The sequence below is a fragment of the Pontibacter pamirensis genome, from assembly GCF_010015475.1.
In the GTDB taxonomy this organism is placed as follows: Bacteria; Bacteroidota; Bacteroidia; order Cytophagales; family Hymenobacteraceae; genus Pontibacter; species Pontibacter pamirensis.
Genome location: NZ_SSNI01000044.1, coordinates 1 through 47,324 on the forward strand (window position 1 = coordinate 1; position 47,324 = coordinate 47,324).

The following is a 47,324-nucleotide window of genomic DNA, read 5'->3' on the forward strand; positions in this document are numbered from 1 at the left end:
AGGCTCGACAAAGACCATGAAAAGACCACTAAAAGCGCAGAAGCATGGGTACTATGGCAGAATTGTCAGCTCATTCTTAACCGGATTGACTAAAAATCAGAACGTTACAAATTTAAACATGCTCTAACAACATGTTAGCAGCCGCTTCTGTTTTGTGCAATAATCTTGTATGCGAAGTGCTTTTCAGCAGTACCTACGATAGTTGCACTTTGCGCAAGCGGATGCGGGTAAGCACCTTCTTGGTCTGGAGTGGAAACTCGCTTTTCATCATCCAATCATAGTAGCCGGGCTCTTTCTGCAGGACTTCCTCTACCGGCACATTCTTATGCTTTCCGAAGTTAAACACCTCCTGTCCGGCGTTGTTATACACAATGCGGCCAGATAAGTCAGCGGTTTTCTGTACCGTGAATTTATGCAGCAGCTCCATGTCGTTCTGAATCGGGAATTCCTCCACACCTTCGGCCACCTCTACTGGTGTATGCTGGTAACGGTCCAGCTGTGCCATCAAAATATGGTATGTAGCCACTGTGTCTGCCTCGGCACTGTGGGCGTTCTCCAGCTTTTTATCGCAGTAGTACCTATAGGCGGCTGATAAAGTGCGCTGTTCCATTTGGTGGAAAATACGGCAGGCGTCGATGACGTTTCGGTTGTCAATGTCAAAGTCTATATCGCAGCGCAGGAACTCCTCTGCCAGCAAGGGTATGTCGAAACGCAGCAGGTTATAGCCTCCCAGGTCGCAGCCTTTCAGGAACAGCTCCATGTCCCTGGCAATCTGCTTGAATGTCTTGCAGTCCTGCACATCGGCATCGTAAATCTTATGGATCAGGCTCGACTCCAGTGGAATAGGAATAGTTGGGTTAACGCGGCGGGTTTTAAGAATTTCCTCGCCATCCGGCATTACCTTCAGTACACTTATCTCCACAATTCTGTCTTTGCAGATGTCGGTGCCGGTTGTTTCAAGGTCAAAGAAGACGATGGGGCGCTTTAAGTTTAACTTCATTTCAATGTTTTTATTTAAAGGACCGCCATTGTTAGCGCCTCCATGTTCATATTATTATAGTTTCCGGAGCTCATGAGCAGCAGGTTGGCATTTTGCCAGTTCCGGTTAATCAGGTGCTGTTGCAAAGCTTCTGCGTCGTTGAACACCTGCAGGTGCTCGTTATCGAAAGCTATTTTTAGTTCGTCTTCAGTGAGCATCTCCATCCGCTTGTGTTCTATTATTTTCGGGCTAAAATACACGATAGGTGCATCCGCTTTATTTAGCGCACCAGCATACTGCGGCAGGAAACTCTTGTTCAGGCTGCTGAAAGTGTGTAGTTCCAGCACAGCCACTAACTGCCGCTCAGGGAATTGCGCTTTCACAGCCTCGGTAGTTGCTTTTACTTTGGAGGGGGCATGGGCAAAATCCCGGAAAATAATGCTGTTGCCTTTCTCTCCGATTTTCTCCAGGCGCTTGGCGGCACCCTTAAAAGTTTTAAGTGCTTCGTAAAAATCATGTGCTTTCACACCTATTTTCTTACACACTTCTTTTGCCGCACTGATATTGCGCAGGTTATGCTCTCCGAACAGCGGTATTTCCACATCACCCTCTTTTTTGGTATGGAGAATAGTTTTTCCGTTCCTGATGCTATGTTCATGCACGCCGTAGCCGATGTACACGATATCGGCCGAGTTTCGGGGCACTGCCACTAACTGCACCTGCTCATCATCCTGGTTGTAGATGAGTGTTCCTGCTTTGGGCGTCATCTCAGCAAAAATGCGGAACTGGTCACGGTACATTTCCGGGTCCGGGAAAACATTGATGTGGTCCCAGCTGATGCCCGTGATAACCGCAATATGGTGGTAGTACAGGTGGAACTTTGGTACCCGCTTGACAGGGTCGGAAAGGTACTCATCGCCTTCTATGACAATGACAGGGGCATCTTCTGAGAGTTTTACCATGCGGTTGAATCCTTCTAGCTGCGCACCAACAGCATAATCGAACTTGCGGCCAAGGTGCTGCAGCACGTGCATGATAATGGAGGTGGTGGAGGTTTTGCCGTGGCTGCCGCCAATTACAATGCGCTGCTTGTCCCGGCTTTGCTCATAGATGAACTCGGGGAAAGAGTAAATAGGGATGCCCAGCTCCTGCGCGCGCTTCAGCTCCGGGTTATCGGGGCGGGCGTGCATGCCCAGTATCACCGCGTCTGGCCTGGCGTCAATCTTCTCTGTAAACCAACCTTCCTTTTCAGGTAATATGCCGGCCTCGGCCAATCTGCTTTTGGCGGGCTCATAAATTTCATCGTCAGATCCAGTGACTTTCAAACCTTTATCATATAGCGCGAGGGCAAGGTTGTGCATGATGCTCCCGCCCATTGCTATCAGGTGTATGTACTGTGGTTCCTTCTTCTCCATATCAAAGCAATATGTTTGCAAACAGACAAAGTTAGAAGTCCTTCCCTAAATTAAAATAGCAGCACCCTAATATGTTGATATCTTGTATATGATTGTGGATTACTCGAACGGGTATGTGGATTACTTGCATGCCATGTTTTTTAAATTTGTACCTATGGAGGAGATGAAAATGAATGTGCGGCAGGCGGGCAACCGTAACAGTTGGCAAAAGAAAGCGCCTGTTGTTTCGGAATTGGGCAAGAAGCCACCGCAGGCACTTGATCTGGAGGAGGCCGTGTTAGGCGCTCTGATGCTGGAAAAAGATGCCCTTACCTCAGTGATCGATATTTTACGGCCACAGAGTTTTTACAAAGAGGCACACCAGCGCATATTTAAGGCTATTATTGGTTTATTCGATAAGTCGGAGCCGATTGATATCCTGACGGTGACGCACGAACTGCGGGAGAACGGGGAGTTGGAGCTGGCAGGCGGTGCCTACTATGTCACGCAGCTGACAACACGCGTCAACTCGGCCGCGAACATCGAGTACCACGCCCGTATCATCACTGAGAACTCTATTAAGCGAGACCTCATCTCTATTTCCTCAGAGGTACTCTCCAGTGCTTTTGAGGATACCACCGACGTATTCGAACTGCTTGATAGAACAGAAGCCAGGCTTTACGAAGTATCAGAGTCTAACATCCGCAAGAACTTCGACGACATGCGCTCGCTCATGCATGCGGCTATCAAAGAATTGGAGGAGAAGCGTAAACAGGAGGATGGACTGACGGGAGTACCAAGTGGCCTTGCCGCCCTCGACCGTGTAACCTCCGGCTGGCAAAAGTCTGACCTTGTGATTCTGGCAGCCCGTCCCGCGATGGGTAAAACGGCCTTCGTACTTTCCTGTATGCGAAACGCCGCTGTTGATTTTAAGAAGGGAGTGGCTATTTTCTCGCTCGAGATGTCGTCGCTGCAGCTAGTGAATCGTCTCATATCATCCGAGGCAGAGCTGGATTCAGAGAAAATCAAAAAAGGTAACCTGGTAGATCATGAGTGGGCACAGCTTAATCATAAAATCTCCAGGTTAACAGAGGCACCCATTTTTATTGATGATACGCCTGGTCTTTCTATTCGCGAACTGCGTACCAAGTGCCGTCGTCTGAAAGCGCAGTTTGACATCCAGATGATTATTATTGACTACCTGCAACTGATGAGCGGTAACGCAGACGGCAAGGGTGGTGGGAACCGTGAACAGGAAATTGCGTCTATTTCACGGGCGCTGAAGATGCTGGCCAAAGAGCTAAGCGTGCCGGTGATTGCCTTATCGCAGCTGAGCCGTGCCGTGGAAACCCGTGGTGGGGACAAGCGTCCGCAGCTGTCTGACCTTCGTGAATCCGGTTCCATTGAGCAGGATGCCGATATGGTGCTCTTCCTATACCGGCCGGAGTACTACGGCATCACGGAAGACGAAATGGGTAACCCGACTGCCGGCGTAGGAGAAGTGATTATTGCCAAGCACCGTAACGGTTCGCTGGAAAACGTGCAGTTGAAATTTATCGGTAAGTATACTAAATTTACAAACCTGGACAATGATTTCGGGGGCGGGGATGCCATGGGAGGCTTCAATGCCTTGCCTAACTCAACCTTTGATACTGATACACCAGGTGCCATTCGTTTAGGTAGCCGCATGAACGACGGAGGCAGCAGCGGTGGTGGTTTCCCAACCTCTAAATTTGATGAGGAGCCGCCGTTTTAAGTAGCACACAAACAACCAAGATAAGCCGAAGGAGATTAGCCGCTGCGCATAAGCCAGTGGCTTTTCTTTTTTCTGTTAGTTTCATCGCAGCTAAATTGCAAACCTGAGTATCCGCCTTTCAGTTTCTTACCCTTACCACATCTTTAGCTCTAAAAATATCGTATTAGTATTCCACCCTTTTTCTCAACTTTTAGCCAAAAGACACCCGCAGTGCAGTAGGTAAAAAAAATAAACGAAAAATAATTTTTAAGTGGTTGCTAATCAATTATATACAATACATTATTTTTCTTATTTTTTGCACTATTTGTTTACCTGCTCTGTTTAATAAATGTACAAGATAAAAAGGCTAAATGAGTATGAATCAAGAGAATAAAGAGACAAAGGTGCAGAAAAAACCGAAGGTCGAAAGCTATGACATATCCAAGTCTGACGAGACGCTTCACCTGGCAATTGACCTGGCAAAGTTTATCAAAGAGAATCGTCTTTATCAGAATATACAAGGCAAAGAGTATGTGAACGTGGAAGGCTGGCAGTATGCCGGTTCGCGGCTTGGAATTCTGCCAGTGGTAGAGCACGTGGTGAATATCAGCACTGACGACGAGATAAAGTACCAGGCAAAGGTAAACCTGCTTGATCTGCGAAGCCAGCAGGTGGTGGGTGCCGGTTTTGCTATCTGTTCTAACCGTGAGCAGGGAAAAAAATATTACCAGGAGTTCGCGATTGCCTCTATGGCGCAGACGCGTGCCATCGGTAAGGCTTACCGTAACATTCTGGCCTGGATTATTCGGGCTGCCGGTTACGAGCCAACCCCTGCAGAGGAAATGGACTACAGCGGCAACGACCAGGCTGCCAAACCTGCTGTGCCTACTGAGAAAAAGGCAACCATGAAGTCTTCTTCTAATACACCGGTGGTGGCTGAAGAAGAGCAACAGAGTACCAGCGTGCGGTATGCGTCGGCAAAGCAGAAAGAGGAAATTATCAGCCTGCTGAATAACCCGACTATCACGCGCCAGGAGAAAACTAAAATGTTGCTCAACATCAACCGCTTTGATGAGGAACGCGCTGCACAAGCTATCGAGAAACTTAAAAAAGTAATCGAAGACCGCGAAGACGGTCAGTCTGCGGCGGCGTAAGTACAATTAATTTTACACTTCTGAGACCTGCTCCTGCAAAAGGGGCAGGTCTTTTCTTTTTTGTCTTTCGTAGAAGCAGTTAGCGGCGAGTACCGCACATTAGATTATACTCCTGTTTAGCCCGCTTTGTGCAGCAGGAGTTGTTTAGATTCATTTCAAAACAAGGGATTAATTATAATGAAACCCTTTACGAAACAGTCCATACGTTTGAAATGGCTGGTGACGCCGCTGCTTATTTTTATTTTAATACAACAGGGGTATTGCCAGGGTGAAGTGCCGGAGTTTGAAACAGACAGGCCTGACCAGGCAGAGGCAGCATCGCTGGTGCCCCGGAAAATGATACAACTGGAAACAGGACTATATTTCCAGAAAGATATACAGATGGGCGTGGAAAAGGAGTTAAAAGCCTACCCCTCCGCACTTACACGATATGGCGTAGTGGATTGGCTGGAACTTCGGGTACAGTCAGCTTTAAGAGACTCTGTAATTGAAAGCCCCCGCCGCTTCAGGACAAGCGGTTTTGCGCCTTTAACCGTAGGAGCCAAGGTAAAACTATGGGATGAACAAGGCCTGAGGCCACAGGCAGCATTCATGACCATGGTAACCTTGCCTGTAGGCAGCAGACACCTCAGGCCAGATAACCCGGACCCACTCTTCAGGCTATTGTTAAAAAATTCGCTGACAGAAAAGTTAAGCCTGAGTTATAACGTGGTGTACGGCTGGGTGGATGGAGATCTGCTTAAAGGGTATGCCGTAAGTTTGGGGTATGGTATAAGCGACAGGTTTACTGTATATGGGGAGGTATTCGGAGATAAGCAGCAAGGAGACAAGGCAAAACATTCTGTAGATGGAGGGCTCCTGTTTATGATTTTGCCTAACCTGCAGTTCGATGTAGCAGCAGGCAGAGCTCTAAACGAGGCAGCAACGGATTTCTTTATTACAACGGGTTTAAGTCTGCGACTGCCACGGTAACAGGCTTCTTGCCATTTCACCAGATAAAAAGCTTCTTTTCATCTTTATGAACACAAGCACAACAAGATGCAAAACTTTGCTCCTGCTAACAGTCTTTCTCTTTATTCTGGTAAAGGAGGGGTATGGTCAGGAGGAGGAAGAGTTAGGTCGTATAGACACTGGCAGGCCGGACCAAACACAGGGTACAACTGTAGTTCCAAAAAGCACATTACAGATAGAGACAGGCTTCCTTTACGAGAAAAACACCGCGCAGGACCAGGAGGTGAAAACACACGCTTACCCAACAGTATCGCTCCGCTACGGTCTGCTTGAAACGCTGGAACTGCGGGTGGGCGGTTCCTTTCAGGACTCTGTGATTCGGGAAAGGAACAGTTACCGCAAGATTAACGGATTTGGACCATTGGGAGTAGGTTTCAGGCTTTACCTGTGGGAGGGAGCCGGCGTATTGCCTCAAGCCGCTTTTACAGCCACTGTTGCGCTACCTGTCAGTAATAGCAGCATGGCATCAGATTATGCAGATACTGAACTCAGGCTAGGATTCACCAATAGAATAAATCCGAGGCTTGCGCTTACCTACACCTTGGGCTATGGATGGGTGCAGGAAGGTTACGAAACAAAATATGCCTTCAAGGCAAGTGGCGATGTAAGCTACAGGATTGCAGTATATGCTGAGGTTTTCGGAACCAAGGCAGAAGAATCCCGTGCAGTGCATCAGGCAGATGCAGGGGTGCTTTACATCTTTCGGCAGAATATGCAACTGGATGTTGCGGTAGGAGTTGCCCTGAGCCGCGCTGCCCCAGACCTGTTTATAACCACAGGCTTTTCTGTCAGGCTGCCCCGGTAAGCATAAAGCACAGTATAAGATAAATGAACATCTCCGCTTCAGAACCTTGAAAATTAATACGCTGCTGGTGTTTTATTCTGTCTAACCTGCCGCAGCAACAGCTTATCCAGCGGCATCACACCTACTGTTCCATAGCTATTGCTCTGTGCTCTCAAGGCCGAGAGGCATCATCTTCGGGCATCGCGCTGGGAGTTTTTTGCGCCAGGGCGCTGCCGCGTGAGCGGCACCAAAATCTCCAAAGGCGCTCAACCCAAAGACTGGAAGCTCATTCACTTCGTGCTGACGAATAGAAAATGCTTCAGTTCTTTGGAAGGAGCTTTACGTCATTTGATATAAGAAGCATTGTGCCTGCTCTTTTTATTCTTGTGTCTGATTTCTTATGTCCTATCTTCGCTTCTTAAATAGAACAGATTCTTGCAGGACATCCATCATATACTAAAAACCTACTGGGGCTATGCCCAATTCAGGCCACTTCAGGAGGATATCATCCGCTCGGTGCTGGCAGGGGAGGATACCCTGGCACTGCTCCCGACAGGTGGTGGTAAGTCTGTCTGCTTCCAGGTACCTGCTTTGGCGATGGAGGGGCTGTGCCTTGTTATCACGCCGTTAATAGCTTTGATGAAGGACCAGGTAGAGCAGCTGAATAAAAGAGGCATCAATGCCCTGGCTGTCTATTCCGGTATGAATCGCCGCGAAATTGATATTGCCTTGGATAACTGCGTGTACGGTGATGTGAAGTTTCTGTACCTCTCGCCGGAGCGCCTCCTCACCGAACTGTTTCAGGAACGGGTAAAGCGCATGAAGGTGAACCTGATTGCCGTGGATGAGGCGCACTGTATATCCCAGTGGGGCTACGATTTCCGGCCGCCGTATCTGCAACTGGCTGAGCTAAGGGAGGTGCTGCCTAAAGTCCCGGTTATCGCCTTAACAGCCACTGCCACCACCCAGGTAAAGCAGGACATACAGGAGAAACTCGCCTTCCCGAAGTTGAATGTTTTCCAGAAGAGCTTTGCCCGGGCCAACCTTTCTTACTCCTGCCTCGACACTGAGGATAAATTTAACCGACTGCTGGAGATATTGCAGCGCATGCCCGGCCAGAGCATTGTGTATGTGCGCAGCCGTCGCCAAACCGTGGAGATTGCCAAACTCCTGCAGAGCCGTCGTATTTCAGCCGCCGCCTACCATGCAGGCCTTAAGTTTGAGATGCGCAATGCAGCGCAGCAAAGCTGGATAGAAAACAAGGTGCGGGTGATGGTCGCCACCAATGCCTTTGGGATGGGCATTGATAAGCCGGATGTGCGGCTGGTGGTGCACCTCGATCTGCCGGAGAGCCTGGAGGCCTACTACCAGGAGGCGGGCCGTGCCGGTCGTGACGAGAAATATGCTTATGCCGTAATACTGAATGGCCCGAATGATGTAGCGGAACTGCAGCGGAAGGTGCAGGAGGCGCATCCGTCTATTGAATACATCCGGCGGGTATACCAGTGCCTGGCCAATTATTACCAGCTGGCGGTAGGCAGTGGCCTGATGAGTAGCTTCGACTTTGACCTGGCCGACTTCGCCCAAAACTACAAGCTGCAGCCACTGGAGGTGCATCATACCATCAAACGGCTGGAGACGGAAGGGTATCTGCAACTGAACGAGGGGTACTATATGCCGTCGCGGCTCATGCTGCTGCTCGACAACCTGGCGCTTTATGAGTTCCAGCTGGCCAACCCGGATCATGACCAGTTCATTCGGATAATCCTGCGCCTATATGGTGGAGAGGCGTTTACCAACTATGTCAAGCTGTCGGAGCGGAGGCTGGCGCAGCAACTGAACATGCCGGAGCAGGAGGTGCGGCGTAAGCTGGAGTACCTGCACAAGCTACAGGTCATCGCGTATGAGCCGCAGCACGATTCGCCCCAGCTTGTGTTCACAAAGCCACGCGAAGCTGCCAACGGCCTGCCCCTGGACACGAAGCGGCTGACTGCCTTGCGCGAGCGGGCACTGCTGCAAACCAAAGAAATGGGGCGCTACGTCAAAACAAGTAACCGCTGCCGTACGCAACTGCTACTGGAATATTTCGGGGAGATAACCGATATCCGCTGCCGCATCTGCGATTACTGCCTTGCTGAACGTAAAAAAGAGCGGGAGGAGCCGGAGCAGGAAGCGCTTCGGGCAAAGTTGCTCACGCTGGTGAAAGCGCAGGCCTGGCTGCCCAAAGAGTTAGTACAGCAGTTTGAGCCGAAACACGCTGAAACAGTGACTTCGCTTGTGCGGGAGTTGGTGGATGTAGGGCGTTTGAAATACAGGGAAAGTGGAAAGCTGGAGGCGGCGGAGTAAGAGAGACAGCAGACTGCCGTCATGATAAAAATCAGTTTCCAATCAGCTCCTTGCCTGCCTCTCGCAGTGTCGTCACGTTGTCTTTTATTTCAGGGTTAGGTGCCGTTAAATAAACAGCGGATTTGCCCCAATAGTCGGCATAGTCTATATTCACCCAGAAGTTGCTGTTTTCCTCTCCTTCCACTACATCCATAAAATAGAGTGTATGCGGTATGGCCGGAAGCGGGGCAAGGCTGCAGGTGTCACACTTAGATTCTTTCAGATAAGCATACCGCTGGTTTAGTGCGCTGTTATAGACAGCGGCTTTACCTGAAAGCAAATCAGTATATGCCGTTGCAATGTTGCCGTCTATAGCAAATACCTGCAGGATGAAGAGGAGCAGGAGGACAAGCGGTAAAACGGGGGATAGTCTGTGTTCGCCCTGCAGTAGGTGCGCGTACCTGGTAAGCGCTACCTGCACATTATAAAACCAGCCAAACACAAAGAAGAAGTAAATCACATTCTCCACCCTTGGCGTTGGCCGTTCCCCAACAGCCCAGGTAAAAGCAAACTGCATCAGAAAAAGCGTGGCGATGTAGTAGCACAACGAGAACCGGAGGTTTACTTTAAAGGCGCTGTGGGCTTTTGTTTTGTCTGCTAAAGGCAAGCCCCAGTAGATGACATAAAGTACTGAAGCGATAAGAATGGGAGTCAGCCACCTGTAAAAGCTTAAACCTGTCAGGAAGGCGGCATAACTGATTGCCCACAGCGGTTTCGATGCATTGGGGTGTTCTTCCATGCGGGCATAGTTGCCCGGGGCAAGCACTGCAGCTAAACTGGCGACTACACAAAGGATGAACAGGAAAAGCAGGTAAGGTCTGTTTTGCTCATCATCCCGGTTATTGTAAAGTATAAACAGGATAGAGGTAAAAGCCATTACGATGGACATTTCATTAGAACCCACTACAGCCACACAAAGCATAGCTGCTATCGCGATATAGAGTATCTTAAAGTTACCGTTGTCTGCCCTGAAGAAGTTGATGAGGAAGACCAGTAACAGCAGCATCATGATATTCGGTAACTGGTATGTCAGGTATCCCGGCAGCCAGAAAATACCTTCTGACACGCTTGGCAATTGTATCAGGTAAAGGCATAAGAGCAGCGCTGTTAATGCCGATGTCTTTAAAACATTAAAATGCTTTTGAAGCAGTTTGTGGAGAATAAGGCAGGTGGATGCGGCTAGCAGCAAAATGAGGAGAAGGGAGTATACCTTATACCTGTCAAAATCTCCATAGATGATAGGGTTTATTTGAAAGGCGGTTGTTGTGCTAAAGTACCTTCCCGTCCAGTTCATGTAATAATGTAACTGCGTTTCCCAAAAACCATAGGTCATGTCCCTGACAGCAAAGCCAAAGTCATCTGCCTGCGGGTGGTTGTATAGCGTTAATAACAGGAGGGGGAGCAGCACCAACAGCCCGATACCCAGGAAAATAATGTAGGGTATTTTATGTCTTTTTCCGGTAGAATGAGGCATATCAGGTCGTAAGGCATTGTAGCTTCAAATATAAGACAAATCTATTGTTTAAGTTGAAGAGGGATTTTGACTTTTGTAAGGTTGGCCTGATAGGAGCGGGGAAACTAATCAGGCGAAGTTGCTATCGATTAAATTTAATCAAAAGAGAGAGCTGGGCTACTCTTCGATTCCAAAATAATGGGCTCTCAAATCCTTCCCTATTCGTTTCAGTATTGATATGTTATCTGGTATAATGGGCGTAGGACCAGTCAGATAGGTATTGCTTTTGCCCCAATAAGCAGCAAATTCATTATTTATGCCTATCTCTTCTACCTCATCAGGTCTCAGATTGCTGAAAATATAGAGTGACTTAGGCAATGCTGTAACAGGGGTAATCGGGCAGGATGTGCACGAGGATGTCTTTAGGTACTCGTATCGAGTGCTAAGTTCTCTGTCAAACAATGCGGCTCTTCCAGAGAGCAAATCCAAGTAGGCTGTTGTTGCATTACTTTCCAGATTAAACACCAGCATAGCAAACATAGCTAACAATACCACAGGATAAGTAGCAAAGCCAATAGTGCTGCTCTCGGTTTGATTAGAAGCATACTTATTTAAAATGAGCTGCAAAACATAGAACCACCCAAACACAAAAAAGAAATGTATCACATTCTCTACCCGAGTACCTGCTCTGAAGCCAGTAGACCATAAAAAGATAAACTGCATAGTAAATAAGGTAGACAGGTACCACAGAAATGCAAGCGGTAAACTGCATTTAAAAATGGGGCTGTCTTTTGTCTTCTTTGCCAATTGAAGGCCCCACATATAAGTGTAGAGCAATGACGAGAGAAGCAGAAGTAACCCCCATTTGAGGAAACTCGATAATGTTAGTAAAATTGAGCCGGCTAAAGAGTACAGCAGGTGGGATGATTTTTCCTGCCCAGCCATCCGCACATAGTTTCCAGGTGCTAGTACTACGATCAAGCTAAGTGCAAAACCAAACAGGAAAAAAAAGAGAATGTAACGGGGAAGCTGCCTATTTTGATTTGACCAGGCAGTGAGCAGCATCAGTAGCAGCGAAGACATTAGGATAAGTAACGATAACTCATTCGAGCCAATAATAGCAACAATCAAGAATAGAGCTATGATCTTTAAAATTGTTCCTATAGTACTGCGGTTGAGTTTTTTTTCTTTAAGTAATATAGTAAAAAAAAAGAGTATAAAAATGTTAGGAAGGAAATAGGTCATGTAAGCGCTAAACCAATAAATACCCTGTGCTATATCAGGCATTTGAACCAGCAGGATAGCTATGAACAAAGCTGCCAGAGCCAATATAGTCCTTATAGGGAAGTATGCCTTCAGCAGGCCATGGAAGAATGAAGTAACAGCAACTATAAAAAGAATAAGGACCGCAAAAGAATATATCTTATAAGTCTCAAATTCATATTGAACCAAAGGGTTAAGGCGCACAATTGCGGTGCCAAAATACCGACCAGACCAGTTAAAGTAAAACTGCACCTGTGCCTCAATAAATCCAAGTTCACGGTCCCGAACAGCAAAAGTATAATCATCCATGGTAGGATTATTATACAGGTTGAGAAATAGGAAAGGAAGAATTGTAAGTGTGCCAATTATTAAAAATATATTATAAGAGGTCTTTGGGTTCGAAAAAATAGACATGATATATCAATGGAATCAGGTTAGGCAAAGATATAGTAATTAACGATTAATCACCATAGCAAAGCCGCTGTAACACTTCTCAACAATTTACCCCTATTCTAGCATTACTCACATTCCAAATTCTCGCCTTCCCAATATTGTACTGCTCTTGAAGACAATTTTGAGGTGCACTATGCAACGCATGCAGTATTTTCTGACTCTTCTCTTTAATCAACCATACAATCTAGATAAAACATGAAAAAGTATCTTTCTTTAAGTTTGGAAAAAGCAGTACAGTGGCCACTCGTATTGTGTGGCTTCCTGTTGCTAAGTGCCTGCGATGATGTGAATTGTATAAAAGGAAATGGAGATGTAAAACAACGCACCTTAACATTGCAGCCCTTTAGCGAAATAGAAGCCAATGGCGACTTTAAAGTGTACATTACTCAAGGCGAACCACAGCGGGTAGAGGTGAAAGGAGAGTCTAACATACTGAGTGATCTGAACACACAGGTGCGAAACGGGAAATGGGAAATCGAACATGAAAGCTGCGTGCGCAGGAGTGATCCGGTGGAGGTGTATATCATCTTGCCCGAGGTGGAAGCCCTGTACCTGAACGGCTCCGGCCGGATATACAGCGAAAATAAACTGGTAGTAGATGAGTTGCCCGTACAGGTGAATGGCTCTGGTGTAGTTGATCTGGAGGTAGACGCGTCTAAAGTAATCCTGCGGGTGACTGGCTCGGGAGAGGCATTGCTTAGCGGCACAACAGATATTCAAACCATTAACATGTCTGGTTCAGGAACCGCAGCAACATCTAACCTGGCAGCCGAAGATGTAACTGTAAACCTGTCCGGTTCTGGCGAAGCAGAGGTAAGGGCCAGCAAATCACTCACTGTTGATATTTCCGGAAGCGGAAAAGTATACTACTACGGCAATCCTACTGTAAACTCCAATATCAGTGGCTCCGGTAAACTGGTGAAGCGGTAAGTGGTAGACAATAGTAGCAGGATAAAGGAGAAAATACTATGAATATTGGGACTATCGGAAGCGGAAAATCGAGCTGCAGCATGCACTTTCCTTCTTTTGATACTACAAAGTAAAATGAAAAGCCCGGACTTTTATAGATTCACTGTCTGGGCTTTTCTGTTATAAGACGATTAACAGGAAGACCTGCCTATATAGCAGTTTTGCCTTTTGCCTGGGCGGCATCCACGTCCTTAATAAATTTAATCACGCCATCCATAAAGACCTGCTGGTCGTCCCACATGGCAAGGTGGCTGCCGTTTGGGCAGTAAAGATACTGGCCGTTCTGCACCAGTTGGCTCATTTCCTTCATTTCCTCCGGGTTCATGGTATCATACTTGGCGCCTACAGTAAGCGTAGGCACTGTCAGTTGTTTCAGGTCATCCCAACGGTCCCACTTTTGCAGGATGCCGCCCGGCACAAACTCACTTGGGCCCTGCATGTACTCATACAGGCATCGCATCGGCTTAGAGCATGTTTGTACATAGCTGCATACATTTAATTGGTTTGTTAGAAAATGCTAAAAGTCAATTTCTGACAAGGCATCTGTCATATACTTAAAAGCAGCTATCGCGTAACTTGTATTTTAGAAGTACAAAATATACTATTAGCTATAGCGCGGTTGTTCAACCTTTTAATCTGATCCCATGAAAGTAGTCTTTTTCAGCACCAGGAAATACGATAAGCAATTTTTTACTGATAGTAATGCAGAATACAACCATGCATTAAATTTTCTGGAGGTGCCGCTCAACAGGCATACGGCACCGCTGGCTAAGGGGCATGAGGCTGTCTGCATTTTTGTGAATGACCAGGCTGATAGAGAAGTGCTGGAAGAACTGGCGCAGCAGGGAGTGAAGCTTGTCGCGCTACGCTGTGCGGGCTTCAACAACGTAGACCTTAAAGCTGCCGCAGCCTTGGGAATAAAAGTGGTGCGGGTGCCGGCTTATTCTCCATACTCGGTGGCGGAGCATACCCTGGCACTTATACTTACCCTGAACCGGAAAACACACCGCGCCTATAACCGGGTGAAAGAAGGCAACTTTGCCTTGAACGGACTGATGGGCTTTGACCTCCATGGCAGAACCATCGGACTGATTGGTTTAGGTAAAATCGGGTTGGTAACAGCTGCTATTCTGAAAGGCTTTGACTGCAAAGTGCTAGGCTACGACATTGCCGAACCGGCAGAGGCTAAAGAAATTGGAGTAGAACTTGTTGACCTGGATACCCTCTATGCCCAGTCTGATATCATTTCGTTGCACTGCCCGCTCACACCTCAAACCCACCATATCATCAATGCGGAATCATTAGATAAGATGAAGAAAGGAGTGATGCTGATTAACACCAGCCGGGGCGCGCTGATAGACACAAAAGCAGTTATAAGGGCCTTGAAATCTGAGAAAATCAGCTACCTGGGGCTGGACGTGTATGAGGAGGAGGCAGACCTGTTCTTCGAAGACAAGTCAGAGTACGTGATTCAGGATGATGTATTTATGCGTTTGCTCTCGTTTAATAATGTGCTGATAACGGGGCACCAGGCATTTTTTACCAGCGATGCTATGCAAGGGATTGTCTCTGTTACATTGCAGAATATCTCAGATTTTGATGAAGGCAGCGCATTGAAAAACGAAGTGCTTCCATAGACTTTTGTCCTGAAAGCCGCTCTGGAAAATACTAAACCCTTCCTGATACTGATATAAAAGCATGACATACATTCTCTCCCTGTTGCCTATCCTGATTCTGGTGGTGCTCTCACTGGCGAGGGGCGTGAAAGTGGCGGTGATGGTGGGTTGGGCCGCTACTACGGTTTTGTTTTTTTACTGGGGAGCCGGAGGGAGTCAATACCTTGCCGCACTCGGTGTATCCTTGCTCACCACCCTCAACATACTCCTGATTGTGCTGGGGGCGGTTTTCCTCTACAACATCATGGAGCGTACCGAGATGATCACCCAGATCAGCCATTCTTTGGACAAGCTGCACCCCTCCAATGAGATCCGCTTTTTCCTGCTGGCGCTGGGCCTTTCTGCTTTCTTTGAGGGAGTGGCGGGTTTTGGTACACCGGGAGCTATTGTGCCGCTCATACTCATGGCTTTAGGTTTCAGCGCCGTGCTCTCGGTGTCGGTGGTCTTACTGTTTGATGGGATGGTGGCTCTTTTTGGCGCGGTGGGTACACCTATCCTGATCGGGATGCAGGTGCCCTTAGGGCTGTCTTCTGAAGAAGTAAACAGTATTGGTATTATAGCAGCCTTAATGATGGCACTGGCAGGAACACTGGTGCTGCTGCTCGTTTTCCGGTTGGTAGCCAAAGAACACGGACCGCTGGAGCATAAAAAGAAGGTGCTAGTGCTGTATGCTTTTTTTGCCATACCTTTTTGCGTATTAGCTTGGCTGGTGCCGGAATTGGCTACTATACTGGGGGCTTTAACCATGCTGGGGCTTTCGGTGCTCTACCTGGGGCGGGGCAAAAGCAGGATTGACCTGAAGCCATGGCTGCCCTATGGGGTGCTGGCGCTCTTGCTGTTGCTGCCGAAGCTGTGGGAGCCGCTGCGCATGTGGATTGGCTGGGAACTGGTTTTTCCGGAAATGTTCGGTACTTCTATTCGCGGAGCCATCAAACCGCTGGGCTCGCCTTTCCTTCCGTTTGTGGTAGTGGGGCTGGGGGTGGCTTACTTTAAGAAAAGCAAATCGCTGTACCTTAGTGAGCCACTAAAGAAAATGGGTGATGTGTTTGTGGTACTTTTCCCCTCCATTGCCATTGCCCAACTCATGATCTATTCCGGAGAAACACAACCCTCCATGGTGCGCTACATTGCGGAACTGATGAGTGCCATGGGGCAGGCGTATGTGGTGGTCGCTCCGTTTGTAGGGGTGATGGGCACCTTTATTACCGGCAGCACGACTATCTCCAATGTCGTATTCGGTGCCGCGCAGTCAGAGACAGCCGCTTCGCTTAATATTGCTCCGACTACCATTCTTGCCCTGCAGTTAACAGGTGCTTCTATCGGCAACGCTATCTGCCTGTTCAATATTATTGCTGCGGCTTCCGTCGCCAACATCAAAGATTACCGTACCATACTCTCCAACAATATGCTGCCAACCCTGCTGGCTGCTTTGCTGGTGGGGCTGTTGGGTATGGGGCTGGTTAGTGCAGGCTGACAGAAATCAAGGCTTGTGAAAGCACCATTTTCCAATTAATCATTCGCTTCAGGTGATGTAAAATAAGGAGATATGGAAGTTACTTTTAGTTTTTTAACTCGTCCAGCAGTTGCTGCAGCTTTTCTTTGGTATAAGTCTTCCCCCCGAAAATAACAGTATGTATGAGTTGGGTATGGCTTATGTCCTCCAGCGGGTTACTCTCCAGAAGAACAAGATCCGCTACTTTCCCTTTTTCTACAGTGCCATATTGCGCTGTTTTCCCCATAAACTGAGCGCCGTTGATGGTAGCGGTGCGGAGCGCTTGGGCAGGAGTGAGGCCTGCTTCTACCATTTGCTCCAGCTCCTTGTGCAACGAGATACCGGGATACACATAAGAGTTATAAGCGCCGGCATCGGAGCCAGCCAGTATAGTGACGCCTGCAGCCTGCATGGCGGGCACCAGGGTATGAAACCTGTTGTTCAGGTTGTTCATAAACTGTATCGATTCCGCTGAACGGCGCTTGGCGCTGTTAATCCGGCGGGCGTATGTTTGTTCAATGCCGTCTCCAATATAAGCCAGATACTTGTCTGTGCTGTGGTCGTCCTGGTGTAGATTATCCAGCACCTCACTGATGTGTAAGGTAGGCACCACGGCAGCATTAGCAGCAGCCATGCGTTGGAAAAAGCGTTGTGCAGTGGCTGTATCGTATGATTCATAAAGCCAGTCGAGGGCTGTGTAGAAGCCAACCGGTTTTTCTGTTTCGTAACTGGCCTGGATAACGTTGGTGATGCTGTCTTCCTTTGGAGAGCCTGACTTAAAAGAGTAATACAGGTGCTCTGTTATATCAAGGCCACTGTCGATGGCCTCACCAAGGGAAACGGTGAAAGGCATATGCCCTGCCGTCATCATGCCTCTTGCCTCGGCTTCTTTTACAATAGCCAGAAAAACATCCCCTGAAATAGTGCTGTCATAAATCTTAACGAAATCTACTCCCATTAGCTGAAGTGAGTCCAGGGCCGCGGGTACTTCCGCCACTGTGGCAACTTCAATAGAGCCTTCCCAGACAGGATTGGGCCCGTCCAGTTTAGGACCTGCTGTAATAATTCGGGGTCCTACCAGTTCGCCCGCTGCTATCTGGTCCCGCCATTGCCGGATAGCTGGGTACAGGTCACCGCCGGCATCACGCACAGTTGTTACGCCATTGGCAATAAAGAGCGGAAGCAGGTTCTTGTTTTCTTCCTTTAGAGCCTCACCGCCACGCAAATGAATGTGGTTGTCCCAAAGGCCCGGGATGATGTATTTTCCCTGTGCATCTATGGTAGTGGCTGCATTGTATTTGCTTGCTGCCCCCGTGTCTGAGATTTCCTGAATAACACCTTCATCTATTACCAGGGTTTTGCCAGTCAGCACTTCGCCTGCAGCTACATCCACTATGTTCGCGTTTGTGAGGATAAGGTCGTGGTTGTTTTGTTGGGTAGCGGCACATCCTGCCAGCAAAGAACTGCTGAGAAATAAGGCAAGAAAAGTATGAATTCTCATGTTGAGGAGGATAAGTAAAAAAGTATAGGTCTTCGAATTTAGCTTTTTTTAGCTGTAGAAGAAACATCCAGTATCATGTGCTGCGTGGAAGGGCTAAAGCCTTGTGATTCCCAGAAACGGATAGCGGCTTTATTTTTAACAGATACCTGCAGTTCAATGTGGTCAGCCCCATTATCTGTCAACCATTTTTTAGCTGCTTCTACCAATTCATTGCCAATACCTGTGCCCCTGTACTGTTCCTGCACAACGGTTTCTGCTATGTAGCCTTTTTTTGAAAATTTAAAGCCGGGTGCAGCCTGTTTCAGGGTCGCTATAATCATGCCTTGCCAGTTATCTTGCTGCACATATCCGAAAATGCGAGTGTCTTTGTCTTTCAGCCTTGTCAGCAGTTCTTTCTTCAGTACCTGTTCACTGTTGGGCTTGTACCTGAACACCGGGTGGTGGGGCTGGTGAAAATCCAGCAGCTCATGCCAGAGTTCATACACTTCATCAATATCTTCTGGTTCGGCTTCTATAATCACTGGGCAGGTTTTTGAATGATATACGCATCTGTTGTATGACGCTCAATTGAGAGGCTTGGTTGAGCGAATTTCAGTTACGCTATTACAATATCATGCTTGTCTAACAAGCCTGGCAGCCCTGTCAGGGAAAATTTCGCTTTCTTGATTTTGTTGATGTCAGGGTCGATGGAAAAATTGCTGGCCGACCGGAAGTCTACCTTTTCTAATATTGTCTGGTCAAAGACAGTTTGGCTCAAGTCACAATCGCTGAATGTGGAGCCGGTTAAATCAGATTGGGTAAAGTTGGCTTCTTTAATGCTGCAGCCATCGAAGGTGGTTTTCCTAATTTTCCTTCTGAAGAAAGAAACAAAGTCGAGGATGCAGTTGCTGAAGCTTACAGAGAAAAGAAACTCATTACAGGCGCTGAAGTCAACGCCCATTACTTTGCAGTTATGGAATGCAACGGTTTTTAATCCGGTATACTCCAGCCGCATCATACTCAGGTTGCAGTCCTTGAACCGGCAATCAATAAAGTCGTTGCCGGAAAAGTTGCTGCCTGAAAAGTCGCAGTTGGTAAAGGAACAGTCTTCAAACTCTCTCCCCGACACAACCTTATTCGCGTAATTGATTTTATCAAAAGTCTTGTCGCTGTGGTGTGTTTCCTTCATTTCGGGTTGCTATTGGGCTTTATCAGGAGAGATGAAGGTCACCTCTACAATTTCATTATTTTTTACTCTGTATACTGCAATGGCATCGAACCGGGGCTGATCTTTGCTGCGTCTCACCTTTTCGTGATCAATCACCACATTGCCTGCTATGATCCTGTTTACCACTTCACAATGTAAATCAGGCGTGTTCGCAAACATCTGGCCGTATCTTTTTCTCAGTTCCTCTCTGCCCTGGTAACTGAGCACCCCCGGCTGCCGGTATACCTTCACGGTATCGCTGAAAGCTTTTGCAAAGGTGTCGATGTCGCGGTTGTTATAGCCTTGCAGTTGCAGTTTAACAGGGGTTGTTACGGATGATGTATCGGGCGTGGTCTGCGCTTTTGCTGACAGGGCAGTTGCCGCCAGCAAGATGAAAATCAGGAAATGTTTCAGGTACATAGGCTTTATGGGTATAGTGTTAAGTGCTGCTGCAAATTTGAGGAAAACAGCAGAATTTTCGAAACCTGCTACAGTATAAGATGTGTCTATTCAGAATGGCCTGTAGGCAGGCAGCCTTGGGTTCTAATTTGAGAGATTCTCTAGCATGATTTCTTTGTACATTTCTATCGGCATCATACCTGCTTCCATTCTTCGCTTATCCAGGTTTTCCATGTCCTCTGTTGGCGCTAATTCAACTGTTTTGTTTGCCGGGTCAATATGCGAAAACTGTGTGCCATAGCGTTGTTTTTCTCCTGCATTGCTTTTTATGCGGTCATATAAGTAGGCATAACTCTGCCCGTCCATGTCACCGTTTTGAACTGCCTGCTCTATGTTGGGCAACTGCGATTTTTGCCATTCTTTGTCATAATCAGCATGCTGAATCATTATAAATATCCCGCTCATTGCATCTTTGCCAACCATTTCCTTTGTTGGAAAGCCATGCTCCCTGAATATTTCTTTTAACCTTTCCCTGTTTCGGTCGTCTACTCCTTCTCCTTCGTTTGCTATCTCAGCTTTAATTAGACTGTATTTTGTGATGATGTCTTCCTGTAAATTTCCTCTTACAGCCTGATCATCGACATACATTTTAACGAGCTCCATCTGTAGCTTTGGGTTACTGACCTTCTCTTTCTCAATTGATTTGCAAACGTCAACATCATTCAGGTTCTGGGTGAACAAATTTGTGTTACATAAAACCTGGAGCGTCTCCTGGTCCTGACCGTTTATAACCTGGACAAGCTTTTCTCTTTTACCAAGTTTGTCTAATATTTCTAATCCTGTTATTAAAAACTTAGGTTCAATTTCCGAGCTTTCCGACAAAAGTGAATCAAATTGCAATTCACCTAACTGATAATTTTCATCCGTGGATGAGACAATCATTCGCCAACCCAGTTTCCACTTCTCTATCTCAGAGAGCTTCTCTTCTTTTTCGGTGGCAGTACATGAAGAAATCAATAAGATGAGTATGAGTATGCTCAAGTTTTTTTTCATGGAATTTGTTTTCGTGATGCAAAAAAGTTTGATTATGCATTAGCAAAGCCACCGTTAAGGTTTTCTTTGATAGGAATGGGAGGTTAAAATGAGAGTTAAAGCTGCTTCAGGTTTCCATCCAGCACATAGCTTTTGCCCTTCTCCGTCTTCAGCGTAACTACCTGGTCTCCGTAACGAACCTGGCAGGGGTTGCCCAGTTTGGAGAGTATCTTAACCTGCTTCAGTTTTCCCGCTTCCCAATCTATGTCTACCTCAAAACCTCCGCGTGCTACGATACCTTGAATATATCCCTGCTGCCAGGCAGCAGGCAAAGCAGGTAACAGCTGTATTTCCCCGGCGTGGCTCTGCATCAGCATCTCTGTGATACCTGCGGTGGCACCAAAGTTACCGTCAATCTGGAAAGGCGGGTGCGTGTCGAAAAGGTTCGGCAAGGTGGATTTGCGCAGCAGGGCCAGCAGGTTCTCGTATGCCGCCTCGCCGTCCTGCAAGCGGGCAAAGAAATTGATAATCCAGGCGCGGCTCCAGCCGGTGTGCCCGCCTCCCTGAGACAATCGGTAGTCGATGGTTTTGCGGGCAGCCTCCATTAGCTCCGGGTGCTGCTGCTTTGTTATCTGCCGGCCGGGGTGCAGGGCGAACAGGTGCGAAATGTGACGGTGGCCTGGTTCATTTTCTTCAAACTCCTCTGTCCACTCCATAATGCGGCCATCACTGCCAATTTTGGTGGGCGCTAAACGGGTGAGTATCTTCTCGAGGCGTCGGCGAAAAGCAGCATCTCTATTTAGTTCCCGGCTTGCGGCAATGGTGTTGCTGAGTAAGTCCCGGATAATCATGTGGTCCATCGTCGGACCCATCACCATGGTGGCTACTTCGCCGTCTTCAGTCTTAAAAGTATTTTCCGGCGAAATGGAAGGACCGGATACCAGTTGCTTCGTATCCGGGTTTTCTACGAGCCAGTTGGCGCAGAACTCCGCGGCCTCTTTCATGACGGGGTAAGCTAGCTCTTTCAGGTAAGCTTTGTCTTCGGTGAACAGGTAATGCTCCCACAGGTGCTGCGCACTCCAAGCCATACCCATCGGCCACATCGCCCAGCGCGGTTCGCCATAAGTTTCGGTAAAAAGCCAAGGGTCTGTCGTGAAGTGAGCCACTGTTCCTTTTATACCATACATGTCGCGGGCGGTTTTGCGGGCATCGGGGCGTAGTGCATCCAGGAAAGTCAGGAAGGGCATGTGCATCTCCGACAGGTTAGTGATCTCTGCGGGCCAATAGTTCATCTGTATGTTGATGTTGATGTGGTAGTCGGCGCTCCAGGGAGGGGTGAGGCCGTCGGCCCAGATGCCCTGCAGGTTAGCAGGCAAGCCACCCGGCCGTGAACTGCAGATGAGCAGGTAACGACCAAACTGATAGTATAACTCCACGAGTTGCGGGTCGATGTTGCCGTTCTGCATCGCCACGAGGCGGGCGTCGGTGGGGAAATAAGCCGCATCGGTTGTGCCCAGATGTAAGTCAACACGCTTGAAGTACTGCTGGTAATCGGCTATATGATCTTTCTTTAGAGCTTCATAATCTTTATTTGCAACAGAATCCAATTGTGTGGCAGCCATAGCCAGTTGCTCGCTGCCCCGGTAATCAGTAGCGGCCGTTAAGAGAAGCGTTATGGCGTCTGCATTTTCTACCCGGATGCTTTCTCCAGCTGCATTTTTAGTACCACCTTCCTGCAGCACTTTTAGGCGCGCTACCATCCTTACGCCCGTTCCATCGCCTACGTGCTCGCTCATAATGATTTCATCCCCTGCCAGTTCCAGCTTAGCCTTGTTTCCGGGCCTGCTCATGTTTAGGGCGAAAGTCAGGGCACCGGGCTTGCTAGCCGTAAGCCGCACCACCAGCGCCTGGTCGGGGGCACTGGAGAAGATTTCGCGGGTAAAGGTGACATCACCAGCGCGGTAGCTTACTTTAGCTACGGCTGTCTCCAGGTCTAGTTCCCGGCGGTATTCGGTAATATCTTTTGTAACGGGGCCAAAATCAAGCTGCAGGTCGCCCAGCGTCTGGTAGGTGCTGTGGATTTTCTTGTCGCCCATCATTTTTTCCTGAGCCAGGTCCCGTGCTTCCGCGTATTGGCCGGCAAAAAGCAGTGCCCGTACCTTCGGCAAGGTAGCACGTGCTTCCGGGTTCACAAAGTCAGCTGGCTTGCCTGTCCAGACAGACTCCTCGTTTAGCTGCAGCCGCTCTATTGCCACGCCACCAAAGACCATGGCACCCAATCTGCCATTGCCTACAGGCAGCGCTTCGGCCCAGGTGGAAGCAGGATGGCTGAACCACATTTTCAGGTCGTCAGGTGGGGGTTGTTTTTCCTGAGCTACAGAAGCAAAGACGGAGAGTAGGCAAAGGAGTAGGGGGAAGAACTGCTTTGTGTATGGCTTTGATTGGTGCATGTAAAGGTTACCGGCTTGGTTAGAGTAAGGTTAAATATAAACTTAAATGATGTCTTTCTATCATCTGATGGTGGGTATATGTATCAGGCTGTAGTTTTTGAGGACCCGAATGAAAGATAATGCCCCTGGTGCTGCTCATAATTGAATAGCATCAGGGGCATTGTATATTGTGAAACGAACAGGTGGTGCTACTCTTTTGTGTATATCAATTCATAAGCCTGTAAGGCAAGCGTGTCGTTCTGGCTCAGCTGGCTGTAATCAGGCTGACTCTTTAGCTCGTTGTATATGTTACTTCTAGAGTACCGGTTACCGCCGTACCCTGGATTAGTGTTAACCAGCAAATAGTTCAGCAAGGGGAAATGCAACTGGTCAGACTTAAGATAAGCTACCTGTTTTTCCACAACCTTTAACATTGTTGAGTAACCTGTAGCAGTTGGAAGAGGCTGTTCTTTTCTATAGGCGTAGTCGTGCCTGTAAAACCCTTGCTGCAGTTTACGCAGCATTGCCTCTTCCTTAGGTGTCCATACCAAAGTAGATGTGTCTGTTGAAATAAACTCAACTAGTTCTCCGCTCTTCCTGATAGAGTAGTTTTGCCAGCTGTAGTTATACACCCTCTTTCCTTTCGCTGCTGATGCGGATATGATGTGAACAGAATCTGCTTCTGCAGGAGAAATATTCTGCATAAAATTATAGGGAAGCAGGAACTGTCCGCCGTTTTTTTCGACAAACCGGTCTATCACCTGCCAGTCTACTATTTCCCCTTCCCTGGAAAAAAGCCTGACCTGTGAACTGGTTCTGTATTGTATACTATGGTAAGTGGCGGGGTATTGTAGTACAACCTCGTCCTTGTCCTTCTCACATGCCACTAAGCCGAACAGCAGCATACAGAGGTAAAATTTTTTCATGGGTATAGTTTATTTGCGGTGAGGAACGGTGGCGTGATACAAACTTGAACTTTACAAGTATCCTGTCCCATTCTTGCTGTAAATATGTGTAATATCTGTTATTATAGCATGTGCTTCAGCAAGTATTATTTGTTCTTTTTATTTGTTGATAGACAAGTAGAAAGGCATCAATCTGTCAAAAAAATCCCCTGCCACTAGGGAGCGGCAGGGGAAGAGGAATAACTATTGCAATAAAATAAATTACTGTTCTATCTGCTTCGGCCTTTCGGCCTGCCGGAGGAACTTCCAGGCTTGCCGGTTGCACCTTTATTTCTTCCGGTTGTCTCATTAGGTTTTCCGGGGCCGCGGCTTGTTTTACCGGCTGCACCTTTTTTCCGGAGCGAAGCAGACTTCGGGTTAACAAAAGTTTCTTTTGGTTTGGCTGGCGCACCCTTCGGCCTGCCAGAGGCAGGTTTTGGTCTGATAGCCGGACGCTGAGGTGTTTCAGCCGCTTCCTCAAAATAAGAAGCGTCTTCGGTGTTTACAGACTCGGCCACCAATTGATGCAGTGTTTCTGTTTCTTCCTGGGTGAGGTAGCGCCAGTTGCCTACGGGCTGGTCTCCCAGCTTTATGTTCATCACCCGGATACGTTTCAGTTTAATTACTTTGTAGTCCAGTGCTTCGCACATTCTCCGGATTTGTCGGTTCAGGCCTTGTGTCAGGACAATCTTAAAAACGTTTTTGCCCTGCTGCTGTACAAAACAGGGCTTGGTTACAGTTTCCAGGATACGTACGCCGCTGCTCATCTTCGCCACGAATTCAGGAGTTACGGGCTTGTCTACGGTTACAATGTATTCCTTGTCGTGGTTGTTGCCTGCCCGCAGAATCTTGTTGATGATATCGCCGTTATTGGTTAGCAGGATAAGCCCTTCTGTCGGGTTATCCAGGCGGCCAATCGGGAAGATGCGCTTCGGGAAACCTATAAAATCAATAATGTTGTTTTTGTCTTTCGGGTCGGTGGTGGTGGTAACACCAGCGGGCTTGTTGAAAGCGATGTAAATTGGTTTGTCAGTCGGTTTTCTGGATTTAATTGCTTCTCCGTCTACCGCAACTTTGTCACCGGCTTTTACGGTGGCGCCCATTTTTGCGGTTTTACCGTTGATGGTGACACGCTTTTCTTCAATGTATCGGTCGGCCTCTCTTCTGGAGCAAAAGCCGGATTCACTGATAAATTTATTTAATCGTGTGGAGGTATCTTCAGACATGGGGATTCTTAAAATGTAAGGTGTAGGGTTGTTAAATAGAGGAAACCTTTATTTTATACTTACGGAATTGGTGAGAAAGCGTCAGAAAAGGCACTATCTTCTGCAGGAAGTTCAAAGGTTATAGGTGTAAAACTCCAGTGGCTGTCTGACTATTGAGAAGATGTGCGGGAATTTGTTGATAATCCCCGTTAGGGACAAACCAGGCACAGCAGGGGCAGGCTATCTTCTGCTTATCATTCTGATATATAGATCTTCTACTTTCTGACGTGCCCAGGGTGTTTTCCGCAAGAATTTTAAGCTGGATTTAATGCTGGGGTTGTTGTTAAAGCTATTGATGTTGATTTTATACCCCAGTTCTTCCCAGCCATAATAATCGACTAACTGAACCAGGATCATCTCCAGGGTTCTGCCATGTAAAGGGTTGTTTTTCTGTTCTTCCATCGTATTCCTTGCAAAATTAGTTAAATACAGCAAACTAAACACGTTAATTATAGCGAAAGCCAAACATGAAAGTTATGAGCAGGATAAAGGTTGAACTGCAATAGTTTACTAGATAAGTTTTGTCAGGCAGGTGCTTAATTCTTTAGGTGCAGGCTCTTATACTGGCAAGGTGTTCGCAAGACATATGGAGGTAGAGCTAAAGTATACCTTTGACAATTTTTTGATACGGCTTGTGGACTTTTTTTTCTTTTCCGACAGTTTATGAGGTGCAATGCTTACCAAACAAATTGCTCTTAATTGGCAAGCATTGCAGAAACATTAGCAGGCCAAAGTCCGGATTATTGTTCACTGACGTTACGCAAGAGTCCCAGCGGGATGACCTGTTGATAGAAACAGGGGCTCTCTATTCTTTAGCTCCAGCGGAGCGACCTGTTGGGTATATGTTTAAAGGCCGCTCCGCTGGAGCTAATGGCGATTTATGGCCATCTGGCTATTTGCAGGTCGTCCCGCCGTGACTAAAAATAAATTATGAACTGATACTGCGTGACGTCAGTTATCCCTATTAAATATAAAATGTATTTTTTACATTTATATTTAATAAAGCTAGATTTGCAGGATAATGCTGCTTAAATTTTATCATCATAAACAAAATGAACTACATCAAACTCTTAAAATTTACGCTTGCTGTGATGCTCATTGTCAGCGGATGTACAATGAACGCGCAAAAGTCGGAGAAGAACCAATTCGACAACCCGATAGCCTTGCAAAGGGCAGATCCGTTTGTGACGAAAGCTGCCGATGGTAATTATTACTTTATTGCCACAGTGCCAGAATATGACCGCATCGAGATACGCAAGTCAGAAACCATTAATGGCATAAAAGAAGCAGAACCGGTGGTAGTATGGCGCAAGCACGATGAAGGTTCCATGGGCAACCACATTTGGGCTCCTGAACTGCATCGGATAGATGGAAAATGGTATATCTATTTTGCAGCTGGTTCGGCCGAGGATAAATGGGCCATACGCAAATATGTTTTGTCAAATCCGTCGGAAGATCCCACAAAAGGCGAATGGACAGAGGAAGGTGAGATGGTTAGCAAAAGGAATGAGTTCACCCTCGATGCCACCACTTTTGTGCATAAAGGCCAACGCTACCATATCTGGGTGGATAGGGCATCTGATAAGGAGGTGAATACAGGCTTGTATATTGCTGAAATGACCAGCCCAACTACCCTCGCTGACAAGCAGGTGGTAATCTCCCAGCCTGAATATGCGTGGGAGAGGATTGGACATAACGTGAATGAGGGCCCAGCAGTACTAATCCGCAATGGAAAGGTGTTTGTAACCTTCTCGGCCAGTGCCACCGATGCTAATTACGCCATAGGTTTACTTTGGGCCGATGAGGATGCTGATCTTCTGGATCCTGCCTCCTGGAACAAATTACCTGAGCCGGTTTTTTACACCAACGAAGAGCTGCAGCGTTTCGGTCCGGGGCACAACAGCTTTACAGTGGCTGAGGATGGCAAAACCGATATCATGATTTACCATGCCCGCGATTATAAAGAGATTGATGGCGAACCGTTGTACGATCCCAACCGCCATACCCGTGCCAGGGTTTTGAGATGGACCGAGGATGGCATGCCTGATTTTGGACAGGATTTGAGTGACAATGAAACGGCGGTAAAACAGTCAAAAAAGGAATAGTGTCCTTACATTTGTATTATTGAATCAGAAACAGAGATTCTCAATGAATCACATTAGGCATCTAAACGGTATGTGAATAAAGGAGTTTCACTCCTAAACCCCAACTGCTTTTTGTCTTTCTGTTGAGCCCTTTGCTACCTGGTAATTAAACCACAAAACCATTCAATGGCAGTTCTACAAAGAGTTGTCGTTCAATGGCTTTGTGGTTTATCCGTTTAACGATACCACTTCTTGCTTCGTTTTTCGGTAGGCGGGAGTAAAACGAAAAGCAACCATTTGATTAAAATTTGGGTCGTTTAGTAAGATAGACTTTATTCACTCAAGCTGCGGTTTATTTAATGCTTGCTGGCATTAGACACAGCAAGTCCGTCTTTGCTACAATCCTATTTTGTTAAATGCAACTAACGAAACCTGTACACCCTTCCCTTTCAGGGCTACTTAGACATAGAGAGCTACGGGCTTTTAATTGCCTTCTTCTGTTTGTGCTAGTGTCAATCGGCATCAAGCCTATCTTACAGCTAAATCACCAACTGAAAGATGCGTTGTTTCAGGATGATAAAATAAGCATCACAGGCACCGTCTTGGACAAAGCAACGGACACACCCATACCTTTTGCCTCTGTTTCTGTCGTGGGGAGGGAGCAACATGTTCAGTCCAATGGCAAAGGTTATTTCACACTGTTGTTGCGTCCGGAAGACAGGAGACATAGCCTTAGGATTTCTTCATTAGGCTATGTCTCCCGTGAATACAAGGTAGAAGCTTTATTAGATAAAGCAGGATCGGGTGGTGTCAGCCTTTTTCTGGAGTTAAAGCACAGAAGCCTGAAAGAGGTCGAGGTAACTGCAAAGGCCCAAAAGTGGAAAGCGCAGCGGGTGGGTTACCATATAGACGAAGGCACCTCTTTCCATTATCGGTTCACCCCTTCAGGTACAGCCTACACAGTGACGGCTGGACAGGAAATAGGCACCCGGATCAGAGTGAAAAGGAAACAGGCCGTGCTGCAAAGCGTTTCCTTCGGCCTGGCCGGCTCGGGTAACGCAGCTGTTAAGGTGGGAGTAAAGCTTTACTCCATCAAAGACAATCTTCCATATCAGAACCTTCTGCACAAACCAGCCATCATCAGCATTGAGCCGCACCACACAGGCTGGATAACAGTGGACCTGGAGAAACACAACATTACGGTGGAAGGGGACTTTGCCCTTGTTGTCGAGTGGCTTTCGGAAACCACCAGGCTTAACAGCGGCTCGCTCATGACCTTTGCCACAACCCCCAAAGGGCAGGTTACCTATTACCGGGCAGCGGGCGCAGAGCCCTGGAGGATCCGCAAATCGACATTACTTGATGTGAAGAGCATCGGCATGTATGCCACCCTGCTGTACCAAAGGTGAGCAATTCCCGAAGGCCCTAGGACCTTATTAAATTAACTATACATCTTTCAGGCACTGAGAAGGATTTACTCTTGCTGCTTTTACAGCCTGCATGCCAACGGTAAACCAGGCAACGAGCAGTGCTGTCAGTCCGGCGCTTATAAAATACCACAGTTCTAAATCTATCCTGTAAGCAAAGTTGCGAAGCCAGTAAGTTACTATGAGGTAGCTGAGCGGCAAGGCAATGAGGATGGAGGTTAGCACCAGCTTTGTAAAGTCGCTCGACAGCAGGTAAACAATGTTAAACTCACTTGCTCCCAATACCTTCCGTACACCAATTTCCTTTAATCTTCTTTCGGCAGTGAAAGCTGCCAGTCCAAAAAGGCCGAGGCAGGATATAAGAATGGCTAACCCGGCAAAGAACTTGGATAGCACAGCTACGCGTTGCTCTGCAGCATATAACTCCTGGTAATCTTCGTTCAAAAACCTATAGTCGAATACAAAACCGGGATTGTATCCTTTGTAAAACTGTTGTAGCTTTTCAATCGTTTCCTTTTCTCTTCCGGCTTCTATTTTTACCATCACCTTCATGGCGGTTTTTGGCTCTAATCTGAAAAATAGGGGCTTCACACGCTCATGCAGCGACTGGAAATGAAAATCTTTTGCCACACCAATAATCTTTTTGTCTTCCCCCCACAGGTTCACCACTTTGCCAATGGGGTCTTTCATTCCCATAGCTTTAACGCCAGCTTCGTTGAAGATGATTTTGGAGGTATCTGCACCGAAGTCTCTTGAAAAGGTCCTGCCTTCCTTCATGTTTATACCCAGCGTTTCGATCATGTCGTAATTCACAGCCACTGTTTGGAAGGCAACGTCATCCTTGTTTTTCCCCTCCCACATTAAACCGATCGTAGAGCCATGATCGCTGATGATACTGCCCCCGCTGGATGCCTGTATAACACCCGGTATTCTTTTTGCCTCTGAAAGAAAAGTATTCAGGTTGTCCTGCACTTTGCCTTCTGCATTAAAATAGATGATGTTGTCTTTGTTGTAGCCCAGATTCTTGGTCTGCACATATTCTATCTGCTTGTAAACAACCAGTACTGACACAATCATGATAACCGATAGTGCAAACTGAAATACCACGAGCCCTTTTCGCGCCCACAGTTCTCCCCCCGGGCTGTCCAGTTTTCCTCTCAGTACAATGGCGGGCTTAAAACCGGAAAGGTATAAGGCAGGATAGCTGCCTGCTAAAAGCCCTGTAAGAAACGAGACGCCAAGCGCAGCCAAAACAAAGCGGGGGTCAAGAGAGAGTACAAGTTGCTTCCCGGTAATTTGGTTGAAAGGAGCCAGTGAAAGCTCAACAAACATGAGGGCAACAGTCAGCGACGCAAAAGCCATCAGCATAGACTCGCCCATGTATTGAAGAATAAGTGATTCCCGGTTGGCACCCATGGCCTTTTTTATACCCACCTCCTTTATTCTTCTGGAAGCTTTCGCCGTGGACAGGTTCATAAAGTTGATGCACGCTATCACGAGTATGAAGATGGCAATCATGGAAAACAGCTTCACGTACTCTATTCTTCCTCCTGCCTGTACGCCATTCTCGTAGTTGTCGTACAAATATTTATCTGAAAAGGGCCGGATAAATAAAGAGACATTGGAGGCAGGAAGCTTGCTTTTGATAAACCCACTAATCTTGTTGTTGAACTGGTGCGGATCTGTTCCTTCCTTTAAAAGTAGGTATGTTTCCGCGTTGTGATTGTCCCAGTGTAACCCGCTTCCAAGCATGTCTTTGAACTCCTCAAAAGAGAGTACAAAATCGTATTGCTCAGAGGAGTTAGGAGGGATGTTTTCGAAAATGCCGGAAATAATAACTGGTTTACTGAATTGCAGAATCTGCCATTCTACGGTTTTGCCGACTACGTTTTGCGTGGTGTTAAACAGCTTCAGCGCCAGTGCTTCGGATATAACAATGGCGTTTTTGTCTTGAAGCACCTGATCTTTATCTCCCTGGGTAAGGGTATAGGAGAAAACGTTGAAGAAATCTTTGCTTACAAACTGACCGGTTGCGCTGATGTGGTTCTCCTTATCAGAAATGGTGAACATATCAGGAATAATAGAAGAACTGGCGGCATACGCCACCTCTGGCATTTCTTCTGCCAACGCCTCCGCCAGGAGCCCTGGGCCGTTCTCCCAGGTTTCAATTCCTTCCGAATTATCATGGTTCGTCATCACCTGAAAGAGCTGGCTGTCGTTTTTATGAAACTTATCCATGCTCACTTCATCGTTCACCCACAGGAAAATGAGCAAGGTGCAGGCTAAGCCTGTAGACAGGCCAACCAGGTTTATAAAGAACGTGCTTTTGAACCGTTTGAAGTTTCTGTAGATGAGGAGAAGGCTGTGCTGGAACATGATAACTTCTGTTAGGCAGGCGTGATAAACATAGTTTTTGTTCCTGGTGTTATCCAATACGTGTGCCACGATGAAAAATAGCCTCTATTGGCGGCATAGCCATTTATTCGGCCGCCTGATGTTCGGATACAGACACTAAAATGTACGATAACGTACGGTAAATCCACCTTGCTGGAGAGGCTTTTGCTCGGTTTTAGCTTTGCCGGGTCCAACCACCCTTAACCCCTCCTGGGGGTGCAGCCCCCCCTTAAAGTTCAAGGAGGGGAACCTGCGTGAAATGTGACTCAAGATTCTTTTATGCGTTCTGCCTGTTATTTGCTGGGCAGGACTTGTTATCCTTCAAACCCTTCCAGCACAATCATCTTCGTGTTTGCGGCTCTGTGGCGTATAGCTTTGGCTTTGTTGTACTCCGGAGAGTTCCACCATTCCTTTGCCCGCTCTACCGATGGGAACTCCAGCATTACCATGCGGTTAGGTTTCCAATCGCCCTCCAGCGTTTCGTACTGGCCACCACGCACAATGAATTTGCCATCGTAAGCGGCCAGCGAGGCTGGGGTTAGCTTTTTATACTCTTCGTAGGTAGCTGGGTCTGTTACTTCAACTTCTACAATTACATATGCTGCCATAGTGCTTTTATTTTTGTTTGATAATAGTGTTGGTGATAGAAGCCTAGTTACCAGTTCTTCCGGAAAATGTTCGGCCTTGGCAGGTAATCCCCTAAATCGTAGAGCACTGTTTTGCCGGTAGCTTTCTCTTCCCGTACGCACACACCTACCGCGAACAGGTCTACTGCTTTTGAAAAGTCTTTGGTGTACACCAGCTCTTTCCAGGCCTCATTCATATCATCAGACCAGTAAATATCATCGAAGATATACATGGCGTTTTCAGACATAAGTGGTTTTACCCGTTCAGCATAGTGCAGGGTTGCCTCTTTTTCGTGCTGCCCGTCAATGAACACACAGTCAAACTTTGCCTTCTCCCGGATAAGCAAATCAATGGCATCATCGAATAAGCTGTTCATGATCCGGTAATGGGGAGATACCCTTCTCATGTTTTTATGCGCGATATTGCACAAGGATTCAGAGCCTTCTATTGTCGTCAGTTTCAATCCGTTAACTGAGACAAAATAGCTTCCCGAAAACCCCGTGTTCGTGCCTAATTCCAGTACTCTTTTGGCGCCATACCCTTCCACAATCCTTCGCAGAAGCATGCCCTTTAGTTTTGGGGAACCCGTTTTTACGTGTGCTTCTATGTTGCTCTCCACATACTCCCCGCTAAGGGCATGCCCCTGCGCATCTTTTTGAAAAGAGCCGGAGTGGGGCGACGTATAGCTGGCTATGTTTTGTGCATCAGATACTTTTGGTATTTGCGAACGGAAGACCTCTATTTTATTGGCAATAGCTCTTTCATCCGCTTTTAGATAAGGAACAAATTGCAGCCTTGCCGCCGGATGAAATTCCTGCGGGAGCTTTCTTAAAAAATCAGAATGAAACTGGTTATAGTTAACAGCCCGTGCTATAACTTCTTTTAAATACTTGCTTATTTTACTCATTAGAAATGATGTGTTGATCTGGATTAGGAACGGATTTGTACAGGTAAAAACGTGTTAGCAGGTAAATGCTCCTGCACCAAAGGGAAACAGCAAAAAAAGAACCCACCCCTAACCCCTCCGAGGAGGAGAATTCCTACAGGTGTGATTTATTCCCCTCCTCGGAGGGGCTAATGGTGGGTAAACGGTTTCTCTCACTCCTTAACGGATACTACTCCAAAATATTTGCGTTTACTTACTCTTCGCAGTTTTCGGTGCATCCCCAGAAAAGAGTACGGGCGGCTTTCTGTGCTTTGTGCCTTGCTCATAGGAGTAGGTCAGCTTTATCAGGCTTGGCTCATCAAACATTCTGCCCAGGAACTGCAAGCCGGCTGGCAAATTCTCATAGGTATAGCCCATAGGTACTGTAAAAGCTGGCTGCCCGGTATGGGGGGCTATAATCTGGCTGTTGTCTCCCTTATAACCCTTAAAGTCTCCCACTCGGGCGGGTGGATTGTTCCAGGTAGGATAAACGAGCGCGTCTACCTGGTGCTTGTCCATTGCGGCTACCACTGCATCCCGGAAAGCGATTCTTTTAGGATCCGTATAAGCGTCACCACAGGCATGAGCGGCGTCATCCGGATGTTCAGCCTGCTCAAATTCGTATTGTAGATTCTCTTTTATATAAGGAGAATATTTACTGGAAACAATGACCTCCTCCAGGCTGCTCACTGGCGCTCCTTCACCTAAAGAGAAAAGGTACTGGTTAATGTCCTGCTGGAAGACCGAGCACCACTGGTCTTTGCTCAGGTCATCAAAGTTGTCTACCTCCACAGAATCCACCACTACAGCACCTAATCTTCTGAGGTCTGCAATAGCTTGTTCGAAGAGCGCCTTTACCTGCGGGTCGGGGTTCTTTTCACTCAGGGTTCTAAGCACACCGATACGAGCGCCTTTCAGGCCCTCTTTGTTCAGGAACTGGCGGTAATTTTCCTGCACTTTCCCTTCGCTGTATTTGGTGAGCGGATCGGAAGGATCATACCCGGCAATAACCTCCAGTATTTTGGTGGCATCGGCTACGGTGCGTGCCATAGGGCCGCCTACGTCGTTGCGCAGGTATAGGGGTGCAATGCCATGCCGGCTGGTTAAGCCTAAAGTAGATCGGAAACCGACAAGGGCATTATGCGATGAAGGTCCTCTGATGGAGTTGCCCGTATCGGTGCCTAAGCCCACGGTGCCCATACTGGCCGCTACAGCCGCCGCCGTGCCGCCACTGGAACCTGCCGGAACGTGATTCAGATTGTAAGGGTTCAGCGTTTCGCCGGCAATAGAGCTGATGGTGACCATAGGGCTGAAAGCCCATTCGGCCATATTGGACTTGGCCAAAACAATGGCGCCGGCTTCTTTTAAAGCTTTTACCTGGTACGCATCTTCGGAAGGAGCAAAGCCTTTCAGCGCGAGTGAGCCGGCTGTGGTCTGCAGCCCTTCGGTATTGTAATTATCTTTTACGATAACCGGAATGCAGTGCAGCTTCCGGAGTTGTTTTGTCTGTGCATACTCCTGGTCCAGTTCCCTTGCTCTTGCCAGTGCCTTGTGGTTAGTCACCACAATGGCGTTTAGCCTGGTGGGCTGGTCGAAGGTTTGAATGCGGGTAAGGTAAGCGGTTACCAGTTGCTCACAACTGCAGGTGCCAGCCTGGAATGCCTCGTGTATGTCGGCAATGGTTGCCTCCTGTATGCTGAAAGATTTTTTGGCAACACTGCTTTTCGTTGTGTTGCCTTTCTCCGCCGCCTGCGGGGTACAACTGTTAAATAAGAAAAAGCAAAATAAGCAGTAAAGAACTGCTGGAAACTGGAAGCGCATGGGCTTGTGAATTTTTATTGTCAGAAGTAAAGCTACAGGTATTCCGGCTATCTGAAAAGGTCTTGGCCTGAAAAAAAATATGGGAAAGTTAACAGATGATGTAGCATGGCAGCAGCCTTCTGTTGTAACATAGGCATACTTTCTCAAAATAAACTTAACTTTATAGTGCTGACTTACCAGCAAACAGTTTAGTACTATCTATCAAGTCTAATAATTGTACAGCAAATGCCAAAGTTTTACCAGGTCATAAGTTTCGCCCTACTTATGGCTGCCACCCAGACATCCTGCTCCACTACAAAAGAAGCGGCGCAACAACCAACTGCCGCCACCCAAACAGAGGACCCTGTAAAGGCCAGACCAGCCTCCAGGAGCGGCTTTAAAAACTATAATGAGGTTGTCACAAAAGACGCTGTGTCAGACCAGGGGCTTTTTACCGTTCATAAAGTAGGGGACAAGTACTACTATGAAATTCCTGACTCGCTCCTGCAGCGCGACTTCCTGTGGATAAGCCGGTTTGCCAGCCTTCCGTCCGGGCTGGGCGGCGGCTACGTAAACGCTGGTTCTTCTGTGAATGAGCAGATGGTGGTGTGGCAGAAGTTTAACGATAAAATTGTGCTGAAGACGAAGTCTTACAATGCTGTTGCTGCCGACTCTTTACCAATCAGCCTTTCGGTGCAGGCCAATAATTACCAGCCAACCATCTACGCGTTTGATATAGCTGCCTTGTCAAGAGACTCAGCAGGGTATGTGATAGATGTAACCAAGTTCTTCTCCAGCGACATCAAAGTAATCAGCGGGCTTGATGCTGACATGCGGAAAAACTACAAGGTGAGCAAACTGGACGAGAACCGCAGTTTTATCAATAGCGTAAAGAGCTTTCCGCTGAACATAGAGGTGAAGCAGGACTTTACCTATGATGCTGCTGAGCCACCATCAAACTCCGCTACAGGGTCAATCAGCTTAATGATGAACCAGTCGATGGTACTGCTGCCAAAAGAGCCGATGCAGCCCCGCCTCAACGATTACCGCGTAGGCTACTTTACCATTCGGCAGGTCGACTATGGCTCCGAGGCGCTGAAAGCCGACGAGAAATCATACATCCGCCGCTGGAAGTTAGTGCCGAAAGACATTGCCGCCTATGAGCGTGGTGAACTGGTAGAGCCAGTAAAGCCCATTGTATACTACCTCGACCCGGCCACGCCTGCAAAGCTGCGCCCATACATTAAAGCTGGCGTAGAGCAATGGCAGACAGCGTTTGAAACAGCCGGATTTAAAAACGCTATCATTGCCAAAGACCCGCCTTCGCCGGAGGAGGACCCGGATTTCAGCCCGGAAGATGCGCGCTACTCCGTAATACGCTATGTGGCCAGCACCACCCGCAACGCCGTTGGCCCTAGCGTGTCTGACCCGCGCTCCGGAGAGATCATCGAGAGTGACATTATTTGGTACCACAACCACCTGCGCTCTTACAGAAACAGGTACTTACTGGAGACAGGCGCTGCCAACCCGAACGCCCGCACCCTCGATACTCCTATAGAAGACCTGGGTGAGATGATGCTGGAGGTGATTACACATGAAGTGGGGCATGCCCTTGGCCTGCCGCATAACATGAAAGCCAGCGCCGCCTACCCAACTGACTCATTGCGATCTGGTGAGTTTACTCAAGAGTACGGCATTGCCGCCACCATCATGGACTATGCCCGCTACAACTACATTGCACAGCCCGGCGACGAGAATATCCGGTTCATCCGCCAGTTAGGCCCTTATGATCATTACGCCATTAACTGGGGTTATCGCTACCTGCCCGATGCCAACAGTGCAGAGGAGGAAGTGCCGACACTGTCGAAATGGATAACAGAAAGAACCGGCGACCCAATTTACCAATTCGGCAGCGGAAGCGGCGGATACGACCCGGAAAGCCAGACGGAAGGCATCGGCGCCAATGTAATGGAGTCGAGCTCCTATGGCCTGAAGAATCTGAAGCGGGTAGCGCCGAAGCTGTATGAATGGACGGCAGCCCAGACAAATGACTACGATGACCTCGAAGAACTGTACGGTGAACTGGTCGGCGTCTGGAGCCGCTACATCGGTCATGTGGTGACGAATGTGGGTGGGGTGCACGAAAACCGCCTGAAGCCGGAGCAGGCAGGTTATATCTTTACTCCCGTAGCTGCCAAAACACAGACAGCCTCCCTGGACTGGCTTCTGAAGAACGCTTTTTCTTCGCCGGAGTGGCTGCACCAGACAAATATCAGCCGCAACATTCACCATGCCAGCTATGTGGAGAGCATCCGCAACCTGCAGGAGCGGCACCTGAACAGCCTACTTTCCGCAGACAGAATGGCCCGTCTGATGGAAAACGAGGTGAACAACGTAGGCTACAATGCCTTGGACATGGTACGCCAGTTGCAGCGCGGTATCTGGAGTGAGGTGTACAGCGGAGCCAAGATTGACATCTACCGCCGTAACCTGCAAAAGGCTTACCTGGACCGCATGAACTACCTGCTAAACGAAGAGCCGGCCCGCAGCAACCGCAACTACGGAACCCCGGTGGAAATCAGCCAGTCCGATATCCGTTCGATTGCAAGAGGCGAGCTGGTAAAGCTGCAGCGCCAGCTGAGAAGCGCCCAAAGCCGCTACATTAACGACCTCAGCCGGTATCATATAGATGATGCCATTGTCAGAATTGAAAACATCCTGAATCCGAAGAAAGCCTAAAGTCGGCTCAGAAACGTTAAACGTTATATTTGAAAGCCTTTCCAACCGGAAGGGCTTTTGCATGGGTAGAGGTGAGATGGCGAGAAGATTAATTTATTTTCCATTTCACTGGCTCAAGTTTTAAAACTTGTGTCTAAAAATGATGTCGGGTTTGTAACCCGACTGGGCCCAGAGGCCCAAAAGTTGTTGGCGCGAGCAAGTACATCTGCGCCACTTATAACTGACATTACGCAACACCAGATTTTAATTTGTTTTAAGTCCCGGCGGGATGACCTGTTAATATCCCGATGGTTAGAAACTGCCCTTAGCTCCAGCGGAGCGGCCTGTAAACATATCCCTAATAGGTCGCTCCGCTGGAGCTAAAGAATACTCGGCTTCTTTTCTATCAGGAGGTCGTCCCGCTGGGACTCTTGCGTAACGTCAGTTATAAGTAAAGATTAAAAAGTAAAACCATAATCTGGCGCGGGAATCCATCCCGTGACGCACGGTGGGTAAGAGTCTTCAGACTCGCTTGTGCAGTAGTAGCTTTCTGGCAAATGAAACAGCAGCAAAACAAAAGCCTTTCCAACTGGAAGGACTTTTGTTTTGCTGAAGGTGGTATGGTATGGCGTAAAGCAAGTACTACCGCTTCTGCAGTTTCCTGAGTTCCTGCTCTATATAGCTTTTGGGGAGCCAGCGCTTGCCAACGAGCACACCCTCTATCTGCTGCGTTTGTTCGATTTGCTTTAACGGGTTGCCCGCCAGTAAAACAAGGTCAGCGGCAGCGCCGGTTTTAATGGTACCAATGTCCGGGCGGTTCAGGTAGCGACCTACATTTACGGTGCCGGTGCGCAGGGCCTCATAAGGACTAAGGCCTGCATCTACCAGGTACTTTAGCTCGTGATGCGTCGAGAAGCCCGGCACATTGAACACCTGTGGTGCATCAGAACCGAGCAACAGCCCAACGCCATTTCGATTTGCTTCATATATAAGCTTTCTTCTGAGCTGTAAGTAGTCCGCAATTTTCGCAGCATCATACTGCGGGTTCTGCATCAAATTCCTTTTCGTGGACGTCCAGTTATCTAGCGTTTTGAGTGTCATGTATTTCATTTCCGGTGCCTGTCGCAGTTCCTCGGGGTCTTTGTCCGCCGCTATCCATCGCTCAGCAAGGGCCTGGGTCGGAACAACCCATATATCGTTTTCACGGAGCGCGTTTACCAGCTTCTGTATACGGCTTTCATCAGCTTGGTTGGCAATGTACATGGCAAATAGGCCCGCCTGCTGCTCCGGAATGGTATCCAGGCTTGGCACCAGGCTTTCCACAAAGCCGTCCAGGTGGTCGATAGAGGCATAACCGCTTTCGATGGCGCGCCAGACACCTACATCGTAAGACACATGACCGGCAAACGGGATGCCTACCTCTTTGGCTGTGCTGGCGATAGCTGCAAAAGTTTCGGGCGTGAGGCCGGGGTGCAGCTTCAGGAAATCATATCCTGCCTGCTTCTGCTGGCGCACCATCTCAGCGCCTTCGGCCGGGGCTTTCACGCTGTTGCCGTTAAAGGAAGGGCCAGAAGTATAAAATCGGGGGCTGATAAGTTGACCGCTCTGGATTTTGTCGCGGAGCTCCAAGTGGCGCGGGTGGCCCAGCATACCTCGGATGGTCGTAATGCCATTCAGCGCAAAAAGCTTCAGCACTTCCTCCATCGGCTCAAATTCATTTACGGGAGGTACATGCGCATGCATCTCCGCCAGCCCCGGCATCAGGTACTTGCCTTCTCCATTTATAACCAAAGCGTCTTTGCCATACTTCACTTCCCCTGACTTGCCCATGGCGCTGATAACGCCGTCTTTAACCACCACGTCCTGATCTGCGAGCACCTGCTCTTTGTCCATGGGGATGACGTTGACAGCACGAAAAACTATTTCGCGGTTCCCTGAATGCACTGGCTCCTGGGCCATACTAGAAATACTGAACAGCACAAGAAAACAGGCGAAGGCTGCTTTCAGGAGATTATTTGTTGCGTACTGTAGCATAAGAAACAGGATTTATAATGAGACTTGACAGAAAGAAATCACCTTGTTCTTTATTTCACAAAAGAAGCAAGCCTTTCCACAGCAACTATTCTACCATGAAATACTCCTAAAAGGCTTTAAGTGTTTACTGGCTGTAGAGCAACAGGTTGTTCTGCAGGCAACCATATTCTAAACGAGGGTAAGTTCCTTTCTTACCTGGCAACCAGATATGTAACAGCGAAAGATTTTGTACTTTATACTTACTATGTTGTACATGCCGGTCGGAATAGCTTTCTGGCAGTTTTCTAATCGTAGAGAGAAAGTGCTCGTAAGAGAAGAATTATCTGAAACTAAATTTCATAATTATGAAGAAGACTTTCAACTTTATAATGACAGCGGCTTTTCTTTCCTCGTCGCTTTTGCTTGCCTCCTGCGCCGACAACCCCGCCACCGAGGATACTGATTTAGAAGGCACCACCACCGGAGGACTTGATATTGGTGGCGCTGCCGCTGGCGAAGGCGTGGATACTACAATCGTAGTAACCGATACCCTCCGCACCACAGCCGGCTCAACAACTGGTGGCGCAACGACAAATTAAACTGTAATTTCGCCTCAGTGCTACACAAGTGCCTCAAGAGCGGCTTTATTTAATACTTCCTGCGGATGAACGAGGACAGCTTATCGCTCCAGGTGCTTTACTACCCTTTACATATGAATAAAATAACAGCTGCCATCAACCACATTGCGCTTTATGTGCACAACCTAGACAGAAGTACAAATTTTTACAAAGAAGTGCTGCAACTGCGCCAGATACCGGAGCCTTTTAAAGACGGTTGGCATAACTGGTTCAGCATAGGAGAGCGAAGCCAGCTGCACCTGATAGAAGGAGCACCCCGGGAAATAGTGCAGGAGAAGCAAAGGCACATCTGTTTCAGTGTTTCATCGCTGGAAGATTTCATGGAGAACCTGGAAGAACTGCAAATAGCTTACGGCAACTTCGAAGAAACATCTAAAGAACCTAACCTGCGCTCCGACGGTATCCGGCAGATTTTCTTCCAGGACCCGGACGGTTATTGGGTGGAGGTAAATGATGACCATGCATAAACAGCGCTGGAAAAGCTTAGGTTAGAAGGAAGCTTTTAGCTTAAGTTCCGGGATTATTCCTTACATGAGTAAACTTTATCAGGAAAAAGTTTATTTTTGATAGAAAAAAAGGGAATGGCTTTGGTTGCTTTACAAGTGGTTTTGGTGGCGGGCGCAGTACAAGGGTTGTGCCTGGCTACCCTGCTTTTTACGCGCAGGCAAAACAAACTGGCCAACAGTATACTGGGTGTGCTTATCCTGCTGCTGTCTTTCCAGTCGGTGTTGGTGGCATACGATACGCGCGATTTTTTTATGACCTTTCCGCACCTGAGCAAGGTGAGCTGGCTATTGCCATCGTTGTTTGGTCCGCTCATCTATCTGTTCACCGCAAAGCTAACCAGCGTGAAACCCGCCTGGAATAAGAAAGACTTCCTTCATCTGGTGCCCTTCATACTGTGCCTGTTGTACTTGCTGCCGTACTTTTTACAGCCAGCCGCAGCCAAAATCGCCTATCTCGACAATTTTGACAAAGCCTCGGAAGATGATTTCGGTGTCCTGAACCAGTTGCTCAATTTTTTGCACCTGGGCTATACCTGTGCCGCACTGGTCCTTATCCGAAAGCACGAACAGAACATCCTGCAAAGCTTCTCAGAACTGCGCAAAGTCCGTTTGCACTGGCTGAAGCAGTTTGTGCAGCTTATCTTCTGCGTCATTCTGATTGGCGTATTTGTATTTTATGCCCGCAAATGGAATGTGCCATGGGTGACGGAAGTGTATCATTTCCATTACCTGGGAGTTATCTTGTGTATCTATTGGATAGGGTATAAAGCACTTTCGCAGCCCGCTATATTCAATAATACAGTGTCGTTTCCGCAAACTAGGGAAGAACCGGGAGCAGAAATAACAGGGCTTGATGAGACGGTGGAAGAGGCGCAAACGGGTGAAGACACTGTTGCGGTAAAGTACCAGAAGTCTGGTTTGAAGGATGACGCGGCTGAAGAATACCTGGACCAGCTACTGGTCTTTATGCAGGAGCAGAAGCCGTACCTGCAAAATGAGCTCAGCATTCAGGAGTTGGCAGAGGTTGTTGGTATACCGAAGCACCACCTGTCACGTGTTGTTAATGAGCGGCTTGGTAAAAATTTTTATGATTTCATTAATGCCTATAGGGTAGAGGAGGCGAAGCGCCTGCTGTTGAACCCTGCTTTCAGCCACTATACTACCTTGGCCATTGCCTTGGAGGCAGGCTTTAGTTCTAAAGCCACCTTCAATGCCGTTTTCAAGAAACAAACTGGTCTCACGCCAACGGCATATGTCTCAAAAGCTAAAATACCTGTCTGAACTTAGCGGATAAGACGCTTTGCCTGCTTTTAGACCGTACGTTTGCAGCAACATTAACCTTTTTAAGCTTTGGAAATGAAAAGATTATCCGTTTTGCTGCAGTTTGTGTTGCTGGTGTGCCTGCCGTTGCATTCTTCTGCCCAATCTACCCCACAACAGGCTGAAAAATTTACGCCTGCACAGTTACGTGAAGATTTCACCTTGTTTCGCCAGGCACTGGAAGAAGCCCATCCGGGGCTGTACCGTTATACCTCCAAAGAAGTGTTTGATGCAAAATTCGACAGTACCTATGCTACCTTCAACCGTTCTATGACGGAGCAGGATTTTTATACCTCTGTAAAGCCGCTTGTTACGCTCATCCGCTGCGGGCATACTAAGTTTATGCCCAAAGGTGAGCCCGGTGGAGACTATAATTACTGGTACCATACCGACCAGCTTTTCCCGCTAAAGCTGTACGTAACAGCGGGCAAGGCACACATCCTTTATCACTATGCCGATGGCGCAGTGGCTCCTGCCGGTGCGGAGCTGCTGGCTATAAATGGCAAGTCTTTTCAGGAAATTCAGCAAAAGCTACTGCCTAACCTGTCGTTTGCAGATGGCCTGGTGCAGACTACAAAGTACATGGACATGAGCCAGTACTTTAGCGGGCATTATGCAGCATTTGTAGATGCTGCGCCAGTATACACCGTCACCTATCGGGGTGGGGATGGCGAAGCAGTGACCGCAGACTACCCGGCCGTAAGTTTAGAAACAATAAAGGCCTCGGAGCAGAAAAAAGCGGAGGGAAAGGCAGAACAGCCACCATACAGGCTCTCTTTTAGCGAAGACAATGTAGCGGTGCTGGAGATAGACTGGTTTATGAACAGCAAAAAGCTGAAGTTCAAAAAGTTTATGACTGATGCCTTCAAAACCATCAAAGAACGCAACCCAAAGGCGCTCATAATCGACGTCCGGAACAATGAGGGAGGTATGGATGGCTTGGGAATGCTCCTGAGCTCTTATCTGGCAGATAAACCGTATCAGTACTTTAGCCGTGTTGTCTCTAACTCAGATAAAAAATTCAGCTTTTCTGATAAGGCCCATGAGCCCTGGTACTACTGGTATTTCCGAAGCAGAATGAAAAAGAATAACCGGGGCACCTTTGATGTACAGCCCGCTAAGTACCTGCGGGAACTCACGCCCCAAAGAGATGCCTATACCGGTGATGTATATATCCTGACGAATGGCTGGAGCTTTTCTGTTACAGGCGAGTTTGCTGCAGTAGTACACAACATGGGCAGGGCCATCTTTGTCGGGCAGGAAACGGGTGGCGCTTACCAGGGCGATAACAGCGGGTACTTTTCTTTTTTGCCTCTCCCGAATACCAAAGTCGTTCTGGGTATTCCGCTCTGGTCATACTATACGGCTGTTTCCAATGAGCCAGTGAAAGACCGGGGCGTTATACCGCACCACATAGTGGAGTCAACGGTACAGGATGTGCTAAATGGCACCGACCGTGAAATGACCTATACGCAGGAACTCATCCGGAAGAAAGCCGCCAGCACACAGGCAATCAGAAATCAACAGTAGTTGAGCAGGCTCTGAATTTTCACTTGTCTCTGATTAGCGAGGGTGTAATCAGCAGGCTAAGAAGTCCTCCGGAAATGAGAACCACAACAGTATTAGGAATATAGCTAAAGTCTAGCCCTGTTGAAAACCTGATAGCAGTTGTAAATAAAGTAATTGCTATAATCAGCAACCAGTACCGGAGCGTTTTATAGCTATAGTTAATCTGGTAGTTAGAGTTGTCTTCACTTGTTACAGGAAGTAGCAGGATGGCATAAAGCACCCCAAGCCCACCAACAACAGAGAAGCCTAGCTGGAGCAAAAAGTAAAGAGGAATGTGGTGTTCACCTAAAGCCACCTCTTCTGCCAAAACCGGGAACCAATGAAGAAAGACACCATACTGATGTGTAAAATGGTCCCAGAAAATATGGGAGGCGATACCAATAAGTATGGAAATAATAACTACAAGAGTATGCTCACGGAAATGGCGTGCCCAGGCAAAGCTTTTGAACCTAATAAGCCGCTGCTTCAGGAAAGGGGGGAGGTGGTTGATAAGCGGATTGCGCACTATAAGATGAAATAAAAAGCAAAGTACAAGTGCTAAAGGCAGATTAAACCAGAAAATGCTGTGCCAGGTATGGCTGAAAGAGACTTGAGCTTTCATCTTCAGGAACATCTCAAAATCCGGAGCGACACTGCCCGCAACCAGGCCTGTTAAAGAACGCCAGCGTTGAGGCAGGTAGTAGCCTGGTAAAACAATGGCTGGATGGGAAAAGGTAAAAGGCATTGGAAATTACACTTATTTACTTCATAAACAGGAATCCCCTGCCACTTAGCAGCAGCAGGGGATTCCTGTTTTTATTTATCTTCTTGGTAGCAGCAGCTTAATAGTCGTCACGCTCAATGGCAGCAACACCCGGAAGCGTTTTGCCTTCCATGTACTCCAGCAGCGCACCGCCACCTGTTGATACATAAGACACGCGGTCGGCGTAGCCCAACTGGTTTACGGCAGCAGCAGAGTCACCACCGCCAATCAGGGAGTAAGCGCCACGGTTCGTTGCCTCCACCACTGCCTCGGCGACAGCCTCAGTACCTACAGAGAAGTTAGACATCTCGAACACGCCCATCGGTCCGTTCCAAAGTATAGTTTTAGAATTGGCGATAACGGCAGCATACTCTTCGCGTGCGTTCGGGCCTATGTCCAGTCCCATCCAAAGAGGCTTGATGTGGTGGCTGAGGCAGGTGTCAACATTGGCATCGTTGCTGAACGCATCGGCTACCACAGAGTCAACCGGAATCATCAGTTGCACGCCTTTTTCGCGGGCCATGGCAATCAGGCGGCCCGCCAGTTCTACTTTATCTTCTTCTACAAGCGAGGAACCAATGGTACCACCATCGGCTTTGATAAAGGTATAAGACATACCGCCACCGATGATGAGGTTGTCCACCTTGTCCAACAGGCGCTCGATGATCAGGATTTTGTCGGAGATTTTGGCACCTCCCATAATAGCGGTATAGGGACGTTCCACGTTTTCGAGTACACGGCGGGCATTTTCAAGTTCAGCCTGCATTACGTAGCCCACCACCTTATCGTTCGGGAAGTAACGCGCTACTACGGCTGTAGAGGCATGCTCTCTGTGGGCTGTTCCGAAGGCGTCGTTCACATACACATCACCCAGGGCAGCAAGTTCTTTTGCAAAATCAGGGTCGCCTTTCTCTTCTGCTTTATGGAAGCGCAGGTTCTCCAGCAGCAGAATCATTCCTGGCTGCAACTCATGTGCCAGCGAGGCAGCCTCCGGGCCTACACAGTCGTTGGCGAACTTCACCTTTGTGTTAAACTCTTTCTCCAGGAGGCTTACTAAATGCTTGAGCGAGTATTTTTCCTCCGGCCCGCCTTTAGGACGGCCAAGGTGCGACATGAGGATCACAGCCCCCCCATCGTCCAGAATTTTCTGAATAGTAGGTACTGCCGCTCTGATGCGGTTATCGTCTGTGATGTTGTATTCTTCGTCGAGAGGCACGTTAAAATCCACGCGCACCAATGCCTTTTTTCCGGCAAAGTTATACTGGTCTACGGTTTTCATAATTTTATTTACAGTTGTGAATCAATGATTTAGGTTTATGTAAAATGGGTATTAGTCGAAAATAATTTAATCGTTAGTAGCTTCTACTATCATACACGCATTTTACTTTTTTCTGTTTGATTCCTAAAAATAGCTTAAACGTGGATTATAACCAATTTCACTAAGACAAGCTGCACTATAAGCAATGGTTGTCGTCCTTGGGTCTAGCCGAACCAGCGGTGGTACCTGCCTGTCAAGCTGATGCCGTTTCTCAGGCATGTTCGTGATGACAATAAATTTCTTGAGTTGATGGCATTGGGTGATGCCTAAGTTTTTATTGTGACTGGGGATATTGTCATTGATGGTGTATACTCCTTCTGTGGTCTTGCAACCTCTCTCGTATTCCTTGCACCCACAGGAGTGTTGCCTTTTGCGACAGTGTAAGCTTTTATAAGCTTTCCATCAGCGTAAGCCAGGATTCTTCTTTGGGACTTGCAGACTGCCAGCCTGTCTATCTGTGTGCCTTGCTGTAGCTTACGCTCAGGATAAAGATAATAAGCTGATAGCGCAAAGGAGACAGCTATAACTAAAAGGAAGAGAGCTGGTTCAAATCTCACATAATGAGCCTTCTAAAGCATGTGCCGGTTAACTCTGGTATGTACAATAAGGGTATATTAATACAAAGACTTCTTCCGCACCAGAGAGCCTGCTTAGTTGCACTCATTCCGAGTCGGACACATTGCCTGAAGAGCTGCTTTCTGTAAAAACAGGTGTTTGTAAAGTTGCTTTCAGGGAATGTTGTTCGTGATTATCCGAGTTTATACTCGAGTAAATCCGTTTATACACGGATAGTAAACACAGCGGAATTGCACTTAAATCTGTAGGAATCTGCCGTCGCTGTTGGCGTATTTTAGATCTTTTCGAATTTTATACAGTGGCGTAGCGGCATAACCAGGAGGCAGAAGGGCCTTTTAAACGAGGATGGTAGTGCCTGTTTCTGACTTCTTTTGTAATGAGGCTAATAATTAGTGACAGAAGGTGGAGCTTGAAGATTATTTAGTATATTGTTTTAAGAGAATATTATGGAAAAAGCACTGGAATATGGTAGATGGACATTTAAACTGAAGAAAGAGCAGCGTATACCACCTTCGCACATAGTGCAGATAAGCCGAATAACTCCGTTTAGCCGTTAGTTGTCTGGTATTGAAATTATGAATAGAAAGTATGTTGGTATTGTGTTCTTGACTTTGGCTTTCTTTGTCTTCGCTATGATGGCAGCAGGTTCACACGGGCATATCCGATTTAGACCCCATATGGGTGAAGACTGGTTTTTCTGGGGTGCAATAATATTCTTTACCACAATTGGAGTTGGACTAATATTCAGAAGCAGTAAATAGAAAGCCAATTCAACGACCTACGGTTCTTACAAAAAGAATGAATAAAGCTTTACTACTCTTAATATGCTTACAAATATGCTTCGCAGCCTCAGCACAGGATGGAGCGAACAGAACAAAGCTTGGAGTTGAATATGCAAAGCGAGAATTAGCTGACGCACTTAAAAATCCATCACAGAAGCAGATACTTGCGGAGAAGGTTATTAAGGATAAAGAAACAGCTATAAGTGTGGCAGAAGCAATGTTGTTCAGTACTTATGGTAAAGAGAACATTATAAGACTATAGTACTCCCTGTTTGTAGGACCACCAAGCACTGTTTTTAAGTTGATTTTTCCCTAAGTCCTCTCCCAATCAGGCCGCCTGCTGTTTGTATACCTCCACCGGAATCTGTCTCCCTATCCCCT

Annotated in this window: 38 protein-coding genes; 16 read left to right on the top strand and 22 right to left on the bottom strand. The window is 47.6% G+C overall.

Features of this window, described 5'->3' with window-relative positions; translation table 11 throughout:
- Positions 1-193 precede the first annotated feature (193 nt).
- On the bottom strand, positions 194-1,000 hold the full coding sequence (locus E1919_RS22980) for a 3'-5' exonuclease (protein WP_162055756.1): 807 nt from the start codon (positions 998-1,000) through the stop codon (positions 194-196).
- A gap of 14 nt (positions 1,001-1,014) precedes the next feature.
- The gene (locus tag E1919_RS22985; RefSeq protein ID WP_162055757.1) at positions 1,015-2,394 is read right to left on the bottom strand and encodes a UDP-N-acetylmuramate--L-alanine ligase; all 1,380 of its coding nucleotides are present in this window, start codon (positions 2,392-2,394) and stop codon (positions 1,015-1,017) included.
- A 169-nt stretch (positions 2,395-2,563) separates the two neighbouring features.
- On the opposite strand from E1919_RS22985, the gene dnaB reads away from it, so the two are divergent.
- From dnaB to E1919_RS23010, 5 genes are all read left to right on the top strand, one after another.
- Positions 2,564-4,129, top strand: coding sequence for a replicative DNA helicase (gene dnaB / locus E1919_RS22990; protein WP_237144811.1), 1,566 nt, complete (start codon positions 2,564-2,566; stop codon positions 4,127-4,129).
- A 356-nt stretch (positions 4,130-4,485) separates the two neighbouring features.
- Positions 4,486-5,262, top strand: a complete 777-nt coding sequence (locus E1919_RS22995; RefSeq protein WP_162055758.1) for a hypothetical protein — start codon at positions 4,486-4,488, stop codon at positions 5,260-5,262.
- 177 nt (positions 5,263-5,439) lie between these two features.
- Positions 5,440-6,234: a transporter gene (locus E1919_RS23000; protein ID WP_162055759.1), complete on the top strand. Its 795-nt coding sequence runs from the start codon at positions 5,440-5,442 to the stop codon at positions 6,232-6,234.
- A 46-nt stretch (positions 6,235-6,280) separates the two neighbouring features.
- On the top strand, positions 6,281-7,078 hold the full coding sequence (locus E1919_RS23005; RefSeq protein ID WP_162055760.1) for a transporter: 798 nt from the start codon (positions 6,281-6,283) through the stop codon (positions 7,076-7,078).
- Positions 7,079-7,492: 414 nt separating this feature from the next.
- The gene (locus tag E1919_RS23010; RefSeq protein WP_162055761.1) at positions 7,493-9,403 is read left to right on the top strand and encodes a RecQ family ATP-dependent DNA helicase; all 1,911 of its coding nucleotides are present in this window, start codon (positions 7,493-7,495) and stop codon (positions 9,401-9,403) included.
- Between the two features lie 31 nt (positions 9,404-9,434).
- Here the strand turns inward: E1919_RS23010 and E1919_RS23015 are convergent, their stop codons facing one another.
- Positions 9,435-10,916, bottom strand: coding sequence for a DUF6056 family protein (locus E1919_RS23015; protein WP_162055762.1), 1,482 nt, complete (start codon positions 10,914-10,916; stop codon positions 9,435-9,437).
- 156 nt (positions 10,917-11,072) lie between these two features.
- On the bottom strand, positions 11,073-12,572 hold the full coding sequence (locus tag E1919_RS23020) for a DUF6056 family protein (protein ID WP_237144809.1): 1,500 nt from the start codon (positions 12,570-12,572) through the stop codon (positions 11,073-11,075).
- 234 nt (positions 12,573-12,806) lie between these two features.
- On the opposite strand from E1919_RS23020, the gene E1919_RS23025 reads away from it, so the two are divergent.
- Positions 12,807-13,541, top strand: coding sequence for a head GIN domain-containing protein (locus tag E1919_RS23025; RefSeq protein WP_162055764.1), 735 nt, complete (start codon positions 12,807-12,809; stop codon positions 13,539-13,541).
- A gap of 187 nt (positions 13,542-13,728) precedes the next feature.
- Here the strand turns inward: E1919_RS23025 and E1919_RS23030 are convergent, their stop codons facing one another.
- Positions 13,729-14,040, bottom strand: a complete 312-nt coding sequence (locus E1919_RS23030; protein WP_202915979.1) for an alpha/beta hydrolase family protein — start codon at positions 14,038-14,040, stop codon at positions 13,729-13,731.
- 184 nt (positions 14,041-14,224) lie between these two features.
- Here E1919_RS23030 and E1919_RS23035 point away from each other — a divergent pair, with 184 nt between their 5' ends.
- Together E1919_RS23035 and E1919_RS23040 are read left to right on the top strand one after the other, a co-directional pair.
- On the top strand, positions 14,225-15,217 hold the full coding sequence (locus E1919_RS23035; protein WP_162055765.1) for a 2-hydroxyacid dehydrogenase: 993 nt from the start codon (positions 14,225-14,227) through the stop codon (positions 15,215-15,217).
- A gap of 61 nt (positions 15,218-15,278) precedes the next feature.
- Positions 15,279-16,730 (top strand): L-lactate permease, encoded by a 1,452-nt coding sequence (locus E1919_RS23040; protein ID WP_162055766.1) that lies wholly within the window; start codon positions 15,279-15,281, stop codon positions 16,728-16,730.
- Positions 16,731-16,815: 85 nt separating this feature from the next.
- Here E1919_RS23040 and E1919_RS23045 read toward each other — a convergent pair whose 3' ends face one another.
- The 9 genes from E1919_RS23045 to E1919_RS23085 all read right to left on the bottom strand — a co-directional run bounded on the left by E1919_RS23045 (position 16,816) and on the right by E1919_RS23085 (position 25,906).
- The gene (locus E1919_RS23045; protein ID WP_162055767.1) at positions 16,816-18,249 is read right to left on the bottom strand and encodes an amidohydrolase family protein; all 1,434 of its coding nucleotides are present in this window, start codon (positions 18,247-18,249) and stop codon (positions 16,816-16,818) included.
- A gap of 38 nt (positions 18,250-18,287) precedes the next feature.
- Entirely contained in the window at positions 18,288-18,770 is a 483-nt protein-coding gene (locus E1919_RS23050) for a GNAT family N-acetyltransferase (protein ID WP_162055768.1), read from the bottom strand.
- Between the two features lie 74 nt (positions 18,771-18,844).
- The gene (locus tag E1919_RS23055; protein WP_162055769.1) at positions 18,845-19,417 is read right to left on the bottom strand and encodes a pentapeptide repeat-containing protein; all 573 of its coding nucleotides are present in this window, start codon (positions 19,415-19,417) and stop codon (positions 18,845-18,847) included.
- A 9-nt stretch (positions 19,418-19,426) separates the two neighbouring features.
- On the bottom strand, positions 19,427-19,855 hold the full coding sequence (locus E1919_RS23060; protein WP_162055770.1) for a nuclear transport factor 2 family protein: 429 nt from the start codon (positions 19,853-19,855) through the stop codon (positions 19,427-19,429).
- Positions 19,856-19,978: 123 nt separating this feature from the next.
- Entirely contained in the window at positions 19,979-20,887 is a 909-nt protein-coding gene (locus tag E1919_RS23065; protein WP_162055771.1) for a DUF6624 domain-containing protein, read from the bottom strand.
- A 95-nt stretch (positions 20,888-20,982) separates the two neighbouring features.
- Positions 20,983-23,316 (bottom strand): glycoside hydrolase family 95 protein, encoded by a 2,334-nt coding sequence (locus tag E1919_RS23070; RefSeq protein ID WP_162055772.1) that lies wholly within the window; start codon positions 23,314-23,316, stop codon positions 20,983-20,985.
- A gap of 188 nt (positions 23,317-23,504) precedes the next feature.
- Positions 23,505-24,221 carry a hypothetical protein gene (locus tag E1919_RS23075; RefSeq protein WP_162055773.1) on the bottom strand — a complete coding sequence of 239 codons (717 nt, stop codon included), beginning with the start codon at positions 24,219-24,221 and terminating at the stop codon, positions 23,505-23,507.
- A gap of 248 nt (positions 24,222-24,469) precedes the next feature.
- Positions 24,470-25,465, bottom strand: coding sequence for a 23S rRNA pseudouridine(2604) synthase RluF (rluF, locus tag E1919_RS23080; RefSeq protein WP_162055774.1), 996 nt, complete (start codon positions 25,463-25,465; stop codon positions 24,470-24,472).
- Between the two features lie 219 nt (positions 25,466-25,684).
- Positions 25,685-25,906, bottom strand: a complete 222-nt coding sequence (locus E1919_RS23085; RefSeq protein ID WP_162055775.1) for a VF530 family protein — start codon at positions 25,904-25,906, stop codon at positions 25,685-25,687.
- 650 nt (positions 25,907-26,556) lie between these two features.
- On the opposite strand from E1919_RS23085, the gene E1919_RS23090 reads away from it, so the two are divergent.
- Together E1919_RS23090 and E1919_RS23095 are read left to right on the top strand one after the other, a co-directional pair.
- The gene (locus E1919_RS23090; protein ID WP_162055776.1) at positions 26,557-27,609 is read left to right on the top strand and encodes a glycoside hydrolase family 43 protein; all 1,053 of its coding nucleotides are present in this window, start codon (positions 26,557-26,559) and stop codon (positions 27,607-27,609) included.
- 482 nt (positions 27,610-28,091) lie between these two features.
- Positions 28,092-28,997, top strand: coding sequence for a carboxypeptidase-like regulatory domain-containing protein (locus E1919_RS23095; RefSeq protein ID WP_162055777.1), 906 nt, complete (start codon positions 28,092-28,094; stop codon positions 28,995-28,997).
- Positions 28,998-29,033: 36 nt separating this feature from the next.
- Here the strand turns inward: E1919_RS23095 and E1919_RS23100 are convergent, their stop codons facing one another.
- From E1919_RS23100 to E1919_RS23115, 4 genes are all read right to left on the bottom strand, one after another.
- A complete protein-coding gene (locus E1919_RS23100; RefSeq protein WP_162055778.1) occupies positions 29,034-31,391 on the bottom strand; it encodes an ABC transporter permease in 2,358 nt (785 codons plus the stop codon).
- Between the two features lie 332 nt (positions 31,392-31,723).
- Entirely contained in the window at positions 31,724-32,017 is a 294-nt protein-coding gene (locus tag E1919_RS23105; protein ID WP_162055779.1) for a DUF1330 domain-containing protein, read from the bottom strand.
- Positions 32,018-32,064: 47 nt separating this feature from the next.
- Positions 32,065-32,943, bottom strand: coding sequence for an O-methyltransferase (locus tag E1919_RS23110; protein ID WP_162055780.1), 879 nt, complete (start codon positions 32,941-32,943; stop codon positions 32,065-32,067).
- 228 nt (positions 32,944-33,171) lie between these two features.
- On the bottom strand, positions 33,172-34,782 hold the full coding sequence (locus tag E1919_RS23115) for an amidase family protein (protein WP_162055781.1): 1,611 nt from the start codon (positions 34,780-34,782) through the stop codon (positions 33,172-33,174).
- Between the two features lie 225 nt (positions 34,783-35,007).
- Between E1919_RS23115 and E1919_RS23120 the strand changes: the two genes are divergently transcribed.
- Entirely contained in the window at positions 35,008-37,500 is a 2,493-nt protein-coding gene (locus E1919_RS23120; protein WP_162055782.1) for a zinc-dependent metalloprotease, read from the top strand.
- A gap of 621 nt (positions 37,501-38,121) precedes the next feature.
- On the opposite strand, the gene E1919_RS23125 is transcribed toward E1919_RS23120, so the two are convergent.
- Positions 38,122-39,513, bottom strand: coding sequence for an amidohydrolase family protein (locus E1919_RS23125; protein WP_162055783.1), 1,392 nt, complete (start codon positions 39,511-39,513; stop codon positions 38,122-38,124).
- Positions 39,514-39,857: 344 nt separating this feature from the next.
- On the opposite strand from E1919_RS23125, the gene E1919_RS23130 reads away from it, so the two are divergent.
- The 4 genes from E1919_RS23130 (at position 39,858) to E1919_RS23145 (ending at position 43,486) form a co-directional block, all read left to right on the top strand.
- Positions 39,858-40,091 (top strand): hypothetical protein, encoded by a 234-nt coding sequence (locus E1919_RS23130; protein WP_162055784.1) that lies wholly within the window; start codon positions 39,858-39,860, stop codon positions 40,089-40,091.
- Positions 40,092-40,204: 113 nt separating this feature from the next.
- Positions 40,205-40,597: a VOC family protein gene (locus E1919_RS23135; protein ID WP_162055785.1), complete on the top strand. Its 393-nt coding sequence runs from the start codon at positions 40,205-40,207 to the stop codon at positions 40,595-40,597.
- Between the two features lie 96 nt (positions 40,598-40,693).
- Entirely contained in the window at positions 40,694-41,917 is a 1,224-nt protein-coding gene (locus E1919_RS23140) for a helix-turn-helix domain-containing protein (protein ID WP_162055786.1), read from the top strand.
- A gap of 75 nt (positions 41,918-41,992) precedes the next feature.
- Positions 41,993-43,486, top strand: coding sequence for a S41 family peptidase (locus E1919_RS23145; protein WP_162055787.1), 1,494 nt, complete (start codon positions 41,993-41,995; stop codon positions 43,484-43,486).
- Positions 43,487-43,505: 19 nt separating this feature from the next.
- On the opposite strand, the gene E1919_RS23150 is transcribed toward E1919_RS23145, so the two are convergent.
- The 3 genes from E1919_RS23150 to E1919_RS23160 form a co-directional block, all read right to left on the bottom strand.
- A complete protein-coding gene (locus tag E1919_RS23150; protein ID WP_162055788.1) occupies positions 43,506-44,249 on the bottom strand; it encodes a DUF4184 family protein in 744 nt (247 codons plus the stop codon).
- Between the two features lie 97 nt (positions 44,250-44,346).
- A complete protein-coding gene (locus E1919_RS23155; protein WP_162055789.1) occupies positions 44,347-45,546 on the bottom strand; it encodes a phosphoglycerate kinase in 1,200 nt (399 codons plus the stop codon).
- Between the two features lie 305 nt (positions 45,547-45,851).
- On the bottom strand, positions 45,852-46,142 hold the full coding sequence (locus E1919_RS23160; protein WP_162055790.1) for a hypothetical protein: 291 nt from the start codon (positions 46,140-46,142) through the stop codon (positions 45,852-45,854).
- Positions 46,143-46,959: 817 nt separating this feature from the next.
- On the opposite strand from E1919_RS23160, the gene E1919_RS23165 reads away from it, so the two are divergent.
- Positions 46,960-47,205 (top strand): hypothetical protein, encoded by a 246-nt coding sequence (locus E1919_RS23165; RefSeq protein WP_162055791.1) that lies wholly within the window; start codon positions 46,960-46,962, stop codon positions 47,203-47,205.
- Positions 47,206-47,324: the final 119 nt, after the last annotated feature.

Excerpts from the sequence above, each read along its gene's own strand:
- E1919_RS22980 (WP_162055756.1), bottom strand. The coding sequence starts at position 1,000 with ATGAAGTTAAACTTAAAGCGCCCCATCGTCTTCTTTGACCTTGAAACA.
- E1919_RS22985 (WP_162055757.1), bottom strand. The coding sequence starts at position 2,394 with ATGGAGAAGAAGGAACCACAGTACATACACCTGATAGCAATGGGCGGG.
- dnaB (WP_237144811.1), top strand. The coding sequence starts at position 2,564 with ATGAATGTGCGGCAGGCGGGCAACCGTAACAGTTGGCAAAAGAAAGCG.
- E1919_RS22995 (WP_162055758.1), top strand. The coding sequence starts at position 4,486 with ATGAATCAAGAGAATAAAGAGACAAAGGTGCAGAAAAAACCGAAGGTC.
- E1919_RS23000 (WP_162055759.1), top strand. The coding sequence starts at position 5,440 with ATGAAACCCTTTACGAAACAGTCCATACGTTTGAAATGGCTGGTGACG.
- E1919_RS23005 (WP_162055760.1), top strand. The coding sequence starts at position 6,281 with ATGAACACAAGCACAACAAGATGCAAAACTTTGCTCCTGCTAACAGTC.
- E1919_RS23015 (WP_162055762.1), bottom strand. The coding sequence starts at position 10,916 with ATGCCTCATTCTACCGGAAAAAGACATAAAATACCCTACATTATTTTC.
- E1919_RS23020 (WP_237144809.1), bottom strand. The coding sequence starts at position 12,572 with ATGTCTATTTTTTCGAACCCAAAGACCTCTTATAATATATTTTTAATA.
- E1919_RS23025 (WP_162055764.1), top strand. The coding sequence starts at position 12,807 with ATGAAAAAGTATCTTTCTTTAAGTTTGGAAAAAGCAGTACAGTGGCCA.
- E1919_RS23030 (WP_202915979.1), bottom strand. The coding sequence starts at position 14,040 with ATGCGATGCCTGTATGAGTACATGCAGGGCCCAAGTGAGTTTGTGCCG.
- E1919_RS23035 (WP_162055765.1), top strand. The coding sequence starts at position 14,225 with ATGAAAGTAGTCTTTTTCAGCACCAGGAAATACGATAAGCAATTTTTT.
- E1919_RS23040 (WP_162055766.1), top strand. The coding sequence starts at position 15,279 with ATGACATACATTCTCTCCCTGTTGCCTATCCTGATTCTGGTGGTGCTC.
- E1919_RS23045 (WP_162055767.1), bottom strand. The coding sequence starts at position 18,249 with ATGAGAATTCATACTTTTCTTGCCTTATTTCTCAGCAGTTCTTTGCTG.
- E1919_RS23055 (WP_162055769.1), bottom strand. The coding sequence starts at position 19,417 with ATGAAGGAAACACACCACAGCGACAAGACTTTTGATAAAATCAATTAC.
- E1919_RS23060 (WP_162055770.1), bottom strand. The coding sequence starts at position 19,855 with ATGTACCTGAAACATTTCCTGATTTTCATCTTGCTGGCGGCAACTGCC.
- E1919_RS23065 (WP_162055771.1), bottom strand. The coding sequence starts at position 20,887 with ATGAAAAAAAACTTGAGCATACTCATACTCATCTTATTGATTTCTTCA.
- E1919_RS23070 (WP_162055772.1), bottom strand. The coding sequence starts at position 23,316 with ATGCACCAATCAAAGCCATACACAAAGCAGTTCTTCCCCCTACTCCTT.
- E1919_RS23075 (WP_162055773.1), bottom strand. The coding sequence starts at position 24,221 with ATGAAAAAATTTTACCTCTGTATGCTGCTGTTCGGCTTAGTGGCATGT.
- rluF (WP_162055774.1), bottom strand. The coding sequence starts at position 25,465 with ATGTCTGAAGATACCTCCACACGATTAAATAAATTTATCAGTGAATCC.
- E1919_RS23085 (WP_162055775.1), bottom strand. The coding sequence starts at position 25,906 with ATGGAAGAACAGAAAAACAACCCTTTACATGGCAGAACCCTGGAGATG.
- E1919_RS23090 (WP_162055776.1), top strand. The coding sequence starts at position 26,557 with ATGAACTACATCAAACTCTTAAAATTTACGCTTGCTGTGATGCTCATT.
- E1919_RS23100 (WP_162055778.1), bottom strand. The coding sequence starts at position 31,391 with ATGTTCCAGCACAGCCTTCTCCTCATCTACAGAAACTTCAAACGGTTC.
- E1919_RS23105 (WP_162055779.1), bottom strand. The coding sequence starts at position 32,017 with ATGGCAGCATATGTAATTGTAGAAGTTGAAGTAACAGACCCAGCTACC.
- E1919_RS23110 (WP_162055780.1), bottom strand. The coding sequence starts at position 32,943 with ATGAGTAAAATAAGCAAGTATTTAAAAGAAGTTATAGCACGGGCTGTT.
- E1919_RS23115 (WP_162055781.1), bottom strand. The coding sequence starts at position 34,782 with ATGCGCTTCCAGTTTCCAGCAGTTCTTTACTGCTTATTTTGCTTTTTC.
- E1919_RS23120 (WP_162055782.1), top strand. The coding sequence starts at position 35,008 with ATGCCAAAGTTTTACCAGGTCATAAGTTTCGCCCTACTTATGGCTGCC.
- E1919_RS23125 (WP_162055783.1), bottom strand. The coding sequence starts at position 39,513 with ATGCTACAGTACGCAACAAATAATCTCCTGAAAGCAGCCTTCGCCTGT.
- E1919_RS23130 (WP_162055784.1), top strand. The coding sequence starts at position 39,858 with ATGAAGAAGACTTTCAACTTTATAATGACAGCGGCTTTTCTTTCCTCG.
- E1919_RS23135 (WP_162055785.1), top strand. The coding sequence starts at position 40,205 with ATGAATAAAATAACAGCTGCCATCAACCACATTGCGCTTTATGTGCAC.
- E1919_RS23145 (WP_162055787.1), top strand. The coding sequence starts at position 41,993 with ATGAAAAGATTATCCGTTTTGCTGCAGTTTGTGTTGCTGGTGTGCCTG.
- E1919_RS23150 (WP_162055788.1), bottom strand. The coding sequence starts at position 44,249 with ATGCCTTTTACCTTTTCCCATCCAGCCATTGTTTTACCAGGCTACTAC.
- E1919_RS23155 (WP_162055789.1), bottom strand. The coding sequence starts at position 45,546 with ATGAAAACCGTAGACCAGTATAACTTTGCCGGAAAAAAGGCATTGGTG.
- E1919_RS23165 (WP_162055791.1), top strand. The coding sequence starts at position 46,960 with ATGAATAAAGCTTTACTACTCTTAATATGCTTACAAATATGCTTCGCA.